The organism is Listeria aquatica, from assembly GCF_014223975.1.
GTDB lineage: Bacteria > Bacillota > Bacilli > Lactobacillales > Listeriaceae > Listeria > Listeria aquatica.
Genome location: NZ_JAARRM010000004.1, coordinates 1 through 57,671, shown reverse-complemented (window position 1 = coordinate 57,671; position 57,671 = coordinate 1). Strand labels below are relative to the sequence as shown.

Annotated in this window: 60 protein-coding genes (1 of these 60 running past the window's edge); 15 read left to right on the top strand and 45 right to left on the bottom strand. The window is 39.5% G+C overall.

The features are described 5' to 3' along the window. Window positions 1–2,337 carry the 5' portion of a heavy metal translocating P-type ATPase gene (locus tag HB912_RS09985; RefSeq protein WP_185374254.1) on the bottom strand. It extends 123 nt beyond the left edge of the window, so only the first 2,337 of its 2,460 coding nucleotides appear in the window; its start codon is at window positions 2,335–2,337; its stop codon lies off the left edge, out of view. A gap of 17 nt (window positions 2,338–2,354) precedes the next feature. Next, window positions 2,355–2,795 (bottom strand): CopY/TcrY family copper transport repressor, encoded by a 441-nt coding sequence (locus tag HB912_RS09980; protein WP_036070646.1) that lies wholly within the window; start codon window positions 2,793–2,795, stop codon window positions 2,355–2,357. A 198-nt stretch (window positions 2,796–2,993) separates the two neighbouring features. Here HB912_RS09980 and HB912_RS09975 point away from each other — a divergent pair, with 198 nt between their 5' ends. Further along, window positions 2,994–3,863: an alpha/beta hydrolase gene (locus HB912_RS09975; RefSeq protein ID WP_185374252.1), complete on the top strand. Its 870-nt coding sequence runs from the start codon at window positions 2,994–2,996 to the stop codon at window positions 3,861–3,863. A gap of 10 nt (window positions 3,864–3,873) precedes the next feature. Here the strand turns inward: HB912_RS09975 and HB912_RS09970 are convergent, their stop codons facing one another. The 4 genes from HB912_RS09970 to secA2 form a co-directional block, all read right to left on the bottom strand. Then, on the bottom strand, window positions 3,874–4,548 hold the full coding sequence (locus HB912_RS09970; protein WP_244964474.1) for an N-acetylmannosamine-6-phosphate 2-epimerase: 675 nt from the start codon (window positions 4,546–4,548) through the stop codon (window positions 3,874–3,876). Between the two features lie 4 nt (window positions 4,549–4,552). Further along, window positions 4,553–4,903 carry an FXYD domain-containing ion transport regulator gene (locus HB912_RS13220; protein WP_244964473.1) on the bottom strand — a complete coding sequence of 117 codons (351 nt, stop codon included), beginning with the start codon at window positions 4,901–4,903 and terminating at the stop codon, window positions 4,553–4,555. Window positions 4,904–4,969: 66 nt separating this feature from the next. Beyond that, window positions 4,970–6,175, bottom strand: a complete 1,206-nt coding sequence (locus tag HB912_RS09965) for an AI-2E family transporter (RefSeq protein ID WP_185374250.1) — start codon at window positions 6,173–6,175, stop codon at window positions 4,970–4,972. A 96-nt stretch (window positions 6,176–6,271) separates the two neighbouring features. Then, the gene (gene secA2 / locus HB912_RS09960) at window positions 6,272–8,596 is read right to left on the bottom strand and encodes an accessory Sec system translocase SecA2 (RefSeq protein WP_185374248.1); all 2,325 of its coding nucleotides are present in this window, start codon (window positions 8,594–8,596) and stop codon (window positions 6,272–6,274) included. A gap of 434 nt (window positions 8,597–9,030) precedes the next feature. Here secA2 and HB912_RS09955 point away from each other — a divergent pair, with 434 nt between their 5' ends. Both HB912_RS09955 and HB912_RS09950 read left to right on the top strand, forming a co-directional pair. Next, a complete protein-coding gene (locus HB912_RS09955) occupies window positions 9,031–10,773 on the top strand; it encodes a LysM peptidoglycan-binding domain-containing protein (protein ID WP_185374246.1) in 1,743 nt (580 codons plus the stop codon). A 71-nt stretch (window positions 10,774–10,844) separates the two neighbouring features. Then, complete coding sequence (locus HB912_RS09950) at window positions 10,845–12,026, top strand: class I SAM-dependent rRNA methyltransferase (RefSeq protein WP_244964472.1); 1,182 nt, start codon at window positions 10,845–10,847, stop codon at window positions 12,024–12,026. A 46-nt stretch (window positions 12,027–12,072) separates the two neighbouring features. On the opposite strand, the gene HB912_RS09945 is transcribed toward HB912_RS09950, so the two are convergent. After that, the gene (locus HB912_RS09945; RefSeq protein WP_036070654.1) at window positions 12,073–12,279 is read right to left on the bottom strand and encodes a YdbC family protein; all 207 of its coding nucleotides are present in this window, start codon (window positions 12,277–12,279) and stop codon (window positions 12,073–12,075) included. Window positions 12,280–12,443: 164 nt separating this feature from the next. Between HB912_RS09945 and HB912_RS09940 the strand changes: the two genes are divergently transcribed. Further along, window positions 12,444–13,154 (top strand): threonine/serine exporter family protein, encoded by a 711-nt coding sequence (locus HB912_RS09940; protein WP_185374492.1) that lies wholly within the window; start codon window positions 12,444–12,446, stop codon window positions 13,152–13,154. A gap of 12 nt (window positions 13,155–13,166) precedes the next feature. Beyond that, window positions 13,167–13,625 (top strand): threonine/serine exporter family protein, encoded by a 459-nt coding sequence (locus tag HB912_RS09935; RefSeq protein WP_036070658.1) that lies wholly within the window; start codon window positions 13,167–13,169, stop codon window positions 13,623–13,625. A gap of 51 nt (window positions 13,626–13,676) precedes the next feature. On the opposite strand, the gene HB912_RS09930 is transcribed toward HB912_RS09935, so the two are convergent. From HB912_RS09930 to HB912_RS09920, 3 genes are all read right to left on the bottom strand, one after another. After that, the gene (locus HB912_RS09930; protein ID WP_185374242.1) at window positions 13,677–14,405 is read right to left on the bottom strand and encodes a UTRA domain-containing protein; all 729 of its coding nucleotides are present in this window, start codon (window positions 14,403–14,405) and stop codon (window positions 13,677–13,679) included. A 61-nt stretch (window positions 14,406–14,466) separates the two neighbouring features. Continuing rightward, on the bottom strand, window positions 14,467–15,852 hold the full coding sequence (locus HB912_RS09925; protein WP_185374240.1) for a glycoside hydrolase family 1 protein: 1,386 nt from the start codon (window positions 15,850–15,852) through the stop codon (window positions 14,467–14,469). Window positions 15,853–15,987: 135 nt separating this feature from the next. Continuing rightward, window positions 15,988–16,431 carry an Hsp20 family protein gene (locus HB912_RS09920; protein WP_185374238.1) on the bottom strand — a complete coding sequence of 148 codons (444 nt, stop codon included), beginning with the start codon at window positions 16,429–16,431 and terminating at the stop codon, window positions 15,988–15,990. Window positions 16,432–17,183: 752 nt separating this feature from the next. Here HB912_RS09920 and gdhA point away from each other — a divergent pair. Both gdhA and HB912_RS09910 read left to right on the top strand, forming a co-directional pair. Continuing rightward, a complete protein-coding gene (gene gdhA, locus HB912_RS09915) occupies window positions 17,184–18,566 on the top strand; it encodes an NADP-specific glutamate dehydrogenase (protein ID WP_185374236.1) in 1,383 nt (460 codons plus the stop codon). A 183-nt stretch (window positions 18,567–18,749) separates the two neighbouring features. Further along, window positions 18,750–19,796, top strand: a complete 1,047-nt coding sequence (locus HB912_RS09910) for a lactonase family protein (RefSeq protein WP_185374234.1) — start codon at window positions 18,750–18,752, stop codon at window positions 19,794–19,796. A gap of 54 nt (window positions 19,797–19,850) precedes the next feature. Here the strand turns inward: HB912_RS09910 and HB912_RS09905 are convergent, their stop codons facing one another. The 7 genes from HB912_RS09905 to HB912_RS09875 form a co-directional block, all read right to left on the bottom strand. Then, window positions 19,851–20,525, bottom strand: coding sequence for a histidine phosphatase family protein (locus HB912_RS09905; protein ID WP_036070668.1), 675 nt, complete (start codon window positions 20,523–20,525; stop codon window positions 19,851–19,853). A 164-nt stretch (window positions 20,526–20,689) separates the two neighbouring features. Beyond that, the gene (locus HB912_RS09900; RefSeq protein WP_185374232.1) at window positions 20,690–20,932 is read right to left on the bottom strand and encodes a hypothetical protein; all 243 of its coding nucleotides are present in this window, start codon (window positions 20,930–20,932) and stop codon (window positions 20,690–20,692) included. Between the two features lie 163 nt (window positions 20,933–21,095). Next, window positions 21,096–23,408 (bottom strand): RNA polymerase recycling motor HelD, encoded by a 2,313-nt coding sequence (gene helD / locus HB912_RS09895; protein ID WP_185374230.1) that lies wholly within the window; start codon window positions 23,406–23,408, stop codon window positions 21,096–21,098. A 212-nt stretch (window positions 23,409–23,620) separates the two neighbouring features. After that, window positions 23,621–24,565, bottom strand: coding sequence for a siderophore ABC transporter substrate-binding protein (locus HB912_RS09890; RefSeq protein ID WP_185374228.1), 945 nt, complete (start codon window positions 24,563–24,565; stop codon window positions 23,621–23,623). Window positions 24,566–24,575: 10 nt separating this feature from the next. Further along, window positions 24,576–25,355, bottom strand: coding sequence for an iron ABC transporter ATP-binding protein (locus tag HB912_RS09885; RefSeq protein ID WP_185374226.1), 780 nt, complete (start codon window positions 25,353–25,355; stop codon window positions 24,576–24,578). Then, on the bottom strand, window positions 25,352–26,296 hold the full coding sequence (locus HB912_RS09880) for an iron chelate uptake ABC transporter family permease subunit (protein ID WP_185374224.1): 945 nt from the start codon (window positions 26,294–26,296) through the stop codon (window positions 25,352–25,354). Before HB912_RS09880 ends, HB912_RS09885 begins: the two co-directional genes overlap by 4 nt. Further along, window positions 26,289–27,236: an ABC transporter permease gene (locus tag HB912_RS09875; RefSeq protein WP_185374222.1), complete on the bottom strand. Its 948-nt coding sequence runs from the start codon at window positions 27,234–27,236 to the stop codon at window positions 26,289–26,291. Before HB912_RS09875 ends, HB912_RS09880 begins: the two co-directional genes overlap by 8 nt. 168 nt (window positions 27,237–27,404) lie before the next feature. Between HB912_RS09875 and cbpA the strand changes: the two genes are divergently transcribed. After that, the gene (gene cbpA / locus HB912_RS09870) at window positions 27,405–28,046 is read left to right on the top strand and encodes a cyclic di-AMP binding protein CbpA (RefSeq protein WP_036070681.1); all 642 of its coding nucleotides are present in this window, start codon (window positions 27,405–27,407) and stop codon (window positions 28,044–28,046) included. A 49-nt stretch (window positions 28,047–28,095) separates the two neighbouring features. Here cbpA and HB912_RS09865 read toward each other — a convergent pair whose 3' ends face one another. Next, entirely contained in the window at window positions 28,096–29,280 is a 1,185-nt protein-coding gene (locus HB912_RS09865; protein WP_185374220.1) for a serine hydrolase, read from the bottom strand. A 189-nt stretch (window positions 29,281–29,469) separates the two neighbouring features. Here HB912_RS09865 and HB912_RS09860 point away from each other — a divergent pair, with 189 nt between their 5' ends. Then, window positions 29,470–30,483 (top strand): tagatose 1,6-diphosphate aldolase, encoded by a 1,014-nt coding sequence (locus HB912_RS09860; RefSeq protein WP_185374218.1) that lies wholly within the window; start codon window positions 29,470–29,472, stop codon window positions 30,481–30,483. 51 nt (window positions 30,484–30,534) lie between these two features. On the opposite strand, the gene HB912_RS09855 is transcribed toward HB912_RS09860, so the two are convergent. Next, on the bottom strand, window positions 30,535–31,248 hold the full coding sequence (locus HB912_RS09855) for a CPBP family intramembrane glutamic endopeptidase (RefSeq protein WP_185374216.1): 714 nt from the start codon (window positions 31,246–31,248) through the stop codon (window positions 30,535–30,537). Between the two features lie 110 nt (window positions 31,249–31,358). Further along, the gene (locus tag HB912_RS09850; protein WP_036070685.1) at window positions 31,359–32,693 is read right to left on the bottom strand and encodes a 6-phospho-beta-glucosidase; all 1,335 of its coding nucleotides are present in this window, start codon (window positions 32,691–32,693) and stop codon (window positions 31,359–31,361) included. Window positions 32,694–32,842: 149 nt separating this feature from the next. Here HB912_RS09850 and HB912_RS09845 point away from each other — a divergent pair, with 149 nt between their 5' ends. Then, window positions 32,843–33,811, top strand: coding sequence for a LacI family DNA-binding transcriptional regulator (locus tag HB912_RS09845; RefSeq protein ID WP_185374214.1), 969 nt, complete (start codon window positions 32,843–32,845; stop codon window positions 33,809–33,811). A gap of 69 nt (window positions 33,812–33,880) precedes the next feature. Here HB912_RS09845 and HB912_RS09840 read toward each other — a convergent pair whose 3' ends face one another. Then, complete coding sequence (locus HB912_RS09840; RefSeq protein WP_036071016.1) at window positions 33,881–34,537, bottom strand: Crp/Fnr family transcriptional regulator; 657 nt, start codon at window positions 34,535–34,537, stop codon at window positions 33,881–33,883. Window positions 34,538–34,714: 177 nt separating this feature from the next. Here HB912_RS09840 and HB912_RS09835 point away from each other — a divergent pair, with 177 nt between their 5' ends. Both HB912_RS09835 and HB912_RS09830 read left to right on the top strand, forming a co-directional pair. Continuing rightward, complete coding sequence (locus HB912_RS09835) at window positions 34,715–35,029, top strand: hypothetical protein (protein ID WP_036070691.1); 315 nt, start codon at window positions 34,715–34,717, stop codon at window positions 35,027–35,029. Then, window positions 35,010–36,233, top strand: a complete 1,224-nt coding sequence (locus tag HB912_RS09830) for an MFS transporter (protein WP_185374210.1) — start codon at window positions 35,010–35,012, stop codon at window positions 36,231–36,233. Before HB912_RS09835 ends, HB912_RS09830 begins: the two co-directional genes overlap by 20 nt. A 54-nt stretch (window positions 36,234–36,287) precedes the next feature. Here HB912_RS09830 and HB912_RS09825 read toward each other — a convergent pair whose 3' ends face one another. The 14 genes from HB912_RS09825 to HB912_RS09760 form a co-directional block, all read right to left on the bottom strand. After that, on the bottom strand, window positions 36,288–37,100 hold the full coding sequence (locus HB912_RS09825; RefSeq protein ID WP_185374208.1) for a sugar phosphate isomerase/epimerase family protein: 813 nt from the start codon (window positions 37,098–37,100) through the stop codon (window positions 36,288–36,290). Window positions 37,101–37,508: 408 nt separating this feature from the next. Next, on the bottom strand, window positions 37,509–37,925 hold the full coding sequence (locus HB912_RS09820; RefSeq protein ID WP_185374206.1) for a PTS sugar transporter subunit IIA domain-containing protein: 417 nt from the start codon (window positions 37,923–37,925) through the stop codon (window positions 37,509–37,511). 14 nt (window positions 37,926–37,939) lie between these two features. Beyond that, on the bottom strand, window positions 37,940–38,935 hold the full coding sequence (locus tag HB912_RS09815; protein ID WP_185374204.1) for an SIS domain-containing protein: 996 nt from the start codon (window positions 38,933–38,935) through the stop codon (window positions 37,940–37,942). Between the two features lie 20 nt (window positions 38,936–38,955). Next, the gene (locus tag HB912_RS09810) at window positions 38,956–40,032 is read right to left on the bottom strand and encodes an SIS domain-containing protein (protein WP_185374202.1); all 1,077 of its coding nucleotides are present in this window, start codon (window positions 40,030–40,032) and stop codon (window positions 38,956–38,958) included. 12 nt (window positions 40,033–40,044) lie between these two features. Further along, window positions 40,045–40,866: a PTS system mannose/fructose/sorbose family transporter subunit IID gene (locus tag HB912_RS09805; RefSeq protein ID WP_185374199.1), complete on the bottom strand. Its 822-nt coding sequence runs from the start codon at window positions 40,864–40,866 to the stop codon at window positions 40,045–40,047. Beyond that, window positions 40,847–41,674 carry a PTS mannose/fructose/sorbose/N-acetylgalactosamine transporter subunit IIC gene (locus HB912_RS09800; RefSeq protein ID WP_185374184.1) on the bottom strand — a complete coding sequence of 276 codons (828 nt, stop codon included), beginning with the start codon at window positions 41,672–41,674 and terminating at the stop codon, window positions 40,847–40,849. Before HB912_RS09800 ends, HB912_RS09805 begins: the two co-directional genes overlap by 20 nt. Window positions 41,675–41,695: 21 nt before the next feature. Then, window positions 41,696–42,163 carry a PTS sugar transporter subunit IIB gene (locus HB912_RS09795; protein ID WP_185374182.1) on the bottom strand — a complete coding sequence of 156 codons (468 nt, stop codon included), beginning with the start codon at window positions 42,161–42,163 and terminating at the stop codon, window positions 41,696–41,698. 22 nt (window positions 42,164–42,185) lie between these two features. Continuing rightward, window positions 42,186–42,887, bottom strand: a complete 702-nt coding sequence (locus HB912_RS09790; RefSeq protein WP_185374180.1) for a GntR family transcriptional regulator — start codon at window positions 42,885–42,887, stop codon at window positions 42,186–42,188. Beyond that, window positions 42,884–43,633 carry a GntR family transcriptional regulator gene (locus HB912_RS09785; protein ID WP_185374178.1) on the bottom strand — a complete coding sequence of 250 codons (750 nt, stop codon included), beginning with the start codon at window positions 43,631–43,633 and terminating at the stop codon, window positions 42,884–42,886. Before HB912_RS09785 ends, HB912_RS09790 begins: the two co-directional genes overlap by 4 nt. Before the next feature lie 243 nt (window positions 43,634–43,876). Continuing rightward, the gene (locus HB912_RS09780; protein WP_425324773.1) at window positions 43,877–45,100 is read right to left on the bottom strand and encodes an MFS transporter; all 1,224 of its coding nucleotides are present in this window, start codon (window positions 45,098–45,100) and stop codon (window positions 43,877–43,879) included. Between the two features lie 119 nt (window positions 45,101–45,219). Next, entirely contained in the window at window positions 45,220–45,693 is a 474-nt protein-coding gene (locus HB912_RS09775; RefSeq protein WP_185374176.1) for a MarR family transcriptional regulator, read from the bottom strand. A 98-nt stretch (window positions 45,694–45,791) separates the two neighbouring features. Next, a complete protein-coding gene (locus HB912_RS09770) occupies window positions 45,792–47,813 on the bottom strand; it encodes a DUF6270 domain-containing protein (RefSeq protein ID WP_185374174.1) in 2,022 nt (673 codons plus the stop codon). Between the two features lie 158 nt (window positions 47,814–47,971). Further along, window positions 47,972–48,214 carry a hypothetical protein gene (locus HB912_RS09765; RefSeq protein ID WP_185374172.1) on the bottom strand — a complete coding sequence of 81 codons (243 nt, stop codon included), beginning with the start codon at window positions 48,212–48,214 and terminating at the stop codon, window positions 47,972–47,974. Continuing rightward, complete coding sequence (locus HB912_RS09760) at window positions 48,195–48,947, bottom strand: MurR/RpiR family transcriptional regulator (RefSeq protein WP_036070716.1); 753 nt, start codon at window positions 48,945–48,947, stop codon at window positions 48,195–48,197. The genes HB912_RS09765 and HB912_RS09760 overlap by 20 nt, the downstream gene beginning before the upstream one ends. A gap of 206 nt (window positions 48,948–49,153) precedes the next feature. On the opposite strand from HB912_RS09760, the gene HB912_RS09755 reads away from it, so the two are divergent. Further along, entirely contained in the window at window positions 49,154–50,479 is a 1,326-nt protein-coding gene (locus HB912_RS09755; protein WP_185374171.1) for a 6-phospho-beta-glucosidase, read from the top strand. 56 nt (window positions 50,480–50,535) lie between these two features. Here HB912_RS09755 and HB912_RS09750 read toward each other — a convergent pair whose 3' ends face one another. Beyond that, on the bottom strand, window positions 50,536–50,967 hold the full coding sequence (locus tag HB912_RS09750) for a universal stress protein (RefSeq protein ID WP_036070722.1): 432 nt from the start codon (window positions 50,965–50,967) through the stop codon (window positions 50,536–50,538). Window positions 50,968–51,114: 147 nt separating this feature from the next. On the opposite strand from HB912_RS09750, the gene HB912_RS09745 reads away from it, so the two are divergent. Further along, on the top strand, window positions 51,115–51,567 hold the full coding sequence (locus tag HB912_RS09745) for a MarR family winged helix-turn-helix transcriptional regulator (RefSeq protein ID WP_185374168.1): 453 nt from the start codon (window positions 51,115–51,117) through the stop codon (window positions 51,565–51,567). An 11-nt stretch (window positions 51,568–51,578) separates the two neighbouring features. Then, window positions 51,579–51,938 (top strand): Lin0512 family protein, encoded by a 360-nt coding sequence (locus HB912_RS09740; RefSeq protein ID WP_036070732.1) that lies wholly within the window; start codon window positions 51,579–51,581, stop codon window positions 51,936–51,938. Window positions 51,939–51,973: 35 nt separating this feature from the next. Here HB912_RS09740 and HB912_RS09735 read toward each other — a convergent pair whose 3' ends face one another. From HB912_RS09735 to HB912_RS09695, 9 genes are all read right to left on the bottom strand, one after another. Further along, on the bottom strand, window positions 51,974–52,456 hold the full coding sequence (locus HB912_RS09735) for a methylated-DNA--[protein]-cysteine S-methyltransferase (RefSeq protein WP_185374166.1): 483 nt from the start codon (window positions 52,454–52,456) through the stop codon (window positions 51,974–51,976). 13 nt (window positions 52,457–52,469) lie between these two features. Continuing rightward, window positions 52,470–53,282, bottom strand: a complete 813-nt coding sequence (locus HB912_RS09730; RefSeq protein ID WP_185374164.1) for a Cof-type HAD-IIB family hydrolase — start codon at window positions 53,280–53,282, stop codon at window positions 52,470–52,472. Window positions 53,283–53,365: 83 nt separating this feature from the next. Further along, the gene (locus HB912_RS09725; protein WP_185374162.1) at window positions 53,366–53,521 is read right to left on the bottom strand and encodes a hypothetical protein; all 156 of its coding nucleotides are present in this window, start codon (window positions 53,519–53,521) and stop codon (window positions 53,366–53,368) included. A 20-nt stretch (window positions 53,522–53,541) separates the two neighbouring features. Then, window positions 53,542–53,889 (bottom strand): hypothetical protein, encoded by a 348-nt coding sequence (locus HB912_RS09720; protein WP_185374160.1) that lies wholly within the window; start codon window positions 53,887–53,889, stop codon window positions 53,542–53,544. Next, window positions 53,886–54,539 (bottom strand): ATP-binding cassette domain-containing protein, encoded by a 654-nt coding sequence (locus tag HB912_RS09715; protein ID WP_185374158.1) that lies wholly within the window; start codon window positions 54,537–54,539, stop codon window positions 53,886–53,888. The genes HB912_RS09720 and HB912_RS09715 overlap by 4 nt, the downstream gene beginning before the upstream one ends. Next, complete coding sequence (locus tag HB912_RS09710) at window positions 54,536–55,195, bottom strand: hypothetical protein (protein WP_185374156.1); 660 nt, start codon at window positions 55,193–55,195, stop codon at window positions 54,536–54,538. The genes HB912_RS09715 and HB912_RS09710 overlap by 4 nt, the downstream gene beginning before the upstream one ends. 687 nt (window positions 55,196–55,882) lie before the next feature. Continuing rightward, window positions 55,883–56,695 carry a hypothetical protein gene (locus HB912_RS09705; RefSeq protein ID WP_185374154.1) on the bottom strand — a complete coding sequence of 271 codons (813 nt, stop codon included), beginning with the start codon at window positions 56,693–56,695 and terminating at the stop codon, window positions 55,883–55,885. Window positions 56,696–56,766: 71 nt separating this feature from the next. Next, window positions 56,767–57,165 carry a hypothetical protein gene (locus tag HB912_RS09700; protein WP_036070740.1) on the bottom strand — a complete coding sequence of 133 codons (399 nt, stop codon included), beginning with the start codon at window positions 57,163–57,165 and terminating at the stop codon, window positions 56,767–56,769. A gap of 159 nt (window positions 57,166–57,324) precedes the next feature. Further along, window positions 57,325–57,671 (bottom strand): WxL protein host-binding domain-containing protein (locus HB912_RS09695; RefSeq protein WP_185374152.1); only part of this gene is annotated, 347 nt, incomplete at its 5' end.

Here is a 57,671-nt window from a genome sequence, read left to right as displayed (position 1 = left end):
TCCCATTGCAACTGGAATCCCCAGTACATTGTAAGCGAATGCCCAGAACAGGTTTTCACGAATATTTTTAATTGTTGCCTTGCTAAGTTCGACAGCTGTCGCCACATCAAGCAAATCACTATGCATCAAAACAATATCCGCTGATTCCATCGCAACATCCGTTCCCGAGCCAATCGCAATCCCAACATCAGCTTGTACAAGAGCTGGCGCATCATTAATGCCGTCTCCAACCATCGCTACTTTTTTACCATCTTGTTGAAGTTTCGCTACTTCACTCGCCTTGTCTTCAGGCAAAACCTCACTTAACACGCGAGTAATCCCCACTTGTTTCGCAATGGCTTCAGCTGTTTTACGATTATCCCCGGTAATCATAGCCACTTCAATGCCCATTTGTTGCAAAATTTGAATGGCTTTCTTGCTGCTAGGTTTGATGGTATCCGCAACCACGATAATTCCAACAAATTGATTGTTAAGCGCCACATACATAGGCGTCTTCCCTTGTTCGGCCAACTTTTCAGAAGTAGTTGCAAATTCGCCTAGCAGAATACCACGATCTGCCATTAGTTTTTGGTTTCCTAATAAAAGTGCTCCTGCTTCAACAACAACCTCAATTCCGTGACCAGGAATCGCTTTAAAATCTGAAATCGGTTCAAGATCTAAGCTCAACTCTTCAGAGCGAAGCAAAATCGCTTCCCCAAGTGGGTGTTCCGAACCTTTTTCCGCAGAAGCTGCCAACCGAAGAAGTTCCTGTTCGCTGATGCCCCTTCCGCTTACAACCACATCGGTCACGGCTGGTTTTCCTTCTGTAATTGTACCTGTTTTATCAAATACAATCGTTTGCAGTTTTTTCGTCGTTTCAAGCGCATCGCCACTCTTGATGAGCACCCCATTTTCGGCCCCTTTTCCAGTTCCTACCATGATTGCAGTAGGTGTCGCAAGACCGAGCGCACAAGGACACGCGATGACGAGCACAGAAATCGTAATCGTTAAAGCAAACACCCAAGATTCTTGCCCCAAGAAGAACCAAAGAATACCTGCTAGAACAGCTAGCCCAATGACAATTGGCACGAACACCCCAGAAACTTTATCAGCTAATTTTGCTATAGGTGCCTTGCTACCTTGGGCTTCTTCCACGAGTTGGATAATTTGCGCAAGTGCCGTTTCTTTTCCAACCTTGGTTGCTTCAAACGTAATGTTCCCATTTTTGTTCATACTTGCCCCGACCACTTCATCGCCAGGTTTCTTATCGACAGGCATACTTTCACCTGTTAGCATGGATTCATCAATTGAAGTTTTCCCTGCAAGCACAACGCCATCCACAGGAATTTTTTCACCTGGGCGAACTTGGATTAAATCCCCTTCTAACACTTCATCGATGGCAATTTCCATCTCTTTTCCATCACGCATCACACGTGCGGTTTTTGGTGCAAGTCCCATCAACGTTTTAATTGCTTCCGAAGTTTTCCCTTTCGATACAGCTTCAAAATACTTCCCAAGCGTAATCAACGTTAAAATAACCGCTGCCGATTCATAATAAAGCCCCATCGCAAAACTTGCATCACCTGTCCAAACTCGGATGGTTCCATATAAACTATAAAGGAAAGCTGCACTTGTCCCAAGCGCAACGAGCGAATCCATATTCGGATGCCCCTTAAATAAAGCTCTGTAGCCAACTGTAAAGAATTTTTGGCCTAAATACATCACTGGAAGCGTCAAAATGAGTTGTGTTGCTGCAAAAACAGAAGCATGTTCCTCTGGATTTAAAAAGCGAGGAAGCGGAAGTCCGAGCATGTGCCCCATTGCAATATACAAAAGTGGAACAGTAAACACACCAGAGATCCAGAATCTACGCCACATTTCTTGGATGCGTTTTTGTTTCTTATCGCGGTCATGATCCACATCAAGTGCCTGCCCTTGCTCTTCTTTAGCTCCGTATCCAGCATCTTGGACAGCCTTTTGAATCGCCGGAACAGATAAAACTTCTGGATTAAAATCAACGGTCATTTTTTCGCTAGCCAAGTTGACCGTAGCTTCGTTAACGCCTTCCAGTTTATTCACTGCTTTTTCAACCGTTTGTGCACAAGAAGCACAAGTCATTCCTTCAATATCAAAAATACGTTTTTGCGACTTAGAAACTGCTTTATAGCCAGCATCTTGAACGGCCCTTTCAATATCCGAAACGCTTAAAACAGCGTCATCATATTGAATGTTCAACTTCTCAGTCGCCAAATTAACAGATGCCTCACTTACGCCACTCAATTTTCCTGTCGCTTTTTCGACCGTTTGCGCGCAAGAAGCACAAGTCATTCCTTCGATATCAAATGTTTTACTTGCCATTTTCCCCATCTCCCTTGTCATTTCTCGTGGCATTTGCACTGTCCGGGAACACAATTGCAAGGCACACTTTCAACTGCCGTTTTTCGCTTTTCTTCAAGCAAAGCTTCAATTGCATCAATATCATCAAAGCTTAATTCACGTTCTGCAATAATTAGTTCTAGCAAATTTCCTGTTTTTTTATTACAAACCTTAGTTAGCAAATGTTCAGCTGCTTGTTTAATGCTAATGTTTTCTTCAACAAGCGGCGTATAAATATATTTGTTTCCTTCTTTACTGGTTTTTAGCAAGCCCTTTTCAACAAGTCTTGCTAAAAGAGTTTTTACAGTGGAAGGTTTCCATTCGGTTTTATGATCTAACACATCAATGATTTCACTGCTCGTTGTCTTTCGTTTTGTCCAGACGATTCGCATGATCTCCCATTCGGCATCCGTAATTTTTTCAATGACAGAAGCATCCATCGCTTTTCTCCTCCTTGTCTACATTTGTAAACTGCATGGTTAAAAAAAATAACTTGTCGTTCGATATTTAAAGTTTACAATTGTAGACGGAATTTGTCAACCACTTTGTCAAAAATTTTTTCAATTAGCAAAAAAACTGGTATTTTTCACTCTCAAAGCTTACACTAAACATAGCTTAAACAAGAGGAGGTTTAGAGCTTGGAACAGAAAACATTCACCTTTGCTGAAAAAAACGGGATTATACTTTCAGCAGATTTGATTACTGGAAAAGAAAAAACCAGTCAAACGATTATTTATTTTCATGGTGGCGGCTTACTTTATGGCTCTCGTCATGACTTAAATGATGCTTACATCGGTCAATTTTTAGAAAATGGTTTCAATGTCCTTTTAGCAGATTACAGGCTTGCTCCTGAAGTCAAACTCCCAGACATTTATGAAGATGCTAGCGATTTAATTTTATTTTTCCGGCACCACGCAGAAAGTTTAGGGTTACCAGACAAAGAATTTATTTTATTTGGTCAATCTTCTGGCGCTTTTCTTGCCTTGATGCTTGCTTCAGACCCCATGCTTCCAAGGCCATGTGCAGTTTTATCTTTTTACGGCTATTCTTCCGTTTCTGCCCCTTGGCTAAAAGAACGAAACAAATATTTTAATACGTTTCCGCTTATTAGTGAGTCGCTAAAAAATGCGATGATTCGGCAAACTCCTTTAACGGCGGGATCAGTTGATACTCGCTACCCTCTTTACGTGTATTCTCGTCAAAGTGGAAAATGGTTAGATCTCGTTTTTGGGGAGAACTATTCTAAACAAGATCTCGAACCATTTGAACTCGATCCAGAACGTGATTTTCACTTTCTGCCACCAGTTTTTCTCGCACATAGTTTTGCAGATGAAGATGTTCCAATTGAAGAATCGGAAAAAATCAAAAATGGGACACTTACAAGTGAGTTCTTTACAGTGCGTGACTTACCGCACGACTTTGATACGCATACGGCTGGAGCTGAAGGTCGGATGGCTTATGATGCCGCCATTCGCTTTTTGCATGACGTCCAAAAGAAAAACCAGTGAACGAATTCGTTCACTGGTTTTTTGATGCAGCTTGCACGAATTTTTTAGTCAGAAGTTGTGGACGCGTGATCGCACTGCCGACAACAACAGTGTAAGCCCCGCTTTGATAGGCCTTTTGAACTTCTTCTGGAGTTTCAATGTGTCCTTCGCAAATCACTGGTATTTTGAGAGTCTGGCTGAGACTTTCTACTAGTTGAAAAGCAGGGCCTGTTTGTTCTTTTGATTCCTCCGTATAGCCAGCAAGTGTTGTTCCCACTAAATCAAAACCAATTTCTTCCGCGCGGACGCCTTCTTGGAAAGTAGCAATATCGGCCATTGCGAGTTTACCTGCTTGATGGATTTTTTCCACTAACTGTTTTAAATCCGCATCGCCCGGTCTGGTTCTTTCTGTACCATCAAGCGCGATGATTTCTGCTTTTGTTTCAAGCAGTTCCAGAACTTCTTGTTCGGTCGGCGTAATGTAGACCTCTGAATCGGGATAGTCACGTTTGATGAGGCCAATAAGTGGCAAGTCAACTACGGCTTTAATGGCCTCAATGTCTTCTGCTGAATTTGAACGGATGCCAACTGCGCCACCCATTTGGGCTGCAAGTGCCATTTTTGACATAACAAATGAACTATAGAGCGGTTCATCCGCTAGCGCCTGACAAGATACAACGATTCCGTCCTTCATTTTTTCTAGCAAAAAATCACTTCTTTCTATTATAATCTGTGAAAATGTACAGACCAATAATTAAGCAAAGGGTGCAAGTGATCGGGCGGAAATACAACCCTGAAAAGCTTGGGGAAAAAAGCAAGCCTAAAATTAAACCAAACACCCAGAGCACTAGCGCTAAGAATAGCAAAAAATCATTGGTTTTTGCAAGAATAATCAATATGCCGGCTAAAAACATGAGAATGCTTAGTATAAGTCCAGCATTTGCGGAGAGTCCTTCTGGTAAGCCAAATAAATTGATGGGTGTTGTATTACTTAGTTTGAGCCAAGAAAAAAAACCTAGGATAGAAGCTTGAATGGAGAAAACCCCAGCAAAAATTCGCAAATAAAATCACCGTCTTTATTGGATTGTTCGATTTTGTCTCGAACGTAAGTAAACATAGGTTCTTGTTTAGTTAGAATCTGTTGTGTCTGTTGTGTCTGTTGTGTCTGTTTGTTTTTCTTCTTTAGGCTGTACATAGATGCTTTCTGGTTGTTCACCGTACAATCCAGAAATTCGTTTAAACCAAATGAACACGTGTGTCCAAACTACTTTTAAAACAGCGTAGCCAGGAACGGCAAAGATAACGCCCAAAACGCCAAATAGTTTACCCGCAACAAGGATTACAAACAAAATGGTAATCGGATGCACCTTGAGCGATTTCCCCATGACTTGCGGGGATATAAATTTCCCTTCTAGGAGCTGAACAACAACCCACACGACGATGAGTTTAATGAGTAGCCAAGGTGAGGTTACAATCGCAATGATGATGGCGGGTGTAATCGCTATAGCAGGCCCTAGGTAAGGTACAATACTTGTAAATGCTGCAATAATTGCAAGTGTGAGCGCATAAGGTAAGCCAATGATCAAATAACCAATAAAAAGCAATATTCCTATGCAAAAGCTGACAATAATTTGTCCGCGAATGTAAGAACTAATTTGATGATTCGACTCTTTCAGCACTTGGCGCGTATGTGCACGGCTGTTTACTGGTAAAAATTTTAAAACAAACTCAGGAAGTTTCTTTCCGTCTTTTAGTAAATAAAATAGAACAAGTGGTGTCGTAACAATTGCAAGCACCACTTCTGTTACTGTTCCAACAACATTTCCGATGCTTGAAATAGCGCTGTTTAAAACGTCTGTTCCTTTGTCAGAAACGGTTTTCATGATGTCATTCATATTCGTTGACACTTTGTCTTTAATTTGATCAAAAAGTGGAGACTGGCTGAGTTCATTAAATTTATCTGTCACTTGATTCCAATAAGTTGGAAATGTCTTAATTAAACTCATGATCTGATCTCGAACTGCTGGGATCACAAAGCTGAAAACTAACACAATGATACCAAGAATCACAAGGAAAAGCAGCCCAATCGACCAACCACGGTGCCAGCCATGGCGTTCAAGAAAATCAATGATTGGGTTAAACAAATAGTAAAGAATGCCCGCTAAAATAATCGGAGCGGCGATCGTTTCCACAATAACCAAAAGTGGATGGAAAACAAACGAAATTTTGGTAAGCACATAAATATCAAGTGCCACGAGCAAGAAAATCAGTAATCCCAACACGAATTTGTTTTCAATAAAAAACTGTTTAAACTTTGAAAGTTTTTCTTTCAAGTACAATCACCTACCTGTCTTTCTATTATAGCGTGCTCTTTTAAAAAATACTTGTTAAAAATCAGATTACTGAAAAAATCAGTCTCAAGATGGACTTTATCCAACCACAAGTCCATCTGGGTCTAATTCAAGCAAGGCATGTGCAAAATAGAAATGATAATCCGCTTGGAATTTTTCAAACAAAGCGGCGCCTTCTTTTTGATACATCACGAGCGGATCTTGCTGACCATAAGCACGCAAATGAATCCCTTCGCGAAGTTGAACCATCTCATCAAGATGAATAACCCACATTTGGTCCATTAAATTTAAATAGACTTCTTTTTCAATCATTGCAATCGTATCAGCAGGAAATTTACGTCTAACTGTATTGTGCCAAGCTACAATTTTTTCGCCTACTTCCCGAGGCTCCATCAAAGTCACTTGGTCAAATGTATATGGAAATTTAGTTCCGCCAAGCAATTCTTTTTGTTTTTCAAAGAGCTCTTCTTGTTCTTCTTCCGATTGCGCTTCACGAAACACCTTGCTTGCTACTTCCCTTAAAATTTTCTCAGACGAAACTCCGAGCTTATTGCGGCGAAGCACTTCATCGCGTTCTTTATAAACGATTTTACGCTGCAAATCAATCACTTCATCGTAAGACAACAAGTCTTTCCGCAAGTCATAGTTAGCTCCTTCAATGCGTTTTTGCGCATCTACAATAAAACGGCTAATTTTGGGGGAGTTAACCGGTTTTCCGTCATGCGGATGCTTCCGCTTTAATTTTGTGCGGAAATTCTCCCAGCGTTTATTATCAAACTGTTCCAGCAAGTCATCTTCAATAGAGACCATAAATTTACTAAATCCTGGGTCTCCCCTTCTTCCAGATCGCCCCATTAACTGCAAATCAATTCGTCTACTTTCATGCCGTTCTGTTCCGATTACAGCAAGTCCGCCCAATTTATAAACTTCCGCGCTTAGCTTAATATCCGTTCCTCGTCCAGCCATATTGGTCGCAAGTGTAACCATCCCTCGTTGACCTGCTTTGGCGATGATTTCCGCTTCTTGCGCATGGTTTTTTGCGTTTAAGATTTGATGAGGAATTCCTGCTTTTGTCAAAAGTGAACTGATCCATTCATTACTTTTAATTGAAGATGTTCCGATTAACGTGGGTTGACCTTTTGCGTGCCGCCAAGAAACTTCATAGACGATTGCACGTCCCTTTTCTTTTTCCGTATAAAATACATCATCCGGCATATCTTCCCGATTAACTCGCAAATTCGTTGGAATCACAACAACATCAAGCCCATAAATTTGGCGAAATTCTTCTTCTTCCGTCTTAGCTGTTCCTGTCATGCCCGCGATTTTTTGATACATCCGGAAATAGTTCTGAATTGTAATTGTCGCAAGTGTCCGAGATTCTTCATGTACTTCCACTTCTTCTTTTGCTTCGATCGCTTGGTGCAAGCCATCATTAAAACGGCGGCCAGGAAGCGCTCGACCAGTATGAGGATCTACGATGAGCACTTCTTCTTCTAAAACGACATAGTCTTTGTCTTTATGCATCAAAAAGTGAGCACGTAAGAGTAGCATTGTAATCCTGAGCAGCGGCTGGTTATCTGCTGTATATAGGGAGCGCACTTGCCAAAATCGTTCCGCCTTTTCAATTCCCGCATCATTTAACCAAATCAATCGTTTATGTTCATCAATTTCATAGTCATCTTGCAACATGGTTTTGACAAGATCATTAGCTTTTAAATAAAGGCTTAAATCTTCTTCCTTGCGGTCCGAAATGAGTAGTGGTGTTCGCGCTTCATCAATTAAAATAGAGTCGGCTTCATCAATTAAAACAAAGTCAAGCCCTGTTTGTACTTTATCTTCAAAAGAACGCACCATGTTGTCTCGCAAATAGTCAAAGCCAAATTCAGAAGTCGTTCCATAAATGACGTCTGCCGTATAAATAGCTTTTTTTTGTCTTTTATCGAGTCCTGCCGCATTAAGAGCTACAGAAATTCCCAGATATTCAAGAACTTGACCGATTTCTTCCCGGTCTCGGTGCGCCAGATATTCATTGGCCGTTACAAGATGAACTCTGTTGCCACGAATCACTTCAATATACATAACGAAAAGTGAAACGAGCGTTTTACCTTCTCCCGTCTTCATTTCCGCAATCTTCCCGTCTCCAAGAACAAGGGCGCCAATTAACTGCACAATGACAGCTTCTAGCCCAAGAACACGCTTCGCAGCTTCACGAACCAGTGTAAAAATATTGATTTTATCACGCATTGTGATTTCTTGCGTTTGAAATTTATCCCGCCAGATCTGCGTTTGTTTCATCAATTCACTTTGATCCATATTGGTATAGAGGTCTTCTTTTTTGACAATTTGACGCGCTGTTTCCCTGTATTGTTTTACGATTTTTCGATCGTCGAAATTTTGATTCATACTTCCCCCTCCATGCTTTTCATTATACAACACTTCCTCCCTGAATTTGAACTTATTTCTCACTTGAATTTTATTCTATTCTCTTGTCAATTTACAAGGGCGGCTTTTCTGAACCTAAAAAGAGATATTACAATTTGATTAAATTTTTCTATTTAACAAAAACAACAGGTTGCCAAATACGCAACTTGTGGATAGAGATGCAAACTACAAACCATTCTTAAAAGCGGTGATATTCAACTTTAACGCGTTTTAGAATGCTTGTTCGTCTTCTTTTTCGTTACAGCAATATTACAAGTAGCTGGTATAGTCCTTTCCTTCTACTTCTCTGTCCCGAGTTTGGTTTGTTTTTTAGCATTAAACTGGGTAAAATAAAACTAGTCAGTATTAAATTTTGATGTGAACTGATTGTTAGAAAAGAGAGGAGTTTTAGCAATATGAAAAAAGCGACCATTGCAACAGCTACCGCGGGGATTGCGGTCACTGCATTTGCGGCGCCAACGATGGCTTCTGCCAATTCGGTAGTCGTAGAGTCTGGTGATACGTTATGGGGAATTGCAAATTCGAACGATACAACGGTTGATTCTTTAAAGAAACTCAACAACCTTGATGGCGATAAAATTTTTCCTGGTCAAAAACTCGTTATCAGCGAAGCGAAAAGTGAGCAAGCTGAAAAAGAAGTTTCTGCTACTTGGTTAAATGTTCGTCAAGGTCCAAGTGTTGATAAAAGCATCCTCACTTCCATTCAAGGTGGAACAAAAGTAACTGTCCTAACAAGTGAAGACAACGGCTGGAATAAGATCTCTTATGCAGATGGTAAAACAGGTTATGTGAACGGAAAATATTTGGGAGAAGCGAAAACAGCTACTCCAGTAAAAACTGAAAATACAGAAGTGAAAGCTTCTACTCAAACTGAAAAAACAGAAACTGTAAAAGAAGAAACTACACCAGCGAAACCGGCTAATCTTTCTAATTATACGGTTAAAAGTGGAGATACACTTTGGGCTCTTTCCGTAAAATTTGGTTCGTCGGTGCAAGACTTAATAGCTTGGAATAACTTGTCTTCTTCTTCTATTTATGTAGGTCAAACGCTTGCAGTGAAAGCGGAAGCTGCGAAAACAGCTCCAAAAGCCGAAGCGCCTGCTCCTAGTGAAACACAAACGGTACAAAAAGAAGAAGCCAAAGCTCCGACTCAAGAAGCAAAACAAGAAGCTCCTCAAGTTGATGTGAATGCTTCAAGTTATACAGTACAAAGTGGCGATTCGCTAAGTAAAATCGCTGGCCTATTCAAAACAACTGTTAGCGAACTTAAAGCTTTGAATGGTCTCTCAAGTGACTCAATCACAGCTGGAGATGTACTTAAAGTAAAAGGTGAAGTGAAACAAGCTGCACCTGAAGTAAAAGAAGAAGTGAAGCAAGAAACGGCTCCTCAAGCTAATACTGAGAGCCAAGCTTCTAACCAAACGGAACAAAAAGTGGAAGCTCCTCAAGCTCCACAAATTGACACAAACGCTTCGAGCTACACAGTTAGAAGTGGGGATTCATTAAGTAAAATCGCTGGTATTTTTGGGGTTTCAGTTAGCAAACTTAAAGCATTGAATAGTCTTTCAAGCGATAGCTTGCAAGTTGGACAAGTGCTGAAAGTGAAAGGGACTGTTCCTCAAACTAGTACAAATAACACTTCAAATAGTGGGGCTACAAATATTAGCAATGCCAACTCTGGTTCAAGTAGTAGCTCTAATGTTTCAACAACACCTTCTAAACCTTCAACAGGTAGCGGAAGCAGTAATATTAGCAGTGGAAGCAGCCAATCTGCAAGCTACAGCGCGCTGATTGCAGAAGCTCAAAAACACCTAGGTAAACCTTATGGTTGGGGTGCAAATGGTCCTTCTTCTTTTGACTGCTCTGGCTACACAAAATATGTTTTTGGTAAAGTAGGAATCAGTCTTCCAAGAACTTCTGGATCACAATATGCAGCTGCAACTAAGATTACAGAAGCTCAAGCTAAACCAGGCGATCTTGTCTTCTTTAACTACGGAAGCGGAATTGCACACGTTGGTATTTACGTTGGCGGCGGTCAAATGATCAATGCTCAAGATAACGGCGTAAAATACGATAACATTCACGGCAGTGGTTGGGGTCAATTCTTAGTTGGCTTCGGACGTGTTGCAAACTTTTAATTAATAGAAATTGAACTTGAAAATAGCTTCCTGCTATGTGGGAAGCTATTTTTTTACGGAGTGATTTTTTGATGGCGCTAAAGATTAAAGTAAAAAAACAATATCTCACCAAATATCAAAATGGTTATCCGCTCCTTTCATCCGAATGGATTCAATCTCTTCCTGGAGGAATTCGGGAAGGTGATTTGATAGATATTCTCTCTCCTAGTGGTCAATTTATTGCAAAAGGCTATTACGGGAAACAAAATAAAGGGTTGGGCTGGATTTTCAGCGCGAAGCGTGAAGCAAAACTTGACGGTTCCTTTTTCCAGCATATCATTAGCCAAGCTCTTACACTTCGAAAGTCACTGTTTAGCGATGAATTAACAACGGCTTTTCGTTTATTTAATGGAGAGGGAGATGGACTGGGTGGCGTTACCGTGGATTATTATGACGGTTTCTTGCTCGTTCAGTGGTATAGTCTTGGGATTTATCGCTATAAAAAAGATTTTTTGAAAACCTGGTTCTCTTTTCCGTTTGTAAAAGGAATTTATGAAAAAAAACGTTTCGAGACTTCTGAGGAGACAAGCGATTTTGTTGGGGGAACAGAAGCTCCTGCCCCGCTTCTTGTTAAAGAAAACGGAATCACTTATGCAACTTATTTAAACGATGGCTGGATGACAGGCATTTTTCTCGATCAACGAGAAGTTCGAAAGCGAATCATGGATGAATACGCCTTATCGAAGCGTGTCTTAAATACTTTTTCTTATACGGGAGCTTTTTCTATTGCCGCGCTTTATGGGGGTGCGGCACATACAACGAGTGTCGATGTGGCTAAGCGGAGTCTTGCAAAAACGGCTGAACAACTACAAGTAAATGGTATGGATCCAGCTAAGCAAGCAATTGTTGTCGAAGATGTTTTCCATTACTTTAAATATGCGAAGCGAAAAGGATTACGATTTGATCTCGTTATTGCTGATCCACCTAGCTTTGCTCGCACAAAAAAAATAACATTTCGAGCCTCCAAGGATTATCCTGAGTTGTTGCGTGATTTGATTGAGATTACGGCGCCAAATGGCATGATTGTTGCTTCTACTAATTATGCAGGCTTCTCTTTTCAAAAATTTAAAGAGCAGGTTGAAGAAGCGTTTCGTGGCACGAAACGCAGTTATCAAATTCGCGAAACTTTTCAATTACCTGTTGATTTTGCAACGATTGAAAGCTTTCCAGAGGGGAATTATTTAAAAGTCCTCTTTTTAGAACTTGACGTATAAAAATGACCGCCTCCCAGGCGGTCATTTATACTTAAGACTTATTCAATTAGAGTAGCTTTTTCAGTTGTTCAGCTTCTTCGTCAGTAAGTGTAATCCCTTTTCCCATTTTTTCATGATCTTCTGACCAGTCACGAATATCAAGCTTTGGATCTCTTCCATTCCAGCTAATGCGATTGAGTTCTTTACTCCAACCACGCGCATTCGTGGATAGCACACCGAGCTTTTCAACAATTTCATAATCAATGGAGGCCATGATTCAAAAACCCTCTTTCCTTGTTATTCTCTTTATTTTAACAAACTTCTCTAGATACTAGAAATTATTTCTATCCTGCGGTAGGATTAAGTACAGCATTATTTTAGCAAAGGAGGTCCCTTTTTTTGAAAAAAGAAAAAGACTATTTACTTGAAACATGTTTGATGGCCGGAAAAATCATGATGGAAAGCGGCGCTGAAATCTATCGTGTGGAAGATACAATGAACCGAATTGCTGATGTCGCAACAAATAAAAAAGGCATCAGTTTTGCAACGCCAACGGGAATTTTCATGTCGATTGAAGGCGAACGCAATTTACAGTTAGAAACAATTCCAACACGAACCATTAATTTAGAAAAAGTCTCTCTTGTTAATGATCTGTCTCGCGAATTTTCTTCACGCAATATTACACTCGAAGAACTGCATTCTAGCCTTTCCCAATTGGAGAAAGATACGCGATTTTTCCCTGTCTGGTGGCAAGTTATCGCAGCAGGCCTTGTGAGCGGAGCGCTCATGATTATTTTTGGCGGGGCTTGGTTCGATTTTATCAGTACTTGTCTAATCGGAACAATTGGCTTTATCATTTATTACTATGCTGCCGAATGGCTTAAAATTAAATTTTTAGCTGAATTTTTATCTTCATTTGTCATCGGATTACTCGCAGTAATTGCAGTGGACAGTCATTTAGGCATTAATCTTGATAAGATTATCATCGGAAGCGTTATGCCTCTTGTGCCTGGAGTCCCTATCACTAATGCTGTCCGCGACTTGCTTGCCGGCCACTTGCTCGGCGGAATGGCACGTGGGATGGAAGCTTTACTGACAGCAGGCGCGATCGGAATTGGAATTGCCGTTGTATTTCGTTTTTTTGCATAAGGAGGGATTATTGTGTTACTCATTTGGACGATTTTCATTCAACTCATTTTTAGTTATATCGCAACGGTTACCTTCGCGGTCATTACGAATGTTCCAAAGCGAGCTTTAAACGCATGTGGGCTCACGGGAACCCTCGGCTGGATTTTTTTCTGGGCAATCAAGGAACTCGGTGGTGGAACTTCAATGGCAACACTTGCTGGGGCTTTTATCGTGGCTGTTTCTAGTCACTTCTTTGCTAAATACAAACGCATGCCGATCACGATTTTTAATGTTCCTGGGATTGTTCCGCTTGTCCCTGGTGGCCTCGCTTATCAAGCGGTTCGTAATTTTGTACTCGGAGATTATACTGAAGCGATTGGTTTTTCTGTCCAAGTAACGATCGTTGCTGGTGCCATTGCTGCTGGATTGATGCTTTCGGAAATCTTCAATCACAGCATTCGCCGCTTCCGAGAACATAAAGCTAAATTTTAATGATAGCCATAAAAAAGAAGGGAATCCCCAAAATGAGGATTCCCTTCTTTTTTATCGTTTCGCGATGTTTACTGTCGTAAATACAAATTTGTCGTAGCGATGTCTCGACCTTGAATATTCAAAAGCAACACCATTGTTTAAATAAACCGTTTGTTCCACTTCCATTACTGGTTCATTTTTTTTACAGTTCAAGTACTGCTCATCAAGTTCGTCTGGTTTATCTGCACGAATTTGTTTATAAGAGCTCGCAATTTTTTGGTTCAGTTCTTCTTCAATATACGTGTAGATGGAACCTTCAAGTATTTGCTTTGTAATGCCTGGAATAACATTTACAGGCATGTAGGTATGCTCAAGAACATAAGGCTCAGCATCTATTCCTCGCACTCGTAAAATATCATAAACCGGCGCTTCTTTTTCAATGTTTAATCGCTCGGCCACGACTTCATCTGGAAAGACAACTTCAAAATGAATCACTTTTGTCTCAACTTTTTGTCCTTTTAAAAGTTTCGTAAAACCATTCACTTCTTGATTATGGATTTGAAGTTCGTCTGCATCCAGCGCGGACTTGATGATGAAGGTGCCATGTCCCCGTTTCCTGTAAAGAAGTCCTTCCAAGACTAAAACTTCAAGCGCTTTTTTCATCGTCATTCGACTACAGCCAAATTCTTCTGAAAGCGTCATTTCATCTGGAATAGGTCGATCAAGCGGATACATATGTTCCTTGACTCGCTTCCTCACTTCATCGGCAATATAGCTATATTTGGTTTGATTTCTCGCCACGCCAGCCACCTCATTCGTTTAAATACTCTCTTTATTTTATCATATTCTAGCAAAAACTGCTTTAAAATCCATTTTGTGAAGTCAGCGTCTTAAACCATTTCCCGGAAGCTTTCACCGTTCGCTTATAGTTTTCATCTAAATTCACTTCAACGAAGCCGTAGCGATTCTTATAGGCATTCGCCCAGCTCCAGCAGTCCATGAATGTCCAGAGATGATAGCCATGGCAATTTGCCCCTTCAGCGATGGCTTTATGGAGCCATTTCAAATGAGACTCAATAAACTGAATTCGGTAAGTATCCTCAATGAAGCCTTCACTATTGCGGTAGCGCTCCTCACCTTCCACGCCCATTCCATTTTCAGAAATAAAGAATGGAATATTTCCATAGTTATCACGCAGATTGATCGCAATATCATAAATAGCTTGCTCATAGATTTCCCAACCACGATACGGATTCATTTTGCGGAATGGCATTTCATAGTTGTCAAACAAGTGCTCCGGCATAAATGGTGCGTCTGGATGAGGCATATTTTCTTTCGCCTTCACGCGACGCGGTTGATAGTAATTCACACCAAGAATATCGACCGTGTTTTCCTTGATGATTTCCAAATCTTCAGGTTCATAATTTGGAAGGAAATCACGTTCGCGAAGAATCTCAACCAAATCACTTGGAAATTCGCCTCGAGTTACCGGATCAAGGAAGCTACGGTTGAAAAACAAATCGGCGATATGTGCAGCTCGCAAATCGGCAGGATTTTGGCTTCTTGGATAAGATGGCGTTAAGTTTAAAATAATGCCAATTTTTCCATCCAAGTTTAAGGCATGATAGGCTTTCACAGCTTTTGCATGCGCAAGCGTTGTGCCAAATGCCACCTGCGCGGCCCGTTTAAAGTCCACTACATTTGGATAGTGCATATCGTATAAGTAGCCTGCTTCAACAGGGACAATAGGTTCGTTAAATGTAAACCAGTATTTAACACGGTCGCCAAACAATTTAAAACACGTTTCGGCAAATGTGACGTAAGCCTCAATCACTTCGCGGGATTCAAATCCCCCTTTTTCTTGCATGGAAAGTGGCATATCAAAGTGATAGAGGTTCATAAATGGCTCCACGCCTTGCTTTAGCATTTCATCAATCACATTATTGTAAAATTCTACAGCTTTAGGATTTACTTCACCAATGCCATCAGGAATAAGTCGTGACCACTGAATGGAAGTCCGGAAAGAGTTGTGGCCTGTTTCTTTCATTAGTGCAATATCTTCTTTGTATTGATAATAAAAATTAGATGTGTTTTTAGGGCCAACGCCATTAAAGAATCTGCCTGGCTCAATCTCATACCAGTAATCCCAAATGCTTGGTTTACGGCCATCCACATCTGCTGCACCTTCAGTTTGTGGGCCAGATGCTGCGCTCCCCCACCAAAAATTTTCCGGAAATTGATATTTCATATAAATCCCTCCATCTTTCTTTTCGTTTATTTTATTATACATTATTTTTATAAAAGTATAAACTAATTCATGAAAAAGAATATATAAAAAGACTTGCAGTATTTTTCCTGCAAGTCTTTTGAGCTTTAAACTGTCCTAGTTAATCTTGATATCCGCATTATTTTCACCATTTATAATAGGTAAGTCAATCCGCAAAATCCCGTCTTCAAGGGACGCTTTAATCTTTTTCGGATCAATGTTACCAATTGGATAGGAACGATGAAACTCGCCACTTGTCCGTTCTTCACTAATAACTTGGTTATCTTTTTTCTTTTTCGATTCTTTGTGCCGTTCTGCAAAAATGGAAAGTAAGCCATTGCCATAATTTAGCTTAATATCTTCCCTTTTAAAGCCTGGCATGTCGACAAACACTGTGTAGCTTCCATCATCATTTAAATGAATGTCTGTATCCATGATGCGAGACATTTGCTTAGCTTCACGGCGATTTGGGTAGAAATCTTTGAAAAAATTTCTTCTGAAGTCGTCAAAAAAGCCGTCAAAATCACGATCCACTGGGTACAAGTCTCTTTGATTCCGCATAACAAACACTCCTTTAATATTTTTACACCTGTCTTCTTCCCGCTTCCTATTTTTTTAAACGTTTCTTAAAAACTTATTTTGTGAAACTTACCTTAGATACAATGTACCTTTTTTCGAGGTGTTTCTTACATCTTTTTGAACAATCGTGATAAAGTATTTCTTTTTATCTCTCGAGTGTTATGATTAGAGTAATCTATATAGGTGTTGCAATCCCTCAACAATGACTAGCCTTTCCGCACCTATATAGACCCCGATTTTCCATGAGCAGAAAGAATACTGCTTAGACCTGAAAAAAGCCAAAGCTGAAAACCAGCTTTGGCTTTTTTATTGTTTATTCTGTTTGAAAAAGTGTCTTTTCTGTGAAATGGTGACAAAAATGTAATGTTAGCTATTTAAATTGTAAGAAAAGAAACAGGATTATCTGATATAACTGGGCTATACTAAATTTATCGGAGAAAGTTACTTTACCCAAAAGAACTGTTTTGTGTTTATCTTAGGCAAGATGACTCTTAAGTAAATCATTAAACTCGTTAAGTTTCCCAAATTATCCCTTAATCTTGTCTTCGAAAAACACAACTCCAATAACTCCCTTTATCCTACACGTCCCCCCGTGTAGGATTTTTTCTTATTTCTTCCTCCGTCAAACTTGCACGATTTTTTTTCAAACGGTAAACTGGATTTATAAGAAAGTTTCATAAACAAGCTGGATTATAGCTTATTTAAGAAGTTCAATTTAAAGGAGCCGATCATTTATGAATCAACCTCGTTTCTCTACTTCAACTGTCAAAACAACCTCAGCAGAAGATTATGTCGCTCGGATTTACGAAAAAGTTCAAGCGCGTAACTCAGGCGAGCCAGAATTTCATCAAGCTGTAAAAGAATTTTTAGATTCAATCGTTCCAGCGCTTCAAAAAGAACCTGCTTATGAAGAAAACGGGATCTTAGAAAGGTTAGTTGAGCCAGAACGGTTGATTACTTTTCGTGTTCCTTGGATGGATGACTTGGGGCATGTTCAAGTAAACCGTGGCTTCCGAGTCCAGTTTAATAGCGCAATTGGCCCTTACAAGGGTGGTTTAAGATTCCATCCATCTGTAAACAGTAGTATTATTAAGTTCCTCGGTTTCGAACAAATCTTTAAAAATTCACTAACGGGTTTACCCATCGGCGGCGGAAAAGGTGGATCAGATTTTGATCCAAAAGAAAAGTCTGATGGTGAAATTATGCGTTTTTGTCAAAGCTTTATGACTGAGCTTTCCAAGCATATCGGCCCGAATACTGATGTCCCTGCTGGAGATATCGGAGTTGGTGCTCGCGAAATTGGCTTTTTATTCGGACAATATAAACGAATGCGCGGTGCTTTCGATGCAGGAACGCTTACAGGAAAGGGACTTACTTATGGCGGAAGCCTAGCTCGTACGGAAGCAACTGGATATGGCGTAGTTTATTTCACTCAGGAAATGCTCGCCGCTAAAAATGAAAGTTTCAAAGGAAAGCGAGTCGTTATTTCTGGTTCTGGAAACGTAGCTATCTATGCGATGGAAAAAGCAATGGAGTTTGGCGCAAAAGTTATCGCATGTAGTGATTCAAGTGGTTACATTTACGATTCAGAAGGAATTGATTTGCAGACCGTGAAACAAATAAAAGAAGTTGAACGTAAACGAATTCATGAATACTTAGCGGTTCATCCAACTGCTGATTTCCACCCTGATGGCGATATCTGGTCTTTACCATGCGATATTGCGCTTCCTTGTGCCACTCAAAATGAAATTAGCGAAGCTCAAGCAAAAGAGCTAGTCGCAAATGGTGTCATGGCAGTTGCTGAAGGTGCCAACATGCCTTCTGAACTTGCAGCAATTGATGTTTTCTTAGAAAATAAGGTTTTATTTGGTCCGGCAAAAGCAGCGAATGCTGGCGGAGTGGGTGTATCCGCACTCGAAATGGCGCAAAACAGCAGCCGAATGAATTGGAGTTTCGCAGAAGTGGATGAACATTTGCAAGATATCATGAAAAATATTTATAAAAACTCAAGCTTGCTTGCAAAAGAATACGGTCATGAAGGCAACCTTGTCGTTGGAGCCAATATTGCTGGTTTTCTTAAAGTAGCGGATACCATGCTTGCGCAGGGTCTTATTTAACCGAAAAATCAACATCTGCTAACTAGATGTTGATTTTTTCTATGTTTTTAGTGAACAAGTCACTACTACATCAAACTTGCTCGCTTGTTTTTCGGATAAATATAGCAAATTAGTCTATCCTATTTCTTAACTATGCTATAATAAATAAGCGAGAATTTTTAAAAACTAGGAGGAATGAAAGCGATGACAAATCAAACTGCAACTGCTTACATTGGAACTTACACCAAAGCAGAATCAGAAGGAATTTACCGTTTAGTCGTAGACACCAAAACGGGAGAAATTCTGGAAAATAAGTTGGCTGGAAAAATGGATAATCCGACTTATTTGAAGATTTCGGGAGATGAAAAATATCTTTATTCCGTTGCTAAAGATGGAGATAAAGGAGGGCTTGCGGCTTTCGCAATAAATCAAGATGGTTCGCTTTCTTTGCTTAATACAGAAGTTAAAGTGGGGAATCCTCCGTGCTATGTAGATGGATCAGATGATAATACTGTCGTTGTTTCTGCGAATTATCATCTCGGAACGATACTTAGTTATCCAACTGAAAACGGGAAGTTACTTAGTCCCCTTTCTGAAATTCAGCATACTGGAAAGGGTGTACATGAGCGCCAAGAAAAACCACATGCCCACTTTGCTGGTTTCACTCCAGATCAAAAATTTGTTGTGACTTGTGACCTAGGAACAGATCATGTGACAACGTATAGCGCAAAAGATGGTCGTTTAGAACAAGTAGCGGATCTTGTTGTCACACCGGGAAGCGGTCCTCGCAATCTGGTTTTCCATCCTAATGCCAAGTGGGTTTATATTATGACAGAGCTAACTTCGGATGTGTTCGTTGCTAACTATGATGAAAAAACAGGAGAACTTTCAATTATTCAATCCATTCCGTCACTTCCGGCAGATTTTTCGGCTGAAAATAAAGGGAGTGCAATTCACATCTCGAATGATGGTCGTTTTCTTTATGTTTCTAACCGTGGTCAGGATGCAATTGTTTCATTTGAAATTGATGCAAGTAGCGGTATGCTAACACTCCTTGAAACAGTTTCTGTTGAAGGAGCTGGCCCTCGTGATTTCGACCTTGATCCAAGCGGTGAAATCCTGCTTGCAGCCAATGAAAACACTCAAAATGTTACTGTGTTTAAAGTGGATAAAACTTCGGGACGGTTAACTCTGCTTCAAAAAGATATCCATGTTCCTGAGCCTGTCTGCGTCAAATTTATGCAGGCTTAGCCGCCATAAAGAATTAGAAAAAACGCTCGGGTCACGTGTGACCCGAGCGTTTTTTTATTTTTGTCCAGCTAATATGTAACTGGTATCTCCGACTGTTTGAACGGTCAGTGAGTCAGCTTCATAAAGCAGTGTCGTTATACTTGCGTTTTCCAGTAAAGGATCTACTTTTTCTGGAGCAATCAACGAAATGGCGGTATTGATTGTAAGTCCGTGTGCGACGACTAAGATATGCTTCTCCGCTTCGCTCGCTTCACGTTGGATAATTGTCTCAAGCGCTCTTTTGACACGCGTCTCCATCACTTCCCACGGTTCTGCGGTATTTGTTGTGTCAAGCTCACAAACACCCGACACGATTTCTGCAAAGCTTGTTTGAGCCATGCCTGCTTCGCCTGATTCATAGCCTAAGTGTGTTAAAACAGTTTCAAACATATCCGCACTCGGCAAACCTTCAAATTCGCCAAAGCACAATTCACGCAAATCTTTTAACATCGTTTCTTTGAGATGCGTTTGTTTGCTTTCTTGTAAAACGAGTCGCACTGTTTCAACGGTCCGTCTTAAATCACTTGTATAGACGGCATCAAATTTCAAATCGAGTCCTCGCCCAAGGCTCTTGGCTACTTCTTTTCCTGGAACGGTTAGTGGCGTATCAGACCAGCCTTGAATTCGCTCCATTTTATTGAACATGGTTTCGCCATGCCGCGTTAGATGTAGATAAAGTTTTCCGGTCAAAAAAATCGCTCCCTTCTCTCTTTCATCATATCAATCGGCCTTTGTAAACGCAACCTTTTGGAAGCTTTTGGCAAACGAAAAAAGACTCAGTGTGTGCTGAGTCTTCTTTCTTAGGAGGGTTTGGCGACAGTTTGAATTTGGGGTATCAAAATATCACCAGTTGTTTATGCCGTCTGCACTTTTTTAAATAGAGTCAGTTTAGCAAGATTAACGACGGTTCTTCGACTTTCACCAAATTTGATAGGTTCCGCATCAACTTCAACCAAGACGGAGTTGGTATAAAAACCAATCACTCTTCCAACGTACTCAATATGTTCCCGTTCAAACAATATTTTGTCTCCCATTTTTAGCTCTGTTTCATATCCTGGCTCTGTTCTCAACAAACTAAAACTACTGTGTTCGCTCATCTTGTTAACCTCGCTTTCCTTTTCTCTACAGACTTATCATAACCGAAACGGAAGCTACTCTTCTATTACTCATGATAAATTCAGCGGTCGTTTTTGTATAAATTGTGACAAATTATATTAAAACATCCACCCAACTCTCTTTTACCAAGTTGGGTGGATGTTTTTAGCGAGGAAGCCTGGAAGAATGGCGTTTATTTTCTAGCCGGTAGAGCTCTTCTGGAATTTCAGAGAACAAAGGCGATTTGCTTCCATTTGAAGTGACAACTAAGTCATGCATCGCACGCGAACAAATAGTATAAAGCAGGGTTCGCTCTTCTTCAAGCGCGTAAGCCTCTTTTGAAGCATCTAGCACAATAACGCTATCAAATTCGAGTCCCTTGGCTAAGTAAGATGGGATAATCATCACACCTTCTTGCAATTTTTGGTGTTCAAAATGGACGAGCCGAACTTTCATTTTCTTGTAAAGAGACAGATAGGCAGCTTCGCAAATTTCCTGGTTTTTCCCAATGATCGCCACCATGTTTGATTTTTTGGCTAACTTGTTTGCTTGCTCGTAAACATTCTCCATCATCTCTACAAAGTTTTCGGTTTCAATGAGTTCTGGCAGTTCTCCTTCGCGTGCAAACGGAATGATTTCTTCCTTTGCTTGGATAATGCCTTTTGTGAAATTCGTGATTTGCTCAGTTGAACGGTAGCTTTTATTTAGTCGAATGACTTCAGTTTTTTCAGGATTAAACAAGTCTTTAATCTCTTCAAGTAGCGTTCGTTCTTTTTCTTGTGTTTTAAAGATCGCTTGGTTGAGATCACCAAGCAGTGTAAAGCGACTGCTTGGGAACAAGGTTTTGAGGTAATAAATTTGTGCTGGTGAGTAATCCTGGATTTCATCAATAAACAAAAATTTCATCGCTCGATTGGCTTCTTTTCCAACAACTCGGTCGCGTAAGTCAAGATAGAATACCACGTCTTCTTGTGCAAGTTTGTTATCATTTAAGCTTGCGACAAGTCGTTTGATTTCAGTTTGCCACTCGCTTTCTTGGATGCCGAATTTCTCTAAGCTTAAGAGCTTAGGAACAGCTTGCATAAAGTGAACAAACTGCTGGCGAATATGGAAAAACCGATTTTTTTTGATTGCTTGATGCACTTTCTTCATTTTAAGGCGAACAATTTTCCGCGCCAGATAATCTTGCTCAGCATCAAAGCTATCAAATTCCAGTTCAAGCGGGACCAAATTTTGATACGTTTCTTCACTTAAAAGCTCAATTTCATCCTTTACCCAGTCTTTTTTGGCTTCTTCATTCGCAAAAACAAATAGTTCCTCTCGCAAGGCTTTTCGCGTGAGTTCAAGTCGCGCCGGGAGGGAATAATCAGAACGAGTTTGATAAAAGATTTCCTTTACTTTGTTCTTCGAAATCACGGTTTTCCCGCGAAAGCGAATATCTTTGAAGCGCAAACCATCTTTTTGTAAAAGCTTTTGATAACGAGAAATAGCAGCAAAAAGCTGTGTGCTTTCTTTCAGCCCGAGAATATTCTTGCGCAATTCATTCGCCTTATCCTCAAACTGCTCAAATAAGCTTTCCATTTCAAGTTTGCCGAGACGAGCGGCCGTAAAATCTTGAAAAGTGGTTTGCAGCATATTTTTTTCGCCAAGTTCAGGGAGAACATTGCCAATATAGTGATTAAATAAACGGTTAGGTGAAAAAATAATCATTTGTTTTTCATCTAGACCTTCACGGAAGCGGTACAGTAAATAAGCGATTCGCTGCAAGACTGCTGAGGTTTTACCGCTTCCAGCTGCACCTTGGACAAATAAAAGATTACTTTTCGTATCCCGAATAATCCGATTTTGCTCGCGCTGAATGGTCGCCACAATATTTTTCATTTGTAGATTGGATTCAGCACCAAGAACTTCCTGAAGCATTTCATCACCAATCGCAGCACTTGTATCAAACATAGATTGGAGTTTCCCTTTTTTAATCGAAAACTGGCGCTTCAAAAGCACATCCACCGTAAGCTTACCTTGCGGCGTATCATAACTTGCTTGGCCGATTTCCCCATCATAATAAACGCTTGAAATCGGAGCGCGCCAATCATAAACAAGAAACTGATCCTTTTCATCAAGCGCTGAACCAATTCCGATATAAATTTCTTCACGTGGGGTTTCTTCATCGGCAATATCAATCCGAGCAAAATAAGGAGCGTTTTTCATCTTATCGAAGACTTTCAATTGCTTCTCAGCATGTTCATAGTTTCGTTCTCGTTCACGCAAAAAATGTTCTTGTTGACGAATACTAATATTTGTTTCTGAAACGTCATCCGGTTCAAGCAAGTTAACCCGAACGTCATCCCAAAAATTTGAACGAATGTCACTCGCTTCTTGTTTAACGGAAACAAGCGAATCCTTGATTTGTTTTTCTTGTGTTTTAATTTGTTCGATTGTATAGTCAATCCGCTTTTGTTCTTGTTTTTCTTCGCTCATAAAAAAACCTCCTAAAGGTATTGACAACTCATTGATTTTAGTGTATAATTTAATTGTATTAGGTGTATTTTCAAAAAACTTCAATCTGACAATGTTTTTTAGTATACCATGAAAACATAAAATCCGCAATGTCTTTCCACTTTGAGAAAGGCTTTTTTTATGCTAAAAAAGAAGCTGCTAGGATTTTAAATCTCTAGCAGCTTCTTTTTCAATTAAAAACTATCCCCAACTTCTTTAACCATTTCTTTGACTGACTCAAGGCCGCCTCCAGATAGATACCAATATTCCGGATTCAAATAAATGATTTTACCATTTTTATAGGCATTCGTTGTTTTTACTAAATCGTTTTCTACTGTTTTCTTAGCAGAAGATTCTCCACCAACGGCAGCTCCACGATCAATCACATAAATATAATCTGGATTTTTATCGGAAATATATTCCATCGAAATACTTTGCCCATGTGTTGAAGCCTTGATCGACGTATCCACTGGTTCTACGCCCAAAACATCGTGAATCAATCCAAAACGCGACCCCGGTCCATAAGCACTGATTTTTCCATCATTTGCAAGAATAATCAAGCCTTTTTTCCCTTTCGGTGCCGAAGCTTTTACTTTCTCAATTTGTGTGTCAATTTTATCCAATTCTTTTTGGGCTTGTTTTTCTTTCCCAAAGATTTTCCCGATTTTTTCAACGTTCGCATGGAAAGACGCTATGTAATTGGAAGTATCCAGACCCAAATAAATGGTAGGCGCAATTTCACTAAATTTGTCATAAGTATCGCTTTGCCGCCCAGAAATAATATTTAAATCACTTCCTGTTTCATTAATCGCTTCAAAATCTGGCTCCTTTAATCCACCTGCATCTTTGACTTTATCTGTATCAAACGCTTTTAGATAAGAAGGTAGACTTTGTTTTGGAGTCGCCGCAACTTTATTGCTTAATCCTAATTTTTCCATCGTGTCTAGAGATCCAAAATCAAAAACGGTTACTTTCGACGGGTCTTGCGTAAGTTTTGTTTTACCTAATTCATGCTTAATCGTAATTTCTTTCGAATCTGCTTTCGCTTTGTCCCCATCTGAACTTGCTTTCCCGCCTCCACAAGCTGTAAGTACAACTGCCAATAAACTAATAAAAAAGAGCGTTGCTAATTTTTTCATAATAAACCTCCTATTTTTGGTCAATCTTGTCTTTCACGTTAAAATATAGTCCAAATTTATTTCCGCCAACCTCTGTGATCGGAATGTTCATTTCAAAAATTTCCCGCAAAACGGCTTCATCCATCATTTTCGCAGTTTCACCTTCTGCAATTTTTTCGCCATCTTTTAGCGCCACAATCCAATCAGAATAGCAAGAAGCAAAGTTAATGTCATGCAAGACGAGAACCACCGTTTTTCCCAGTTCATCCACAAGACGTCTAAAAATTTGCATCATGGAAACGGCATGTTTCATATCCAAATTATTTAGTGGCTCATCAAGCAAAACATAGTCGGTATCTTGCGCAATCACCATTGCAATAAAGGCACGTTGTTTCTGGCCACCGCTCAGTTCATCAAGGAATTGATGCTGTTTAGCTTCCATTTCCATATAGCGGATCGCTTCGTCCACTTTTTGAATGTCTGCTTTCGTTAAACGACCGGAAGAATAAGGAAAGCGCCCAAAACTTACTAAATCCCGCACGGTTAAACGCGCCGTCAAATGGTTCGATTGTTTCAAAATTGAAATCCGCTTAGCCAGTTCTTGATTGTTCCAGTCAGAAAGTTCTTGCCCCGAAAGCATAATATGACCGGAATCTGGCTTAGTCAGCCTGCTCATAATCGAAAGGAGCGTACTTTTCCCTGCCCCATTTGCTCCGATAAGCGAGGTGATCGACTGAGGCTTTACTTCAAAGGAAACATCGTTCAAAACGGTTTTATCTCGATAGGTTTTTGTGACATGCTCAATTTTCATACCAGTTTCCTTCCTTTCAAGAGTAAATATAGAAAATAAATTCCGCCTGCTAAATTGATAATCACACTAATTGGCGTGTTGAAATGGAAAATCCGTTCAGCGATGACTTGCCCAAAAGTTAGCGTTAATACTGAAATCAGCGCAGCTGCTGGGATCAAAATTCGGTGCTTGTGGGTTGGAAAAAGCTGGTAAGCGATATTCGAAACAATCAAGCCAAGAAATGTGATCGGCCCGACAAGCGCGGTGGCAATACTCGTTAGGATGGCTACCACAATCAATAGGCGCTTCACCACTTTTTCATAGGCTACTCCAAGGTTCATGGCTTCTTCTCGGCCAAGTACGAGCACATCTAGATACTTGCTGATTTTCCCCAAGTAAAGAAGAACTAGCCCGGTGAGGATCACACTTAAAAGTAGCACATCCGAGTTGACATTCCCGAAGCCCGCAAAACTTTTATCCTGCACGATTTGGAACTCATTTGGGTCAATTAGCATTTCCATAAAGGAAGAAAAGCTACTGAAAAAAGTCCCGCATATGATGCCAACAAGGAGCAGCAAATAAATGCTTGTTCCTTTGCGCTTGAATAATAGATAGTAAAAACAAATTGAAAACACAACCATCAGCCCGCAAGAAAACACGAAATTGATTTCGCTTCCGAGGTGAATCAGGTTACTTTGTCCAACTAAAAAGAGGAGCGCCGTTTGGAATAACATATATAAAGAATCAAGCCCCATAATACTAGGTGTCAAAATTCGGTTTCCCGTGATAGTTTGGAAGATCACGGTCGAAATCGCAATCGAAGTCCCCGTTAAGAGTATCGCAAGCCACTTTGTCCCGCGAAGCTTCAAGGCAAACTCTAAGTTCCCGCCAATAAATAAAAATAAATACCCAGCCGAAAAAATCAAGACGAGGACGATTAGAAGGGTCATTTTTTTACGCATAGCTTTTCCTCCTAAAGAGTAAAATTAGGAAGATGACGCTACCGATAATCCCCACAACTAAGCTGATCGACACTTCATATGGATATAAAATCACGCGCCCAATCATGTCGCAAACGAGTAAAAAGGAAGCGCCAAATAGTGCTGTATCCATCAAGTTTTTTTGCAAATGGTCACCTTTTAAAATCGAGATGATGTTTGGAACGATCAATCCAAGAAAAGGAATCATCCCCACGGTTAAAACGACAGTCGCTGTGATAAAAGAGACAATCACAAGTCCAATCCGCATAACAGCACGATAAGAGAGTCCTAAATTGCTGGCGAAAGTTTCTCCCATTCCACTCACTGTGAATTTATTCGCATATATGTACGCAAGGATAAACAGTGGAATGGACAAGTAAAGAATTTCATAGCGTCCCTTCATAATCATCGAGAAGTCTCCTGCAAGCCATGAAGAAATATTCTGAACGAGATCAAATTTCACAGCAAAAAACGTAGCAATGGAGCTAAGAATGTTCCCGAACATCAGCCCAACGAGCGGAATTAAAATGGTATCGCGAATTGAAATCGAATCGAGGATCTTCATAAAGACGAAGCTCCCTGCCAGTGCAAATAAAAAGGCGACACTCATTTTGACAAAAAGAGAGGAACCAGTAAAAAAGAGCAAAGAGACGAGCACGCCAAGTCTTGCGGCATCCATAGTGCCAGCGGTCGTTGGTGAAACAAATTTGTTTTGCGTCAAGCTTTGCATAATCATACCGCAGATACTAATTCCAGCACCGGCAATGATAATGCTGATAAGTCTTGGAAAACGGCTGAATAGAAAAATATCGAGCTCGTGGCTACTCCACGTGTTTATATGTATCGGAAGTTTCTCTACACCTATAAAAAGAGAGGCGACGGCAAGGAATAAAAATATGATAAAAAGCACCAGTCGTTTCATTTCACCTCTCCTTTTCAAGCCACTTTTTCTTTCATTTCATTTTCCTCTTCTATTCTAATTGATAATGAATCTCATTGTCAATAAGGCACTAGTAAAAATTTACTGTACTAACTGTACCATTTGAGATAAAATGAAAGAGGTAGGTTAAATTGAGAAGGAGTGACTGATATGTTGATTAAAAATCTTTGCATACCAAAAACCAAATTAACAACGGTTCCAGAAACAGCAACATTAAAAGAAGCGATTGATTTGCTTGAAGAGTCTGGTTATCGCTGTGTTCCTATTCTTGATCAATCTGGCGACAAATTTTTGGGAAATATATACAAGATGCACATCTATCGCCACGTGGCAAACGGGGGCAGCTTAGATCAACCTGTAACTTCCCTGCTCAAGAATGCAACGAAACACATCAGCGTCAACTCCTCATTCTTCAAAGTGTTCTTTACAATTAAAGAACTGCCTTACATCGCAGTATTAAATGAGAATGGCGATTTTTACGGGATTCTAACGCACGGAGAGTTACTTGGACTTTTAGAGGAAGCTTGGAATGTTCAAACAACCAGTTATGTCTTAACTATTGCAACTGGAGAAGTCCCTGGAGCCTTAACTAAAATCACGAAAATCATTGATAAATACACCTCGATCGCAAGTGTCATTACACTCGATGATCAAAGTTCAGATTTTATCCGCCGAATTCTTGTGTCTCTTCCACTTTCTGTTACGGAAGAGAAGAAAAATGAAATTGTTCGGCACTTAGATCGCAAAGGTTTCCGTGTTGTTGAAGCTGAAAACTTACAAGAAGAAAAATAAAGAACATAGAAAACCCCGTATCTGCTTAACATGCAGATACGGGGTTTTTTTAATTTGTTCGATTCAAAATTTGATAAATCTTGTTATTCACTTTTCCAAATGAAGTAATATTATTTTGTATGTTTGAAAATAAAATAACGAAGGTTTTACCGGATTTGCTAATGCTATTTGACACGTTCCAGCCATTTAATACGCCATGATTATTGTAGCTTCCAGGGTCTGCATAAAAACCCATGCCATAGCCTGAACTGCTTCCTTTTGTAAACATTTCCGCTAAACTTTCAGGCGACAATAGTTTTCCACTCATGAGTGCCTCGTCAAATCGGTACATATCTCCTGCCGACATATAGACATTTCCCACACCAAAAAGTTGCGATAAATCAGGCATACTAGGAATGCTGTAACTTCCATCTTTTTTCAGATAATAGCCTATTGATGCATTTTTTTGTTGTTTAAAATCTTCATAAAAGCCAACTTGTGTCATTCCTGCCGGTTTAAAAATGTGCTGTTTATAATAGCTCGCTAGTGACTGTCCACTCAGTTTTTCAACCAAATAAGCAAGAACTGTGTAGTTGGAATCACGATAATCCCATTTCCCAGGAGCTCGTTTGACTCCTCGCTCTTCAATATCTTGGACAAGCTCTTTTGGTGTGATTTTTGAATTTGTTTCAAGGTGACCTTTCAACCCGCTTGTGTGGTTTAACAAGTTTTTAATGGTAATTCCACTCGGGAAACCACTTAGGTACTGAGAAACCGGATCTGTAAGCGAAAGTTTCCCTTTTTCAACGAGCTGTAAAATCGCTGTTGCTGTTAAGGCTTTTTGCGAAGAACCAATATAAAACTCCGTATCCGGCGTGTTTTTTTTCTGCTGTTCCATGTTCCTGTACCCATATCCTTTGTTTAAAACCATCTTTCCATTTCGAACGACAACGGCCGTACCACTAAAGTGCAGTTGCGTAAGATACTGGTCCAGTGCCTTATTTTGCACAACTTCTTTCGTTTCTACTTCTGTCTTTTTCTTTTCTTTTTGCTTAGAAACAGGGGATTTCGCTTTCCGAATCGATTTTTCTTCTTGCGCCGCCTTATCGGCACTTTTTGGCGTTAAAAGCTGTACGACTAAAAAAAGAACAGCTAAAAAAACCACAAGGGTGAGCACGAATAAAAAAATTTTTCTTCTCAGTTTCTTTTTTTCTCGTCGTCTTTGATTTTTCCGATTTCGCTCCAAAGTGAACACTCCTTAGCAGGTAATCTATCGGAAAAAGAACTTATGCCCCTCCGTGTTTTTCCCAAAAGCTCGATAACTCCTATTTGAATAGTAGTTGAAAATTCCTTAAAAAGCAATTTTTAACAAAAGGGTTTAAAGAAACTGCTACAGGGTAAAGAATGACGTATGAAATATGCAGAAAAAGGAGATCGATAAATAATGGTTACAATGACAAGAGGCAAATTTGATAGTTTGAATCGTCTTGCAAATGATAAAGGTGTCATTGCCGCACTCGCGATTGATCAGCGTGGTTCGCTCAAAAAAATGATTCAAGCTGCCAAAGGTACAGAAGACAAAAAAGATGTGGAAGACTTCAAACAATTAGTTTCAGAAGAACTTACTCCTTATGCTTCTGCTATTTTGTTAGATGATGAATATGGTACACCTGCTATTAAAGCACGCCATGAAGGTTGCGGACTTTTGACTTCTTATGAAAAAACAGGATACGATACTACGATTCCTGGTAAATTGCCTGACTTAATTGAAGACTTATCGGTACTTCGGATCAAAGAAAATGGCGGAGATGCTGTTAAAATTTTGGTTTATTATGATCCGGATGAGTCGGATGAAATTAATGAAATTAAATATGCTTTCTTGGAACGAATCGGAGCGGAATGCCGCGCCGTCGATATCCCATTTTTCCTTGAGCCAATTACATATGATGCAAATGTGACTGACTCAGGCTCGCTTGAATACGCAAAGCTTAAGCCAGCTAAAGTGAAAAAGGCGATCAAGGAATTTTCGAAGCCTCGTTACGGCGTTGATGTATTAAAACTTGAGGTTCCTGTTAACTTTAATTATGTGGAAGGTTTTGCAAAAGATGAATCCGCTTATTCGCAAGCGGAAGCAGCTCGCCATTTTGAAGAGTGTTCGGATCTTTGTCCGCTTCCATTCATTTATTTGAGTGCTGGAGTTACGGCGGAAATGTTCCACAAAACGATCGCTTTTGCTAATGAACACAATGTGCAATATAGCGGTGTATTGTGTGGCCGTGCAACCTGGAAAGACGGTATTGAAGTTTATGGTAAAGAAGGCGACGATGCGCTTCGCAAATGGCTTCGTACGCAAGGGAAAGAAAATATTACGTCGCTTAACAAATTGCTTGATGAAGGTGCTGTTCCTTGGTGGACAAAATATGGCAACAAGGAAGATATCCAAGTTATCGATAAATAATCGGATAGGAAAAAAGCCTTTCGAACGGGTGCGTTCGAAAGGCTTTTTTATTTAGATAATGAAGAAGTAGCCGATTAAATTATTGATGAAGTGAAGCAAGATACTCGCTTCGATGCGCTTTGTTTTGTAATAGACAAGACACAACCCAACTGCCATCACGAAGTAAAGAAGGAAACTTAGGATATCTGTCGGGATATGGGCAAAGGTGAACAGTAAGGCACTCACTGCGAAGCCTATTTTTGGATACTTCCTGAAAATGATCTTCATGATCAAACCTCTGAAAACGACTTCTTCTGCGATTGGTGCTAGAATGACAACGGCAACGAACACGACAAGTGGCGATGCCGAGCTGACCATATCTTCAATGCCAGCTTGGTTTGCGGTATTGAAGCTTGGATTTAAGTAAGTGATCAGGATTTCAAGTAGGTTTGAAATGACAAGGGTTCCGAGGCTGATGACAATAAAACTCAGCCACGTTTTTTTTGAAAAAGCTCGAAAGGAAAAAAGTTTCATGTTCGAGATTTGTAGCAAGAAAAGAAGAATGATCAAGGCAAATGCTTGCGTGAGATTCATGTACCAGTTCATTTGGAGTCCGTTAATGATGCTATCAAGCGATTTATCAGCATTTAGACCTTGAATGATGGGTGGAATCATAGCAAGAATTTCACCAATAAATTCGAGAACAAAATATAAGACCAAAAAAATAATGCCTAACCAGGCTTTCGGTTGAGGTTCTGTTTGAAGTTTAAAGGGTTCGTTTTCCATAGTTGGCTGCCTCCAAGTGTTTTTTCATTAGTTCTATCATACACGATTTAAAACGTTTCCCATAGTCCTAAAAGTAAAAAAAGACTCGCAGAAGCGAGTCTTTTTAAAACTTAAGCTTGTTGTTTCACGAAAAATTGAGGCAAGTGCTCTTTATGGGCTTCAAGTAGCTCATCCAGTACTTCTTTTGCGATATCTCCACTTGGCACAAGCGGGTTTAAAGTGAAGGCTTGCAGAGCTGTTGCATAGTCACCCGTAACAGCGGCTTCGATCGTTAATTCTTCCATCGCTTTCATCACTTGTAGTAAGCCCCGTTCTGCAGGAGCAAATTTCCCGAAATTGATGGGTTCTGCTCCGTGTGCCCCAATGATACTTGTGATTTCAACGGCACTTTCGTAAGGGACATCATCAATCGCCCCATTGTTCCGTGTGGAGACCACCATTTTCGTTCCTTTATCATTGTAAATCGAATTGATGATTTCACAAGCGGCATCGCTATAATGTGCCCCACCACGCTTCGAAAGCTCTTCTGGTTTATAATCCAAGTTTGGATCTTTATAGAGTTCAAACAAGCTTTCTTCAAGGCGTTTTACGACTTCCCCGCGAGTGCCTTCTTCTTGGAAGGCTTTCATTTCGTCTTTTAGCATGTTATCTGTCATGTAATAATAACGGTGATACGGGCAAGGAAGCATCTTCAAATGTTTCACTTGTTCATAAAGGAAGCGCATGTCTTTGATGTTTTCAACAACTTTTTCTGGATTTGCTCCCGGCGCGTAAAGCCCATCAATCACTTTTTCGGTCAATTCTGTGCCGTCTTTATCAAAAATACGATGCCAGTGCAGATGATTAATGCCCGCAAATTTGAAGAACAAGTCTTCTTCTGGTTTACCTAAAACGGCAGATGCACTTTTTACAGCTCCAATAGGAACGTTACAAAGTCCAATTACTTTTTCCCAGTTGCCATAGCGAAGTACGGCTTCTGTTACCATCCCTGCAGGATTTGTGAAATTGATCAACCATGCATTTGGACAAAGTTCGCGCATATCACTTACGATATCCAAAATGACAGGAATCGTCCGGAATGCTTTAAACATTCCTCCGGCACCATTCGTTTCTTGCCCAATCATTCCGTGCGAGAGCGGGATTCTTTCGTCTTTAATCCGCGCGTCAAGCAACCCCACCCGAAATTGTGTTGTCACGAAATCAGCATCTCGTAAAGCTTCACGACGGTCGAGTGTTAAATGGATTTCGCAGTCAATTCCTGCTGCTTTTACCATGCGTTTTGCCATACTGCCGACAATTTCAAGTTTTTCACGTCCTGCTTCGATATCCACGAGCCATAGTTCTTTTACTGGAAGTTCACTGTAGCGTTTGATAAAACCTTCAATCAATTCTGGTGTATAACTTGAGCCTCCACCAATTGTTACGATCTTAACTCCGTCTTTCATAGTTTTGAAACCTCCCAAATTTAAGCGTTTTCTTCTTACAATTCGATGATAGTTTATGTAATGCATTACAGGTCAACCCCCTTTTTGAAAATTTTTTATTTCTCGTTTTATGCTATACTAAAATTGGATAATAGAGCGAGGTGTTCGGATTGGCAAATATTCAAGAAATTGCAAAACGCGCAGGAGTATCTTCGGCAACGGTTTCCCGAGTGATCAACAAGCGCGATTACGTGAGCGAGGAAACAAGAAAGCGCGTTCAAACTGTGATTGACGAACTCGATTATGTTCCAAATCTTAATGCGGTTTCGCTCAAAAAAGGAGCCACTAAATTGATTGGACTTGTAGCGCCAATGTTTCGTGATTCTCCTGGAATTTTCATGCAAAATTTTACAAATGCCGCACAAGAACATGGATATAACGTGACACTTTTTATGACAAATGGGAAACGCGACAAGGAATTAGAAGCGCTTGAAATGTTGCGCCGTAAACAAATTGATGCGCTTGTTCTTGTCATCCGTCAAAATGAATGGGATGTGATCGAGCCTTATACCAAATACGGTCCGATCGTGACTTGGCAACGCGTCGAACATAAAAAAATCGCCTCGGTTTTCATGGATCAATATGAAGGCTATACGCTTGGTCTTGAACATCTTTACAAGCGTGGCTACCGCCGGATTTGCAATATTTATGGTTTTACAAGCGGATTAAATACGCAAAGTCGGATGCAAGCCTATGCAGATTTTTGTAAGCGCCACAATCTTAATCCGCATGATGTGAAGCACTTTTACGGGATGGGGACGCGTGCGCAAGGAGAAGAGATCGTCCATTTTTTCAAAAAGACAACGAACAAACCAGATGCTTTCTTTACGCCAAATGACTATTTAGCCGCGGGAATTGTGTCTGAGGCACGTAGGCAAGAACTGCGGGTTCCTGCAGATTTCGCCGTATGTGGCTTTGACGACATGGAAGTGGCGCATTTATTTGATATGACGACGATTCATTACCCGGTGGATAAGCAGGCTCTAAACGCCTTTACGATTATCCACAATACACTAAAGCAAGCAAACCAAAAACTCATCCCGCTCAAGTTTCACTTGGTAGAGCGAAAAACAACTTAAATGGGCACATTTATAAACTAAAAAAGCTTCTCCATTTTAAAAATGGAGAAGCTTTTTTGATTAGCCTTGTTAAAAAATAATATGTTCTTCTAGCAAACTTAAATTAGTAATGACGAGTTGATTTTTCGTAACCTTAATCACATTTTCTTGCTTAAGCTGCCGTAAAATGCGACTTACACTACTCGCTGAAGAGATCCCACAAAACTTCGCGATTTCTTCATTGGTTACTGGAAAGTCAATCACGATTCCATCCTCTGTCTCCACGCCGAAAAAGTCATACAGCTCATAAATTTGTGAACAAACCGCTCCAATTTTCCCATTCATCAGCATCTGTTGCATTTTTTTCATCATATAGAGTAACCGGTGCCGGTAAAATTCTTTCACATAATGTTGCAGTTCAGGACTATCATTAATGTCCTTCCAAAATTGTACGCGATTGATTCGGTAAAATTCTGCTGAATCTGATTCAATTCGGATGTTATAAGGGGCATCAATGAACTGCGAATACTCATCTTTTAAAATCGAAACGATTTCTGATTCTTGAATGTAGCGCAAGTTAAACTCCCGACCATCGTTTGAGATGACGCTTGCTTTCACGATCCCCTCTTTTAAAATGTACGTATAACAATCTTCAAGTCCTTCGTAAGTTAAATATTTATGATACCCCTTTTTAATGACCGGAAAATCATTCTCTTCCACATAGTTTCTTAACACACGATTATCCAACTTTTCTTCCCCGCCTTTTTGATCCGCTACAAAAAGCATATAAAAAATCCGTTCCCAAGACATTAACATTTGTTACTAAAATCTGTTACTTATAATTTTACACATGAAGTGTGCTTTTCGACAAGTCTTTTTCGCCTTATACTGAGAAACATATTACAAAAGAAAAGAGGAATACCAATGAACATTTGGATGAGCACGATTGTTGAACGTCTCGACACAGCTTATAGTAACAGATTCGATTCAAAAGCAGCACTGATTTTCTTAAATGATGCGTATCAAAGCGCTATGGAACTGATGCGAGAGCTTACGATTCGGGAATCACCTGAATCTAGAGAATTCCTGAGACTCTTCATGACGACAAGAGATTTATTTGTGGAGCAGCTCGTTGATCGTTATCCATCAAACTACAATGAAATCGCTGCAAGAATTGAAAAAATCAAAGCGCTACAAAAGATTGGGGAACGGGATTCTTATGCCAGAAAAGCTATTTAATAAATATTTTATTGGCGTGACGATACTTAATTTCGTCGTCTATCTTGTTTACTACTTACTGATGGTCATTATTGCCGTAATTGCACAAGATGATTTGGGAGCCAGCATGAGCGAAGCAGGATTCGCTTCTGGGATTTACATTATCGGGACTCTTTTGGCACGTTTATTAATGGGAAAACAAATCGAGCTCCTCGGCAGAAAATTTGTACTGCGCATAAGCTCCTTGTTTTATCTTGTCACGACCATCTGTTACCTTTTCATCCCTAGCCTTGGCGTTTTATATATCATCCGTTTCTTAAACGGATTCGGTTATGGCGCCATCTCCACTGCTACAAACACGATCGTAACAGCATACATTCCACAAGCTAAAAACGGGGAAGGCATTAACTATTACGGCTTAAGCACGAGTCTCGCTGCTGCTGCTGGACCATTTCTTGGCATGTTACTTTTAAGTGCTACAAATTTTGAATTTATCATCTGGCTATCCATTAGCTTGATTTTAGCGGTTGCGATTGCTTGCTTCCTGTTTCCAGTAAAAAATATTCAACTATCAGCGGAACATAAAGCAGCGATCAAATCTTGGAATTTCAACAGTTTCATTGAAAAGAAAGCCTTATTTATTACTTTCATCGCTTTTTTGATGGGGCTTTCTTACTCGAGTGTCCTTTCATTTTTATCTTCTTACGTAAAAGTCATCGATCTCGTTTCTGCGGGTTCTTTTTTCTTCGTCGTCTATGCGCTTGTCATTACATTCACACGTCCTGCTGCAGGGCGAATCTTTGATGCAAAAGGGGAGCCCTATGTGATGTATCCAAGTTATATTTTCCTTGCGCTGGGCTTACTTCTACTAGGTATAACCTCTAACAATTTAACGCTTCTTATCTCCGGTGCCTTTGTCGGGCTCGGTTATGGAACTTTTATGTCAAATGGGCAGGCGGTTTGCTTGAAACTTGTGAACACACACCGGATTGGCGTTGCGCTTTCTACTTACTTTATCGGTTTGGATTTAGGACTTGGCGTTGGGCCGTATATCATGGGCATTCTTAAAAACGCAACTTCCTTTAGAGGGCTTTATCTCATCGCAAGCATTATTCCACTCGTCTGCGCGCTTCTCTATTTTGTGAATCATAAAATGAAACACAAAAAATGGGAACATGCTGAAGCACCACTTAAGAAGATGTCATCAAATGAAGAAGGTATTTGAAAAAACAGATGTGGGAAAACTTCCCACATCTGTTTTCATGTTCCTTGGAGGATTTCATTTTTCATCCCAAATTTTAATTTGTTTTAAGGAATCGCGATAATAGTTGGTTAAAACTTCCAAATAGTTTCCGCCTTTTTCAGCTGTAAACGGATCTGGACCTTCGGCCACCATTTCCATAATAATAGGGCCTGTGTAATCCACTTTATGCAAAGCTCTTATTTGCGCTTTGATATCTGCATGCCCATTTCCGACAGCTTGGCGGTTTGAATCTGCTACATGATACATCCCTAATTGATTGCCTACTTTTTCTAGTGTAGCAACCGGATTTGTTTCTTCGATATTCATATGGTAGGCATCCAGCAAAACGAATAACGAATGACTATCCACATCGCGAATTAGCCGCAAAGCTTCTTCCCCTGTTACAATTTGGTGATTTTCATAGCGATTCAATACTTCAAATACGACCACAATCCCCATTTTTTCTGCTTTTTCCGTGACGGCTTTTGTACTTTTCACAAGTTGCTCCCAGTCGCGTGCTCTATCTCCGCACCCTCTGATTTTTCCAACTTCACCGTGCAAACAAATTTTGGGCACTCCAAGCTCAAAAGCCCAGTCCAACAACTCCAAAAAATAGTTTTCTGCTTGCTGACGAATCTTTTCATCACTAGATGCAATATCCACATTGTTCGGTGTGACGGAAAGAATTTTTAATTGATGCTGCTTTAGTAATCGTGCCAGTTCAACTGGATTTTGCGTGAGATCCCCGTCAACTTCAACACCGATTACACCAATTTCATTTGCTAATTGACACTTTTTTTCAATCGGGATATCACCAAAACTCCATAAACAAACCCCATAATCCCGCATTTCTATTCCCCCTTTTTGTTTTCATTTCACTTTTAGGGTAAACTTATTGTTATGCTCAAAAAGTAAGCCCTTACAAAAAAGTATACCGCATTCAGTTGAGAATAGCACTCCCAAATTTAGAGACGCGAAACTCCTATTTCTTGCATATAATTTTGGGTTTAAAGAAGAGATAGATCACCTTCCCTAAAAACGAGGCGATTAGCTTTTGATATTCTTGACTGGCTAGCGTCTTTTCGCCGTAAATCAAAATTTCATACCAGACTTGTTTTTCCTAAACTCCTAAACCTGTACCATGGAAATCATGACGAGGGAACAAGGCTGATCATAATTATGTCCTGCCCTTTTTCAGGGTATTAGAAAACGAGAGCCACTTTCAAAGAAAATTCCTTGAAAGTTCTCTCGTTTCATTTAAAAATCGTCATCTTCAAATTCTTTTGGTGCTACGTAACGGTAAATCCCGGTTTTCCCTGTCTCAAGTACCTGATTCGTCAAATCTGTTAGTGAAAATAAATCGCGACTGATTAAGGCTTCGAGTAACATCGGAATATTCGCACCCGTTAAAAGCTCCGCTTGCATAAACTTATCCAGATTTCTGACTAAAACATTAAAAGGAGTGCCTCCCTTTAAATCTGTCAAAAATAAAATGCCTTCATCCACATTTAGCTTGGCTACTTCATGTTCCATTTTAATGGCTAAATCTTCTGGCGTTTCCCCAACATCAAAAAATGTATAGCCGACATTTTCTTGTTCCCCACAGATCATTTCAGCTGATTGAATCAACTCACGTGCAGCATTTCCGTGCATACAAACAAAAACTGCTTTCACATTTGCCACACTCCTTAATATTTCAATTGACGATAATAACGTCTGATTTCCATTGGATGGCGGTTAATTCTTTCGATGTGTACGTCAATCCGGTTGTTTACTGCATGGAGAATAAACGGCGAAAGCGCTCCTCGGAATTTTTCTGAGATCCCGGGTACGTCATAGTCTTTAGCATCAATAACGGTGTAATTCCCGCAAATTTGGGGAATGAAATTCACTACTCTTTCACTCAATGAGCGCTGGCTATCTTCTGTCACATAAATCGTAACCGGTGTGTCACGCTCCACAATTTCAAACATGCCATGGAAAAATTCATGCGCTTCAATTGATTTTGTCTTGAGCCAGTGCTGTTCTTCCCAGTAACACATTGCGTAAGAATAAGTCGCGCCCCACTGATTTCCTGCCCCAACAAAATAATGCATATCATCGTCATGGTGAGCTTCTGCGAAAGCTTGTCCAAATTCGTCAGCTGCTTTTTCCACTTCAACAATTCCCTTTGCAAAATGAACATCCATTTCTGCATAAAATTCTTCATAGTCTTCAAATTCGCCAGCAAGCTGCATCAAACGGTCTCCCACCATAAAGAACTTCAATTGTTCATTTAGCGGATAAGAAATCAAATGGTCTACCATACGAGCTAGTGCCGCTTCCTTTTCATCAATAAAGCCTAGTACTGTAGCACCAATTTCGTTGCATTTTTTAACAGCAGCCACAACCTCCTCAGTACTCCCAGTGACCGACGAAATAATCACAAACGTGTCTTTCGTAATTCGCTTATTCCCAGTTGTCAAAAAAACAGCGGCATTTTCATAAAAAATTTCCATGCTTGATTTTTCTTTCATATGCACAACAGCTTGCATCGCCGAAGCGTAAGTGCCCCCAATTCCAAGCCAGCATACATTTTGAAACCCACGTTTATAAATCGCATCCACAACTTCATTAATTTGTGGTCGAAGTTTCAGCGCACCTTCCATATTTTTTAATGTCGCTTGTTCGTCAAATTTCAACATTTTCATTCCTACTTTCTTTCTTAAATTTTTGAACCCGTTATGCGGTCGAACTCTGGATAGGCGGAAATTTCCAAATTGATTCCTTTCCACTGTGAAACTTTATAAGATAGTAAATGCACTGGGATAGTAGTAAAAAGTGATGCAAGATACTCACTTGTTTGAACGCCGAGCATCAGATCCCGAGCTTGTCTTTCTTCCACTTTATCTGCGTAAATCGTATATAACGTTTCCACATGCCCTGCCAAAAATTGCTTCAATTTTTCAGCACGCCCTTCGAGTTTCCCGTGAGGTTCGATAAAGAAAATGCGATCCGTTTTCGCTAAACCAATATAAGGACCATGCATGTATTCTTCTAATTCTTTACCAAAAGCAGAAATCCGTACCGTTTCCGTGATCTTCGTCTCGCCTTCTCGCGCAACGCCGTAAGTACTTCCATAACCAACAAAAATCATTCGTTCAGCTGTTAAAAATTCTTCTTTGAATCCTTCAATCCACCGTTCCGCTTTTGCAATTACTTCTGGCAATAAACGAGCGATTTTGCTCATCTCATCCAGTTCCTTTTCGTAGTCTTCCGTGTGCAGTCGTTTCATTTGACGCGAAAGCTCCAGCGCTAATAAATCCAAAATGAGAATCGTCGCACTATAACCAGCTGTGACATAAGGCATTTCTTCCACTCCCATGCCCATCCCAATCACATGCTTCGCTTTTTTCGCAATTGGACTTTCGAGGTCACTCGTCAAAGTAAAAACTGTCCCGCCATGCTTTTCAATTTCTTCCACAATGTGAATCGTTGAGTAACTGTGACCGCCTTGCGAAATAGCCAGATATAGCGTCTTTTGATTCAAATGCATCATATAATTAGCTGCAAAAGAAGGCTCCTCAATATAAACAGGAATCTGCAATTTACTTGCCATATAAGGTTGTGCTGCAAAAGCGGCATTTGAGCTCGAGCCAGTTGCAAAAATAACAATGGACTCGTAACTGGCTAATTCCGTAGCAGATAGCTGTGTTATTTCCTGCAAAATATCATTTCTATTTTGCAAAATGTTTTGATAAATAGTTTGTTCGAGATTGATATAATCTTCCATACTTTTCATCTTTTCACCCACCTATTTTAGTAAACCTGTATAAGCACCTAAGATACCAATTGCCGCAATCATCAATAAAATCCAATGGGCTTTCAACCCTTTTTTATCTAGCCAGAAGATAAAGAGCGTAAATAACAGCGGTAAAATGCCTGGAACAATGCCATCAAAAATACTTTGAATGCTTACGGCATCTTTTCCAGTTCCAAACTTAAGCGGCATTTCAAGCGTTACCATCGTAGCAACCATCGCTCCAACTACGCTTAGCCCAAGTACAGACGCCCCGTAAGAAAGCTTCGCCATCAGCCCAGTTTTTTGTACTTTCTCGATAAAGCCAGCGCCGATGTTATATCCGATAAATAGCCCATAGTAACGTGCAGCAATCGCTGGAATGTTAAAAATAAGCAAGAATAAAATTGGACCTAGAATATTTCCTTGTAAAGCAAGCGAAGTGCCAATCCCAGTTGCAATAACTCGAAGTGTGCCCCAGAAAAACGAATCTCCTAACCCGCTAAGTGGACCCATTAGTGCTACTTTAATATTATTAATGGAATCCGTTTCAAACTCAGGATCTTTTGCTGACTCTTCTTCCATGGCTACAGAAATCCCAAGTGGAAATGTGGAAAGCCAAGGTGTCACGTTGTAGAACTCTAAATGACGTTTATAAGAAGCGATTCGCTTTTCTTTATTGCCTTCAAAAATTTTATCAAGCGCGGGAAGCATGGCGAACGAGTAACCTAAGTTCGATTGTCGCTCATAGTTCCAAGCCCACTCCATCGTAAAAGAGCGCCAAAAAACTTTCATTAAATCTTTTTTGGTGAGTGTTTTAGAACTCTTCATCTTCATAGTCGATTCCTCCCTCTTTAGCAAGTTTTGAATCTGAATCTTTCGAATTTTGATTCGTTTGTTTATCATCCTTAAATGCTGCATAGCCAGTTAAAATAAGTGCAAGACAAGCCCCAAAAATAGCAACTCCTGTAACTGGAACTTTTAAATAGACAGCAAGTGCGAATCCAAATGCGAAAAATACGGCATTCTTTTTGTTGATCATCAGTTTAAGTAGCAAAGCAAAACCATAAGCCGGAAGAAGGCCTGTCGCGATCCCAAGACCATCAATCACAAATTGCGGAATTACATCCAAAATGGTTTTAATGACTGAGTTCCCTGCGATAAATGAAAAGGCTACGATCAAACCAATAGGTAGGTTAATGGAGAAAAATCCACCCCAAAGCTGCATTCGGTCAATCCCTTTTGAATTCCCTTCCTCCGCGTAGCGATCTGCTTTATGAACGAAGTAAGGTAAGACAAAAATAAAGCAAAGGTTTTTAAGGATGAGAACAAGTGATGCAATCGGAATTCCAAGTGCTAATGCAACGGCGGTTCCTTTACCTGCTGCAATGGCAAAAGCTGTTCCAAGAACGCTTCCGGAAATAATTTCTGGCGGGATAGATGCTCCGATAGAAAACGCTCCAACAAAAGCAAGTTCAAGGGTTGCCCCCATGATAATCCCCGTTGTAACATCTCCCATGATGATTCCTGTAATGGTACACGTCACGAGTGGACGTGACAACATCGAGGAACCAAATAGATATTCCGCATTAGCAAGCATTGCTGTAAGCCCTAATAGAATAGCTATAATGATATTGTTTTCCATGAACTTTGTTTCCTCCCTCTTTTATGCTTCAAATGAAATCTTTTTTTCATTTGGAACTTGTTGAATAAATACATCAATCTGTTTCTGCTTTAATTCCATTAACTTCGCTACTTCTTCGGATGTTAAGTTCACTGCCTTCGAAAAATTCTTCGTTCCTTCGCGCTGTTTTGTTCCACCTAAATTGAGTAGCGAAATTTGTCCGTTAACGCCTTCAATTAATTTGTAAGCGTCATCAACAGATTCCACAACGATAAGCATCTTATATTTATCGGTCACACCAGAATTGATCGCTTCGATACTGTCTGCAATGCTTTTCATCACTAGTTTAGCGTCATCTGGTTTTGCAAGCCGGATGGCAGATTTACGGAAATCATCCCCAGCCACACTGTCATTGGCAACTAAAATGGTATTTACATCCAGAGCACCGAACCAAGATACGGCTACTTGTCCGTGAAGTAAGCGGTGATCTACTCGCAAGAATTCAATCATTTTTCTTCCTCCTCTAAAACGATTAGTTAAAGTCAATCATATATTCAGTTAACATCGCATTTTCATAGCGATAGCCTACTGCTACTAGGGAATTTGTGTCGTCGTAATAAACTGTGCTCAATTTGACGACGGGTGTATCTTCATCAATTTGCAGGTATTTCATTTGTTCTTGAGTACTTTTAACAAGTTGAAGTTCCTGTTCAAGCGCAAATAGTGCCTGCCTGCCAGAATTTACTAACTCCAAAATACTTACAATTTGTAAATCCTTGACTCTTAAATCAGGATAAAGACTAAGCGGCAAAAGCAAAATCTCCATCTGATGTGCATCCTTATTTTTTTGAAGCAGACGAATAAAATAAAGCAATTCATTTTCTTTGATTCCGAACTTTTGTGCATAAAATTTTCCCGCTTTACGCATATAAAAGTCTTTAATTTCTCGAACTGCTGACTCAGCAGAACCGCTTTTCATCACACCTGTCATTTCCAAGATATTTTGCGTTGTTAGCTTTGGTTCCACGTACAATCCAATGCCGTTTTTACGAATCACAAGCTTTTCTGCTACTAAGAGGTCAACCGCTCGGCGAATCGTTGTCCGACTACTTGAAAAAAGCGATTGTAATTCTTTTTCGCTCGGCATGAGCATTCCTGGCTTATATTCTTCCCGTTCAATTTTCTCTTTCAATTCGTCTGCAATTTTTTCAAATAAAGGTTTTTTCTCGCTCATTGTTCTTCCTCATCTTCCAAATAATCAAATATGTTTGTCGCGTTGATTTTATAAGTGACTTGATTTCCAATTAAATATTGTTTGCTGTACTCGACAGGCTCATCGTTTTGGTCGAAAGCCTTACTGGTGACTTCAAATAGAGGTGTATTAAGCGGCACTTCCAGTAATTCTGCTTGACCTTGATCTGCACGAATAAAACGAATTTCCTCGCGACCATACGTAGGTGTTATCCCAAACTGCTCTTTTAAAGCACTGTATAGCGACTTGTTTTCAAAGTTCAACACTTCAATTCCAGAAAATTGTTCGGCATTTAGATATGAAATTTCATACATAAACGGTTGACCATCAATGAATCTTTTTCTTTTAAGCTCAAAAAGTTTTTGTTTTGCCGATAACCTTAAAAATAAATTTATTTCTTTTTGTCCAGCTATTAGCCCGCTACCAAGAACTCGGATCGACTGCTGCTGATTTTTATTGTTTAGCTGCTCGCTCATCGAATTCATAGCTAACAAATTAATAGTTTGCTTCTCATTAATTTCCATACCTTCACGGTTATTTTTCTTGATAGCGCCTTCTTTTTCAAGCACATCAAGTGACCGCCTTAGCGAGGTTCGGCTTATCCCAAGTTCAATCCCAAGTGTTCGTTCAGACGGAAGTTCTTTTGTCCCAAACGCTATTTTTTCTTGGATAATGGCTCGAAGTTGCTCTTCTCCAAGGACTGATGGTGATAAATCTTTGTACTCCATACGCAAAGCACCCTTTTCTGGTATCTTTTACTAAATAACACGTACTTCTCAATCCCCATAACTCCTTGAAATCTGTTTAATCATTTTTAAAAAGATACAGGTTTATCGTTTTTTAATACCAATGTTATTGTAAACGTTTTCAGCTCAATAGTCAATACCTTTTCTAAAATTAATCCATAACCCTTCAAGTGATCCACATTCAAAAAAGCCAGCCAAACTTGCCTGGCTGGCTTTTTTGAATCCTTAATTTTTTTGTATTTCACTAGTATTTTGCCGAGTGAAAATGGGAATAGCTAGTGAGATCAGTAAAACTCCCATAATGGCTGGTGCTGTGTGACCGAATAACACATAGATTTGCCCGCCAATTACCGGTCCAATGATTCTTGCAAGAGATTGTACTGATTGACTACTTCCCTGGATGCGCCCTTGCTCTCTTGATGAGACAGACTTCGATAAGATCCCATTAAAAGCGGGACCAAATAGTGAATCTCCAAAGCCAAAGATAAACATTCCTACAACAAACAATGGGGCAAATTGGAAGATCGCAGAACTCGCAATAAAAGCATATCCTAGCACATCCAGAATTAAACCGAACTTGGCAATCTCTGTGTCACTAAATTTCTTCAACAACTTAGGCATAACTAGTCCCTGAGCAACAATATCTTGAATCCCCATAATCGAAAAGGTAAGACCAATTAACACCGGTTGCCACTGGAAAGTATCTTTCGTAAATTGAGAAAAAATAGCTTGAAGTGAACCGTTGGGGATCCAAATCAAGAGCCCTGCAATAAATAAGCGCGCAAGTTGCTTCATAGAAAAAAGATGAACAAGTTGCGTAAAGGGGTTCAGTTGACTCCGCTTGATTCTCTTTAATCGCTTTTCTTGAGCAAGGCTCTCCGGAATGTATAAGATTCCGAAAACAAAATTTAAAAAAGTAACAATCGCTCCAAAAAACATGGGCGCCGCATATCCAAAATGAGTCAATAAGCCGCCTATTGCTGGACCAATCGCTACACCAGTGCCAAATAAGGCACTGACCCAGCCAAAATATTTAGTCCGTTCTGAAGCAGGGGTAATATCCGCAAAATAAGCAAATAGCGTACTAATACTTCCCCCTGTAATCCCCTCAAGGATTCTTCCCAGAAATAGCACCCAAAGAGCGCCGCCAATTCCAAAAATCAAGTAGCCCGCTGCCGATCCTAAAAGACAAACGAGTAAAACAGGTCGTCTTCCTAGCCGGTCACTTAAAGCTCCAAGGCTTGGAGAAGCTAAAAACACACAAACTGCGTAAACAGAAGTTAGGGTCGTGACGATAAATGCTTGGTTTGCAGGTGTTGTCACATAAGGGGCAACGAGAAAAGGAATAACTGGTGTGATAATACTTAAACCTAACCCGCACAGAAAAATAGAGATCAGCCCAAAAACAAGTGCCTTTTTTTCTGGAACGGAAGGTTGGTTTCTTTCAATTTGTAGCAATATAATTTCTCCTTTTTTGTTTCTTTGTCAACAAAAATCATAACTCTATTTTGTGTCCTTGTCAACAAAAAATAAAATAAAAAAAACAGCATTTAATTTGCCGTCTTCTTTTACTCGTTTTTTGATTTCGTTTTCTGTTTATTCATTTCCTTATCTAAATGTTGATTATAGCGGTCAACAAACTTTAACATTCCCTTTAATTCTTGCCTTGTGATACTATCGAATACAGGCTTATCCCGTTCTTGAAATTCCTGATGAAGCCTAGTATGAATTTGATCCACTTCACGACCTTTTTCTGTCAAACGAAAATAAATTTCCTTTTTATTTTCCGGCTTTTGATAACTTTCAATTACTCCTTTTTCTGTCAATTTTTTTGTCATTTTACTCATTGCACTTCTCGTCATGTAAAAGGCTTCAGCAAGTTTAGTGACATTCACTTCATTATTTTTCCCAATAAATTCTAAGCAATGTACTTCCGCTGGTTTATAGCCGCTGAGACTGTTCTCCATTTTACTTTTATTAAGCCAAACTAGCTTATTATACACGTCTCGGAATCCAGCTAAAAGACGTTCTTCGTGATTCATGAAGTTTCCTCCTCTCAAATCCATATTCTTATTATAATAGAATTTTGTTTCCCATTCAACAAACCAAAAAAAGAGGGGAATTGCTTCCCCTCTTTCCACTAATCTCGAAAAGAATTAGTCTGATCAATATAAATCATTTCTTTCAGTAGATCTTTATAGTAGCCTGATTCGAAATGAGAAAATGAATGGCCAAAAGGATAATAAAAATCACCGATATAACCTTTGTTCGAAAAATCAATAACACGAACATTCGGAGCGACAGATAAGAAATAGTTATTTAGTCTATCCCAAAGAAGCTGTGCCTTTTCAATAGCCATTTTGTTTTTATAAGCAATTACTTTTTGATTTTCATCATAATATTTATAAGTAAAGCCGCCTTTATTTAAAATAACACGTTCCTCGGGAATGATCTTTAGTAGCTTTGCCAAAAATTCATCAGCATGTTTCTTCCAAACCTGATAAAAAGCCTCATCATCAGTATGGTCAAGAATTTCTCGACAAGGAATCACGTCAAATAGCGGTGAACCTTCTAAAATATAACTACCGGTTATCGCCGATTTCTCATCAAGCCAAATAATTGGTCGAATCGCATCTGGATATAAATCAATTAGAAAATAATCAGGCTGTGCCTCATGAAGTCGCTCAAAGAAATCCTTTCGGAAATCATCTTTCACATTTTCAAGTTCTGTTTTCGTAAATGTATCCGCATATTGATCAAATGGGATCCCCTCTGAATAAGCCGGCGTCGTTGCACTAATAAGTGAAGTGTGCGTTTGTGTAAATTGAATATTGAAAAATGACTTATAATCTGGATTAAAATATGGCGAAGTATTAAAAGCATTTCGGCTAAAGCAAGTCCCCATTACAACAAGATTCTTAGGTTCTTGCTTAATAATCGGAGCTGCGACGAAACGAATGGTTAAATCTCCCATCCCGTTTTTCATCAAACGTGCACGATACTTTCCTTCGTTCACCAAGTCAAACTTCGGTTCAAATTCAATCTCATCTGAAACAAAAATAGGCAGATCAATACCTTCACTTGTACGTATAAAGCCATCCCATTTTTCATCTGGCTGATAAGTCTGAAGCGGGTAGAGCATTTTTTTAGAAAGTTTGACCTGAAAAGATCGAAGTTTTTTCGTAATGGGCTGAACAGTTTCTTCAAGATACTCAAACGTTGAAAATTTAGAATCACGCCGCTTTAACACAAACTCAATCGGCGAAATATTTCCCGAAACTTCAAAACCAAAAGAAAAAACACCTAGTCGTTCTTTAAAAGTTACTAATCTGACCAGTTTATGAAGTTCTTTCCGGTAATAAAAAGATAAACGCTTCGAACCTGTCACATAAGACTCTAATGAAGACCTAAAAGGCTCCTCTAGCAAGAACTTGTGAGGAATATCTTCCGCCACGCCGGAATGTGTTTCAATATGTGCAAGCTTTGAACCTGTCCACTTTGATCGCAACTCAATAAACGTATCAATATTGTTCGTCTCATCAATCAAAAATTCTTCAGAAAAAGAGTCTACTGGAAGAGCAACTTGGATTTTCCCATTTGCAACCTTTCCAATCGGAAACGACTCACGCTGCTCAAAAAAGTTATAAATCTCAGGTCTTGAACGTCTCTTCAACCAGAAGACAGCATCTAGACCTTCCACTGAATACTCAGAAGTCACACGAACATCAAGCTGTAGTTTTTTAGTATCAAAAGAAAATTGTTGCAAAATCGCTTGGAAGGGTTTCGGACGACTGACAAAAGTTAATAAATCTTCAGCAAATTGAAAAGTAAAACTGTGTAACGAATCATCCACAGAAATTGTTTCAAATGAAAGAGGTTGAGCTACCTTCAACAAAATATCTTTATTTTTACTTCTGCAAAGAAAACGCCATTCTGTTTCCCGATCAGTCAACGAATGTTGAAGAACCAGTTCAAGTGGTAAATGAATTTCATAACCATCTTTTACTTTTTGAAATTCAAGCTCAAACTTTCTTGCAGGTCGAAGAAACTCTCTCCGTTCCTTATAAAAGATTAGAACAGAATCTAAAGCGATTTTCTTCGAAATAAGAATTCGCCATCCTCTTTTTACTTCATCTAAAGAGATTTTTTGCGCTACAATCATGCTATTCTGTCCTCCATCTATTTTAATACTTTAAGATTAATTGTAGCATTATTGTTCGTTTTTTAATAATACTTTGCTCTTTTTCACACATCATATTCCAATTCTTTTTCCGCATTCAAACGGCGTTTGGACAGCTTCTCGATCAACCACTTTTGCCCCTATTCAGAGCCCCGAACGCCTTCAAACTCCCCGTCACTTCTCTTCAATGAATTTTCAAGCAAGTGAACTAAATTTTCTAGCATCGCAAATTCCTGTCCGCCAAGCTTATCCGGTAAAACCACGAGCGTACCATGGGACTTCCCATCTTCAATAAATAGATATGGATAGTTGCTAAATAGCAAATCTACTATAGCAACAAAGCCAAAAGTTTTACAACGACTTTCAGTCAATAGTTTGATCAATTTGACTGCGAATTTCTCGCGCGATGCATTCAATCGTATAAAGTGCAGGAAGCTGAGAAGTAATATTTGCCTCTTGATACATTTCTTTGTTGATATAGTAGGCAATATTCGCATCGGAAAGTCTCGCGATGCTTGATTTTGAACTATTCGTAATGGAAATGACTTGGCACTTTTGAGTTTTGAGTTCATGGATATAGCGAATAATATCTTCATTTTCACCATCGACAGATAGCGCAACTAAGCAAATTTTATCCGAAAGCTTATCCGAAAGATGATAAAATGGATGGTTCAGTGGGTCTTCGATATGGAGGGCCAAAGTGAACAAGGATGAAAAATATAGTGCTCCATATTCTGCAATAACGCCTGATGAGCCAATTCCTACAAACAAAACGAGCTCCGATTGACGCAAAATCGAAACAGCATCCTGAAGTTGTTCTTGAAACTCTTCTCCTGCTGTTCGTTTTAAAAAGTCGATATAGGTCGTTTCGTCTGACATGTCAATCGCAATCCGTCGCCGCTTTTCTGCGTAAAGCTTCAGTTTCACGCGAAATTCAGAAAAGCCACTACATTTAAATTTACGACAAAAACGCAAAATGGTCGTAGTGCTTACATGTGTCTCATCTGCTAAATCACGAATTCGCATATAAACTACCTTTTGAAGGTTAGCGGTGATAAAATTATAAATTTCTAGTTCGGTATCATTTAATTCTACGGATTGTTCTAAAAATAACAAAGTCATCCCTCCACTCGTTCATTCTATCATGTAACACCTCGTTACTCAAATGTAACAAATTCCAACTTTAAAAATAGCTACCTAAAGTCCTGAATCGACTAGCTTTTCCAAACAATTCTTTCTATACTGAATTTGTAAAGAACAGCTGTTACGAAAATAGAAAGCGCAATCATTGGATTGTGTTTTAAATACTGGAGGTAAAAATAATGAAAAAAGATGGTATCAAAATCGCAACGATTGGTGGCGGATCGAGTTACACACCAGAATTGATTGAAGGTTTTATTAAACGCCAAAATGAACTGCCTGTTCGTGAACTTTGGCTTGTAGATGTGGAAGCAGGGAAAGAAAAACTTGAAATTGTGGGGAATTTAGCCAAACGAATGGTCAAAAAAGCTGGCGTAAAGATGGAAATCCACTTGACGCTTGACCGTGAAGAGGCGCTAAAAGATGCAGATTTTGTCACAACGCAGCTTCGGGTCGGTCTTCTTGACGCTCGTGTTAAAGACGAACGGATTCCAAATTCTCACGGAGTTGTGGGGCAAGAAACGAATGGTCCCGGCGGTATGTTTAAAGGACTTCGGACGATTCCAGTTATCCTTGATATTTGCCGCGATATGGAACGGCTTTGTCCGGATGCTTGGTTAATTAATTTTGCGAATCCGGCAGGAATGGTGACAGAAGCCGTACTTCGCTACAGCAATCAGAAAAAAGTTGTGGGACTTTGCAATGGGCCAATTGGGATTGAACGCAATATCGCAGAAACGCTCGGCGTAGATCCTTCTGAGATCTATGTAGAATTTGTTGGCTTAAATCACATGGTTTTCGCCAAAACGGTTTATTATCAAGGGAAAGATGTCACACGTGATGTGGTTTACAAAATGACGGAAGGCGATTCAGGATCGACGCTTAAAAATATTAATGCAACTGGTTGGGATAAAACCTTCTTGCGTACGCTTAACATGATTCCGATTGATTACTTGCGCTATTACTGGCAAACAAAGCAACAACTTGAAGATCAAGCGAAAGCTTATGCCGAACATGGAACACGTGCAGAAGTTGTGAAAAACGTGGAAGCGGAACTATTTGAACTTTATAAAGAAGAAGAACTGGCTGAAAAGCCCAAACAACTTGAGCAACGCGGTGGGGCTTACTACAGCGAAGCGGCTTGCAACTTGATTAATTCGATTTATAATGACAAGCGTGATATTCAAATTGTCAATACACGTAATAATGGTGCGATTCTTGATATTGATCCGGATTCTGCAATTGAAACCAATTGTGTGATCACTCGTCAAGGGCCATTTCCACTTGCAAGTGGGCATCTTCCTATTGCGATTAATGGGATTGTTCAAGAGATTAAGACGTTTGAACGTCTTACAGCGGAAGCTGCAGTAACTGGGGATTATGACAAGGCGCTGCTTGCGATGACGATTAATCCGCTTACACCAAGCGATGCGGAAGCCCGTATTTTGCTTGATGAGTTGCTCGAAGCGCACAAGGATTACCTTCCGAACTTTTTCAAGGAAGTTTAGGAGTCAGAAGTTCAACTAAAAACCAGCTAGGCGCATATGCCTAGCTGGTTTTTCTTCTAGCGTGCAATCAGTGTATCTACACCCGAATGCGCCAAAATATAGGTAGAAATGCTGCCTAGTACGATTTTCTCCACTTTGTTTAGTCCAGTAGCTCCCGCGACAATTAAATCTGCGTGAAATTCTTCTGGAATGTCTTTTGCTAGTATGGTTTTTGGATTTCCGCTTTCTACATAAGTGACAATTTCTTTGATGTCAGCAGCTTCCGCGCGATCCCGGTAGCCTGCAACACGTGCCCTCGCTTTTTCTTTCGCACGCTCTTCGAGTGATCCATCATAAGAAATATTTGGCGAAAAAGAACGTAAATCAACAACACTTGCAATTCCGAGTGCTGCTCCGTACTTTCCAGCTAGTTCAAGCGCCTTTTTGAAAGCTCTATCTGCCTGATCTGAACCGTCTACGGCGACTAAAATTCGTTGATAATTTTCCATTACCCCTACCTCCTCCATTTGAGTTCCTTCATTTCCTTTACCCAGAAATTGTCTTTTCTACCCTTTTTTAAGAAAAAAATAAATTTCTTTTTTCGAGAAAATAAGGATATGCTATACTAAACGTATCGAATAAAAAGGGGCTAAAAAATGAATAATGAAAAGCAACTCAATCAACAAATCGCCATGTTTTATTTTGCTTATAAAAGTTTTTCGGATTCTCTTGATGCAATCACTTCATTCCACGGCCTTTCGCATCTACAACACCGGATTCTTTTTTTCGCAGAACAAATTCCTGGAATGACAACGAGTGAGCTGATAAAGATTCTAGAAATTAGCAAGCAAGCACTTGCGAAGCCACTTCGCGAGCTTAAAGAAAAGGGACTGATTTATGTTGCCATAAGTGAAGAGGATCAGCGAAAGCGAGCACTTTTCCTTACTTCAACTGGCATTCATCTGATGCGTGATTTAAATCGTCAACAGCAAAAGCAGTTTTCTGAAGCTTATAAGCAGGCGGGCGATCCAACTGGAGCTGCTTTTGCCGCTGTTTTGAAAGAATTTGCTAAAGATCGCCCAGGTATGTCTTTTATTGATCAATTTTAGGAGGTTTTTTGATGGAAAAATTACTTTTTATCCAAACGGGATTTGGTGTTGATGTTCATGGTCAGAATGTAACAAAAGCTGCCAAACGTGCTGTAGAGAATGCCATCTACCATAACTCAATGCCCGGAATTGAAGATTTGCTACCTAATCAAGATTTAAACAATATGAAAGTTCGTATCAAGCTTGCTGTCCCTACTGATAAAGACGCACTTGACAAAGAGGCGGTCAAAGAATTAATTCCTTACGGCACGGTTGAAGTTGAAGTAATGGATGGAGGCATGATCACAACAAGCGGCATTTTCCTTGCTGAAAAGGATGACAAAAACGAAATGATGTATATCGTTAATGCTTCTGTTGAAACTGGCTATTAAACAAAAATAAACCGAGGGGCTCTTAGCTTCTCGGTTTATTTTTGCGCTTTTTCAAGTGCAAGTAATGCCGTTTTCATGTCTAGCCCACCCGCATAACCTGTGAGTGAACCATCTTTTCCAATCACTCGGTGGCAAGGGATCACAATCCAAATGGGATTGGCGCCAATAGCCCTTCCAACAGCACGGACTGCTGTTTTCCTCCCAATTTTTCCAGCAATTTCGCCATATGTTGTTGTATGCCCATATGGAATTTGTTGTAAAGCTTGATAAACACTTTTGGAAAACGGTGTGGCTTCCAAATCGAGCGGAAAATCAAATGTTTGACGCTTTCCTTGATAGTAATCAAGCAGCTGTTGCTTTTCCACTGCAAGCTTTGCTTCGTCATATTGCAAATCTTCTTTTGGTAAATGTCTTTTTTTCCAGCTTTTTAATTGGTCAAGACTATTTCCAATAAAACAAACACCTGTCTTTGTTTTCGCAAGGACAAGCCCTTGTTCCTGCATGGTACCATAAAACATTGTCTCACCTTCTTTATTTGTAGAAATAACTTCTTAAAAAGTGATAGACTCCATCACGGTCATTGGATTTTGTTACAGCATCCGCACGCTTTTTCACAAAATCATCCGCGTTTTTCATCGCCACGCCGACACCTGCTTCTTGAAGCATACCAAGGTCATTTTCGCCGTCTCCAGAAGCAATCACATTTTCCGGTTTCACATTAAGTTCTTCAGCAAGTTTACGAACAGCCAAACGCTTGTCGTGTCCTTCTGGAAGAAGCTCAATATTGTTCGCATGCGAAGACAAGCAAGTGACCCCGTTTACCTTTTCGAGAAGCTCGCGTACCGCTCCAATTCGTTTAGGACCATCTTCTTCAATAACGATGCCATTAACGATTTCTGGAATAACCTGCAAAAAATCCGTTTCTCGCTCAACAAGCTCATAGCTCGGAGCAGCAACCCGTGCGGCAGCATCACTCGTTTTCCGCAATCTTTTTCGTTCCTTAGTAGAATAAACCACATTTTCTGAGAAAAAGGAGACGAGCATATCCTCACTTTGACAGACTCGGTAAACCTCAAGTAGCACTGCTGGCTTAATTTGTGCTTTATAAAGCACCTTCCCACTTCCTGATATTGCAATAGAACCGTTCGAAGCAATGACACCTGCTTCTTTATGAACAGATTCCGCAAAAAAACGAGCCATCGTAAAAAGGCGACCTGTAGCCACAGCAAAATAATGTCCATCCGCTATTAAATCCTGTAAAATCTGCCGGTTCTTCTGCGAGATCATTTGGTCGCTTGAAAGAAGCGTCCCATCTAAATCCGAACAAATCAAATGTTTTTCCACGTTTTCTCCCTCTTTGTTCCCGAAATTCTCTTCTCTTTTATTGTAACGGGAAACGTAGAGTTTGTATATGGATTTTATGCGTTTTACTGTAAGTGAAGCGAGTAGTCAATGATTTGATTCGCTGTTTCATCAATACACCGATAATGTAAATAGAGCTCCAGTTTTTCGGTTATTGATTGATAAAAGCTAGGTAAAATCGGAATTACCATTTCGTATTGGCCATCTTGGCCAGGATTCAAATGGATCTGAGTTCCCCATTTCACCGTGTGATCATTTTTTTCAAGGGTTCATAAGAAACCGGAATACTCGTTGCAAATGCTTGATTCGCCAAGTAAAATCCATCCAATTTCACCTCTAGTTTTTTATCAGAATAATTGGTTATACTAAGCTTGAACTTTTGATAAGTTAGCTCTTCTTTCCTGAAGGTGTCCGTTTGATTTGCTTTGATAATCAATCCATTTTCTGTTCGGATGGGCTCATTTTTTGCAAGTTTTATAGTTTGAAAATGAACAGATTGAGCAAAAGAGTGAAGCTTGTAGAAACGAAAACTAGCAAGACCTGCAAGGACTAAAATGAATAAGCTAAGCCAAATATACCTTTTTTTCACGCTTCAAACTCCTCTTCTGAATAAATTTTACCTGCTTCAAAGAAAAATAGCTTTGTGCAAACTTCTTGCAAAAATTTTTCATTATGGCTTGTAAGCAGTACACATTTACGAGCATTTTTCCACTCGGAAATTAATTCAGAAAGTAGCTTTATTCCTTTTTTATCGAGTGCATTAGTAGGTTCATCTAAAATAATGAGTGAAGGATTTTCCATGAAAGCTTGGGCAATCCCTAATCGCTGTTTCATGCCAAGTGAATAATCTTTTACTTTCATTTTACTATTTGGCTCTAATTCGACTCGCTCCATTGCTGAAATAATTTCATCTTCTCCAATTTTATTTTGAACAGATGCAAGCAATCTCAAATTTTCTTTTCCCGTATAGTATTTAACAAATCCAGGATATTCAATGATAAATCCAGTATCTCGCGGAAATTCAATTTCTTGATATAATTTTTGCCCATCTATTTCAATACTTCCAGTATCTGGCTTTAAAAATCCTAGTATCATTTTAAACAAGACCGTTTTTCCTGATCCATTTGCACCTTGGAATCCATAAACTCCCCCACTTTCCATTTCGCAGGAAAAGTCGGAAATAATCGTTCTTTTTTTTAGCTGTTTACTGATTGACTTAATCGAAAGTGTTCTCTTCATTCATACAACCTCACTCTAAAATAGGATTTTTTTAGCCATATAACTAAGAAAAATATAAGAACGACCCAAATGGCTAGATATATTGTATCTGTCGTTTCCCAAACACGATCCATTCTTGCTCCCATGGTGTAATTAACGAGGGAAAAATAAGAAGGTTGGAAAACTGAAAAAAAGTAAATAGCGATGATGCAGGTAAAGACATAAATGCTGGATAAAAAAAATAACAAGCAAAAAGCTAAAAGAGACACTAAAAAATTAGTGATTAAGTTAAATAATACATGCATGACTATGTCTTTAGAAAAGGAAAAAGTAACCACGTATAAAGCCAAATGATAAAACAGAATCAAGCCAAAAAAACTAATAAAATTCGCATAAAAAAGGAGCCTTGTAGTTTTCACACGTCCTAATAAATAGCGATCTATGGAATGGATGGTCTCTGCAAATAAGTCTAAAAAAAGAAAATAGGGAGCCCATTCGAAGAGTAACCACACAAAAGGAATTTCAAAAACAGAAAGGTCTGTTTCTATATGGATTCCTTTAAAAATTTCGCTATAGCTTTTAAAGAAAAGGGCGGCGATTAGAACAGGAAGTACAAATCCCAGAAAGTGCCTTCCATTTAGCTGAGAGAAGTTACGTTTTATAAGCTTTATGAACATTACCGCTCTCCTTTCCTTGAAAAGAGTTTTGTAAATTTGATGGATTCACTATAGCAGATAATGAGTAGCACCAATACACCCCAAATTAATCCTAGATTAGGCCAAGAATAAATCTCCATTAAATTAGGTCTTTCATCAAAATACCACTTATCCGCAAAAAGCGAGGTTCCATTAAACCTATTTATCCAAAAATCTTCAAAAAACAAATAGCCAAACAAAACGAAAAAGGAGATAAGCGAATGATGACATAGCCGTGTCAAAAACTCAAAGCAAATTAATAGGAAAAAAGTAAAAAAGAAAGTATTGATGACTAAGAAAAGTAGATTGATACTCACTTCTTCATTTTCTAAAATAGCAGGAAGTGCGACGCAAAACTCTACAAAGCAACAGAAAAACGCAAATAAACCATTACACATAATTTGTACTACAAGTAGAAAACGGTTTGTTCTAAATCTTGCAAGAAAAAATTCCGATGTGTTTCGGTGTAGAAAACCAAAACTCATATAAAGAAAGGGTAAATAAAAAAAGACAAGATATCTTTTGCTGAAAAAAAGTTCTAAACCTCTATCTTCTGGCTTCTCGCACAGTAAAAAAGTATTGCTTAAAGAAAGAAAAAGTAAGAAACAAGCAATAAGGAACCCTCTCTTTTTCTCAAGCGCGAAAGAAGTAAGCAGCACTGTTTTTAATTTATCCATCGCCAAGGATCTTCTTTCTATAAAGGAAATAAAAAATAGCTATAAGTAAAAATGGCGCGAAAAAAACTAATAAGGGAGAAGGCCTACTTGCTGAAATCGACATGTTCAGAAATTGAGCTGGGGTCCATGCTACTGAAAGATCCAAAATTGCAGACAAAAAGCCCACCATTGTTTGTATTAAAAAGGGAAGTAGTAAACAAATAAAGCGACTCGAAATATAAACGGAAAATAATGCGGCAAGTGTTGTAAATAAGCTAGCATACAAACTGGCTAGAAAAATATTAACACAGGTTGCTAAAAATGGATGATAATAGAAAAGTGAAGGAAACATAAATGTATAAATTCCACGTCCAGCATTGTCTAATGCAAGATAATCATGAAACTTGAAATCTGGCCAAATGAGGAAGAGGCTTAAAAAATCCATCATTAAAATCACGAAGGACATGAAAAAACCGATCAATAAAGAAGCACGAAAAAATAAAAGGGCATAGCCTTGATTTGAAAGCTTATATCTTGAAAAATAATGGAATCCGGATTTTCGGTAGTCAAAATAAACAGAAACCGTTGGAATGGCCACCAAAATGGGGAGTAAAATATAAAGAAACGTTCCATAGCCATCGCCATTTTCGTTTCCGATCCACATCGTATAAGGACTTAAATAAAAATCAAAGGAACGGATATTAAACGTCGCATGTAAAGCCGTTTCCAAATTATGAAGAATATTTAAAAATGGAAAAATGATCATCAAGATTATTGATAGATAAAAATAAGGATTTTTAATATAGGCAATAAAGTAGTTTTTCATGCTGTCCCACCTTTTGGATTATTCCTAATCGACCATCTAGATTTTGTATCTAGATGGTCATCTTTATGTACTTAAATATCAGGTTGCCATGAGCCAGATGCCGTAGATCTGCTTCTATCCCAAAACCAGGTACGAAGCTTAAACTGAATATCTACCGAACAACCATAACCATAATTTTCAACAGCATAGTTAGGAAGTGTTTGCCCACCAATCCTTTGCTTTTTGTCGTATCCAGCATTGACTCCTTGCCTATTTGCTCGGGGCCACATATAAATATCACCTTTAGATTTTAAAGAACTCGTGTAGATTCCGTATGATGATTTCGAATATTTTCTTGTCTTTGGTGTGAAATCATATGGACTACTATGATAAAAGACATTTTTGAAACCAACCTTATAGGCTTCTGTATTCATCCCTCCGATTGACAGCAGTACTACTAACAGACTCATAATAACCAGTAATTTTTTCACAATTTATGCACCTTCATGTTGTTTATTGAGATTTTTTTCTCATACGCAAAGCATAGCATGAAAAGCGAAGTGAAAAATTGACAATATTGACAATTTCTCCTTACAAATTTGTCACATATAAAAAACCGAGCTTGATCTTAGCTCGGTTTTTTTCATCTATTACTCCTCTTCCTTTTTCTTGCGTGATTTTCTGCCTAATAAATACACGCCGATCAGAAGAAGAAGGACAAGAATCACGCCGCCAATCACATACCACATCGTGTAGTCGTGTTCTAGTTCGACTGCCTTGTCGTTCCACTTGGTGGCTTCCTCTCGTTTGATTTCAAAGTTCTTTGTAAACGTCCATTTTTCCCCGCTCCCCCATGCCGTTAGATGAAGCGTATATTTCCCAGGTTTAAACGCCTGATTGTTCCAGTTCACTCCATAATTAAAGTTGGAATTTGGCGCAAGCCGCATGTTTTCCTTCTTTTCTCGGAATAAAACCTGATCTTTCCCGCGTTTTGTCA

Bases quoted from the DNA above. Each gene is read 5' to 3' on its own strand.
- HB912_RS09715 (WP_185374158.1), bottom strand. From the start codon at position 54,539: ATGAAGAGAACACTTTCGATTAAGTCAATCAGTAAACAGCTAAAAAAA.
- HB912_RS09830 (WP_185374210.1), top strand. From the start codon at position 35,010: ATGCCAGAAAAGCTATTTAATAAATATTTTATTGGCGTGACGATACTT.
- HB912_RS09910 (WP_185374234.1), top strand. From the start codon at position 18,750: ATGACAAATCAAACTGCAACTGCTTACATTGGAACTTACACCAAAGCA.
- HB912_RS09810 (WP_185374202.1), bottom strand. From the start codon at position 40,032: ATGAAAAGTATGGAAGATTATATCAATCTCGAACAAACTATTTATCAA.
- HB912_RS09885 (WP_185374226.1), bottom strand. From the start codon at position 25,355: ATGAAAATTGAGCATGTCACAAAAACCTATCGAGATAAAACCGTTTTG.
- HB912_RS09940 (WP_185374492.1), top strand. From the start codon at position 12,444: ATGGCCGGAAAAATCATGATGGAAAGCGGCGCTGAAATCTATCGTGTG.
- cbpA (WP_036070681.1), top strand. From the start codon at position 27,405: ATGTTGATTAAAAATCTTTGCATACCAAAAACCAAATTAACAACGGTT.
- HB912_RS09735 (WP_185374166.1), bottom strand. From the start codon at position 52,456: ATGTTTTATGGTACCATGCAGGAACAAGGGCTTGTCCTTGCGAAAACA.
- HB912_RS09875 (WP_185374222.1), bottom strand. From the start codon at position 27,236: ATGAAACGACTGGTGCTTTTTATCATATTTTTATTCCTTGCCGTCGCC.
- HB912_RS09750 (WP_036070722.1), bottom strand. From the start codon at position 50,967: ATGGAAAATTATCAACGAATTTTAGTCGCCGTAGACGGTTCAGATCAG.
- HB912_RS09925 (WP_185374240.1), bottom strand. From the start codon at position 15,852: ATGAAATATCAATTTCCGGAAAATTTTTGGTGGGGGAGCGCAGCATCT.
- HB912_RS09740 (WP_036070732.1), top strand. From the start codon at position 51,579: ATGGAAAAATTACTTTTTATCCAAACGGGATTTGGTGTTGATGTTCAT.
- HB912_RS09950 (WP_244964472.1), top strand. From the start codon at position 10,845: ATGGCGCTAAAGATTAAAGTAAAAAAACAATATCTCACCAAATATCAA.
- HB912_RS09705 (WP_185374154.1), bottom strand. From the start codon at position 56,695: ATGAAAAACTACTTTATTGCCTATATTAAAAATCCTTATTTTTATCTA.
- HB912_RS09785 (WP_185374178.1), bottom strand. From the start codon at position 43,633: ATGGAGTACAAAGATTTATCACCATCAGTCCTTGGAGAAGAGCAACTT.
- HB912_RS09805 (WP_185374199.1), bottom strand. From the start codon at position 40,866: ATGAAGATGAAGAGTTCTAAAACACTCACCAAAAAAGATTTAATGAAA.
- HB912_RS09850 (WP_036070685.1), bottom strand. From the start codon at position 32,693: ATGAAAGACGGAGTTAAGATCGTAACAATTGGTGGAGGCTCAAGTTAT.
- HB912_RS09945 (WP_036070654.1), bottom strand. From the start codon at position 12,279: ATGGCCTCCATTGATTATGAAATTGTTGAAAAGCTCGGTGTGCTATCC.
- helD (WP_185374230.1), bottom strand. From the start codon at position 23,408: ATGAGCGAAGAAAAACAAGAACAAAAGCGGATTGACTATACAATCGAA.
- HB912_RS09920 (WP_185374238.1), bottom strand. From the start codon at position 16,431: ATGCGGAATCAAAGAGACTTGTACCCAGTGGATCGTGATTTTGACGGC.
- HB912_RS09710 (WP_185374156.1), bottom strand. From the start codon at position 55,195: ATGTTCATAAAGCTTATAAAACGTAACTTCTCTCAGCTAAATGGAAGG.
- HB912_RS09880 (WP_185374224.1), bottom strand. From the start codon at position 26,296: ATGCGTAAAAAAATGACCCTTCTAATCGTCCTCGTCTTGATTTTTTCG.
- HB912_RS09795 (WP_185374182.1), bottom strand. From the start codon at position 42,163: ATGATTGAATTCTTGCGAGTAGATCACCGCTTACTTCACGGACAAGTA.
- HB912_RS09860 (WP_185374218.1), top strand. From the start codon at position 29,470: ATGGTTACAATGACAAGAGGCAAATTTGATAGTTTGAATCGTCTTGCA.
- HB912_RS09790 (WP_185374180.1), bottom strand. From the start codon at position 42,887: ATGAGCGAGAAAAAACCTTTATTTGAAAAAATTGCAGACGAATTGAAA.
- HB912_RS09980 (WP_036070646.1), bottom strand. From the start codon at position 2,795: ATGGATGCTTCTGTCATTGAAAAAATTACGGATGCCGAATGGGAGATC.
- HB912_RS09745 (WP_185374168.1), top strand. From the start codon at position 51,115: ATGAATAATGAAAAGCAACTCAATCAACAAATCGCCATGTTTTATTTT.
- HB912_RS09855 (WP_185374216.1), bottom strand. From the start codon at position 31,248: ATGGAAAACGAACCCTTTAAACTTCAAACAGAACCTCAACCGAAAGCC.
- HB912_RS09815 (WP_185374204.1), bottom strand. From the start codon at position 38,935: ATGTTGAAATTTGACGAACAAGCGACATTAAAAAATATGGAAGGTGCG.
- HB912_RS09825 (WP_185374208.1), bottom strand. From the start codon at position 37,100: ATGCGGGATTATGGGGTTTGTTTATGGAGTTTTGGTGATATCCCGATT.
- HB912_RS09835 (WP_036070691.1), top strand. From the start codon at position 34,715: ATGAACATTTGGATGAGCACGATTGTTGAACGTCTCGACACAGCTTAT.
- gdhA (WP_185374236.1), top strand. From the start codon at position 17,184: ATGAATCAACCTCGTTTCTCTACTTCAACTGTCAAAACAACCTCAGCA.
- HB912_RS09755 (WP_185374171.1), top strand. From the start codon at position 49,154: ATGAAAAAAGATGGTATCAAAATCGCAACGATTGGTGGCGGATCGAGT.
- HB912_RS09955 (WP_185374246.1), top strand. From the start codon at position 9,031: ATGAAAAAAGCGACCATTGCAACAGCTACCGCGGGGATTGCGGTCACT.
- HB912_RS09800 (WP_185374184.1), bottom strand. From the start codon at position 41,674: ATGGAAAACAATATCATTATAGCTATTCTATTAGGGCTTACAGCAATG.
- HB912_RS09775 (WP_185374176.1), bottom strand. From the start codon at position 45,693: ATGAATCACGAAGAACGTCTTTTAGCTGGATTCCGAGACGTGTATAAT.
- HB912_RS09900 (WP_185374232.1), bottom strand. From the start codon at position 20,932: ATGAGCGAACACAGTAGTTTTAGTTTGTTGAGAACAGAGCCAGGATAT.
- HB912_RS09890 (WP_185374228.1), bottom strand. From the start codon at position 24,565: ATGAAAAAATTAGCAACGCTCTTTTTTATTAGTTTATTGGCAGTTGTA.
- secA2 (WP_185374248.1), bottom strand. From the start codon at position 8,596: ATGAATCAAAATTTCGACGATCGAAAAATCGTAAAACAATACAGGGAA.
- HB912_RS09770 (WP_185374174.1), bottom strand. From the start codon at position 47,813: ATGATTGTAGCGCAAAAAATCTCTTTAGATGAAGTAAAAAGAGGATGG.